At 59.9% G+C, this 55,071-nt stretch carries 63 protein-coding genes (2 of these 63 cut by a window edge); 33 read left to right on the plus strand and 30 right to left on the minus strand.

The annotated features are described in order from the left end of the window. Positions 1-159, minus strand: partial view of a LysR family transcriptional regulator gene (locus tag AC2CGI_RS04300; protein ID WP_015378270.1) — the 5' portion only. The gene continues 774 nt to the left of window position 1, outside the view; only the first 159 of its 933 coding nucleotides appear in the window; the start codon lies at positions 157-159; the stop codon falls past the left edge of the window. A 97-nt stretch (positions 160-256) separates the two neighbouring features. Here AC2CGI_RS04300 and pcp point away from each other — a divergent pair, with 97 nt between their 5' ends. Next, positions 257-904 (plus strand): pyroglutamyl-peptidase I, encoded by a 648-nt coding sequence (pcp, locus tag AC2CGI_RS04305; RefSeq protein WP_015378269.1) that lies wholly within the window; start codon positions 257-259, stop codon positions 902-904. Positions 905-938: 34 nt separating this feature from the next. On the opposite strand, the gene AC2CGI_RS04310 is transcribed toward pcp, so the two are convergent. The 3 genes from AC2CGI_RS04310 to ydgT form a co-directional block, all read right to left on the minus strand. Then, positions 939-1,970, minus strand: a complete 1,032-nt coding sequence (locus AC2CGI_RS04310; protein WP_076740730.1) for an NADP-dependent oxidoreductase — start codon at positions 1,968-1,970, stop codon at positions 939-941. Between the two features lie 84 nt (positions 1,971-2,054). After that, positions 2,055-2,474 (minus strand): universal stress protein UspC, encoded by a 420-nt coding sequence (gene uspC, locus AC2CGI_RS04315; protein ID WP_016927278.1) that lies wholly within the window; start codon positions 2,472-2,474, stop codon positions 2,055-2,057. Between the two features lie 197 nt (positions 2,475-2,671). Then, a complete protein-coding gene (gene ydgT / locus AC2CGI_RS04320; RefSeq protein WP_004934895.1) occupies positions 2,672-2,887 on the minus strand; it encodes a transcription modulator YdgT in 216 nt (71 codons plus the stop codon). A 1,344-nt stretch (positions 2,888-4,231) separates the two neighbouring features. Here ydgT and flhD point away from each other — a divergent pair. The 15 genes from flhD (at position 4,232) to AC2CGI_RS04395 (ending at position 20,252) form a co-directional block, all read left to right on the plus strand. Next, positions 4,232-4,582 carry a flagellar transcriptional regulator FlhD gene (gene flhD, locus AC2CGI_RS04325; protein ID WP_004934891.1) on the plus strand — a complete coding sequence of 117 codons (351 nt, stop codon included), beginning with the start codon at positions 4,232-4,234 and terminating at the stop codon, positions 4,580-4,582. Further along, a complete protein-coding gene (gene flhC / locus AC2CGI_RS04330) occupies positions 4,582-5,166 on the plus strand; it encodes a flagellar transcriptional regulator FlhC (RefSeq protein WP_016927281.1) in 585 nt (194 codons plus the stop codon). Before flhD ends, flhC begins: the two co-directional genes overlap by 1 nt. 145 nt (positions 5,167-5,311) lie before the next feature. Beyond that, on the plus strand, positions 5,312-6,202 hold the full coding sequence (gene motA, locus AC2CGI_RS04335) for a flagellar motor stator protein MotA (RefSeq protein ID WP_015378266.1): 891 nt from the start codon (positions 5,312-5,314) through the stop codon (positions 6,200-6,202). Then, positions 6,199-7,263, plus strand: coding sequence for a flagellar motor protein MotB (motB, locus tag AC2CGI_RS04340; RefSeq protein ID WP_004934882.1), 1,065 nt, complete (start codon positions 6,199-6,201; stop codon positions 7,261-7,263). Before motA ends, motB begins: the two co-directional genes overlap by 4 nt. Next, positions 7,260-9,263 (plus strand): chemotaxis protein CheA, encoded by a 2,004-nt coding sequence (cheA, locus tag AC2CGI_RS04345; protein WP_021504093.1) that lies wholly within the window; start codon positions 7,260-7,262, stop codon positions 9,261-9,263. Before motB ends, cheA begins: the two co-directional genes overlap by 4 nt. Before the next feature lie 32 nt (positions 9,264-9,295). After that, positions 9,296-9,796 (plus strand): chemotaxis protein CheW, encoded by a 501-nt coding sequence (gene cheW / locus AC2CGI_RS04350; RefSeq protein WP_004934876.1) that lies wholly within the window; start codon positions 9,296-9,298, stop codon positions 9,794-9,796. 194 nt (positions 9,797-9,990) lie between these two features. Further along, positions 9,991-11,661 (plus strand): methyl-accepting chemotaxis protein, encoded by a 1,671-nt coding sequence (locus tag AC2CGI_RS04355; protein ID WP_031299749.1) that lies wholly within the window; start codon positions 9,991-9,993, stop codon positions 11,659-11,661. A gap of 76 nt (positions 11,662-11,737) precedes the next feature. Next, a complete protein-coding gene (locus AC2CGI_RS04360) occupies positions 11,738-13,363 on the plus strand; it encodes a methyl-accepting chemotaxis protein (RefSeq protein ID WP_004934871.1) in 1,626 nt (541 codons plus the stop codon). A 28-nt stretch (positions 13,364-13,391) separates the two neighbouring features. After that, the gene (cheR, locus tag AC2CGI_RS04365; protein WP_025159837.1) at positions 13,392-14,264 is read left to right on the plus strand and encodes a protein-glutamate O-methyltransferase CheR; all 873 of its coding nucleotides are present in this window, start codon (positions 13,392-13,394) and stop codon (positions 14,262-14,264) included. Continuing rightward, positions 14,264-15,313: a protein-glutamate methylesterase/protein-glutamine glutaminase gene (locus AC2CGI_RS04370; RefSeq protein ID WP_004934865.1), complete on the plus strand. Its 1,050-nt coding sequence runs from the start codon at positions 14,264-14,266 to the stop codon at positions 15,311-15,313. Before cheR ends, AC2CGI_RS04370 begins: the two co-directional genes overlap by 1 nt. Positions 15,314-15,415: 102 nt before the next feature. Then, a complete protein-coding gene (gene cheY / locus AC2CGI_RS04375; protein WP_004934862.1) occupies positions 15,416-15,805 on the plus strand; it encodes a chemotaxis response regulator CheY in 390 nt (129 codons plus the stop codon). A 10-nt stretch (positions 15,806-15,815) separates the two neighbouring features. Further along, the gene (gene cheZ / locus AC2CGI_RS04380) at positions 15,816-16,460 is read left to right on the plus strand and encodes a protein phosphatase CheZ (protein ID WP_076740731.1); all 645 of its coding nucleotides are present in this window, start codon (positions 15,816-15,818) and stop codon (positions 16,458-16,460) included. 165 nt (positions 16,461-16,625) lie between these two features. Beyond that, positions 16,626-17,777, plus strand: coding sequence for a flagellar biosynthesis protein FlhB (gene flhB / locus AC2CGI_RS04385; protein ID WP_021504091.1), 1,152 nt, complete (start codon positions 16,626-16,628; stop codon positions 17,775-17,777). Next, a complete protein-coding gene (flhA, locus tag AC2CGI_RS04390; protein WP_021504090.1) occupies positions 17,770-19,848 on the plus strand; it encodes a flagellar biosynthesis protein FlhA in 2,079 nt (692 codons plus the stop codon). Before flhB ends, flhA begins: the two co-directional genes overlap by 8 nt. After that, a complete protein-coding gene (locus AC2CGI_RS04395) occupies positions 19,848-20,252 on the plus strand; it encodes a flagellar protein FlhE (protein WP_342139196.1) in 405 nt (134 codons plus the stop codon). Before flhA ends, AC2CGI_RS04395 begins: the two co-directional genes overlap by 1 nt. A 2-nt stretch (positions 20,253-20,254) precedes the next feature. Here the strand turns inward: AC2CGI_RS04395 and AC2CGI_RS04400 are convergent, their stop codons facing one another. The 5 genes from AC2CGI_RS04400 to flgA all read right to left on the minus strand — a co-directional run bounded on the left by AC2CGI_RS04400 (position 20,255) and on the right by flgA (position 22,722). Beyond that, entirely contained in the window at positions 20,255-20,557 is a 303-nt protein-coding gene (locus tag AC2CGI_RS04400) for a helix-turn-helix domain-containing protein (protein WP_015378258.1), read from the minus strand. Continuing rightward, positions 20,550-20,924 (minus strand): type II toxin-antitoxin system RelE/ParE family toxin, encoded by a 375-nt coding sequence (locus AC2CGI_RS04405; protein WP_004934837.1) that lies wholly within the window; start codon positions 20,922-20,924, stop codon positions 20,550-20,552. Before AC2CGI_RS04405 ends, AC2CGI_RS04400 begins: the two co-directional genes overlap by 8 nt. Before the next feature lie 229 nt (positions 20,925-21,153). Beyond that, positions 21,154-21,588, minus strand: a complete 435-nt coding sequence (locus AC2CGI_RS04410; protein ID WP_004934835.1) for a flagella synthesis protein FlgN — start codon at positions 21,586-21,588, stop codon at positions 21,154-21,156. A 39-nt stretch (positions 21,589-21,627) separates the two neighbouring features. Then, the gene (gene flgM, locus AC2CGI_RS04415) at positions 21,628-21,939 is read right to left on the minus strand and encodes a flagellar biosynthesis anti-sigma factor FlgM (protein WP_004934832.1); all 312 of its coding nucleotides are present in this window, start codon (positions 21,937-21,939) and stop codon (positions 21,628-21,630) included. 129 nt (positions 21,940-22,068) lie between these two features. Further along, complete coding sequence (gene flgA, locus AC2CGI_RS04420) at positions 22,069-22,722, minus strand: flagellar basal body P-ring formation chaperone FlgA (protein ID WP_015378257.1); 654 nt, start codon at positions 22,720-22,722, stop codon at positions 22,069-22,071. Between the two features lie 160 nt (positions 22,723-22,882). Here flgA and flgB point away from each other — a divergent pair, with 160 nt between their 5' ends. From flgB to flgL, 11 genes are all read left to right on the plus strand, one after another. Further along, the gene (flgB, locus tag AC2CGI_RS04425; protein WP_015378256.1) at positions 22,883-23,296 is read left to right on the plus strand and encodes a flagellar basal body rod protein FlgB; all 414 of its coding nucleotides are present in this window, start codon (positions 22,883-22,885) and stop codon (positions 23,294-23,296) included. A gap of 5 nt (positions 23,297-23,301) precedes the next feature. Then, the gene (gene flgC, locus AC2CGI_RS04430) at positions 23,302-23,706 is read left to right on the plus strand and encodes a flagellar basal body rod protein FlgC (protein ID WP_004934826.1); all 405 of its coding nucleotides are present in this window, start codon (positions 23,302-23,304) and stop codon (positions 23,704-23,706) included. Positions 23,707-23,718: 12 nt separating this feature from the next. Further along, a complete protein-coding gene (flgD, locus tag AC2CGI_RS04435; protein ID WP_004934824.1) occupies positions 23,719-24,396 on the plus strand; it encodes a flagellar hook assembly protein FlgD in 678 nt (225 codons plus the stop codon). A 54-nt stretch (positions 24,397-24,450) separates the two neighbouring features. Beyond that, a complete protein-coding gene (flgE, locus tag AC2CGI_RS04440; protein ID WP_015378255.1) occupies positions 24,451-25,674 on the plus strand; it encodes a flagellar hook protein FlgE in 1,224 nt (407 codons plus the stop codon). A gap of 12 nt (positions 25,675-25,686) precedes the next feature. Then, positions 25,687-26,442, plus strand: coding sequence for a flagellar basal body rod protein FlgF (locus AC2CGI_RS04445; RefSeq protein ID WP_015378254.1), 756 nt, complete (start codon positions 25,687-25,689; stop codon positions 26,440-26,442). 18 nt (positions 26,443-26,460) lie between these two features. Further along, on the plus strand, positions 26,461-27,243 hold the full coding sequence (flgG, locus tag AC2CGI_RS04450) for a flagellar basal-body rod protein FlgG (RefSeq protein WP_004934819.1): 783 nt from the start codon (positions 26,461-26,463) through the stop codon (positions 27,241-27,243). 83 nt (positions 27,244-27,326) lie between these two features. Continuing rightward, on the plus strand, positions 27,327-28,028 hold the full coding sequence (gene flgH / locus AC2CGI_RS04455; protein WP_004934817.1) for a flagellar basal body L-ring protein FlgH: 702 nt from the start codon (positions 27,327-27,329) through the stop codon (positions 28,026-28,028). Positions 28,029-28,038: 10 nt separating this feature from the next. After that, a complete protein-coding gene (locus AC2CGI_RS04460) occupies positions 28,039-29,139 on the plus strand; it encodes a flagellar basal body P-ring protein FlgI (protein WP_004934816.1) in 1,101 nt (366 codons plus the stop codon). Further along, a complete protein-coding gene (gene flgJ, locus AC2CGI_RS04465; RefSeq protein WP_004934815.1) occupies positions 29,139-30,083 on the plus strand; it encodes a flagellar assembly peptidoglycan hydrolase FlgJ in 945 nt (314 codons plus the stop codon). The genes AC2CGI_RS04460 and flgJ overlap by 1 nt, the downstream gene beginning before the upstream one ends. Positions 30,084-30,288: 205 nt before the next feature. Further along, positions 30,289-31,938: a flagellar hook-associated protein FlgK gene (gene flgK / locus AC2CGI_RS04470; RefSeq protein ID WP_015378251.1), complete on the plus strand. Its 1,650-nt coding sequence runs from the start codon at positions 30,289-30,291 to the stop codon at positions 31,936-31,938. Between the two features lie 59 nt (positions 31,939-31,997). Beyond that, entirely contained in the window at positions 31,998-32,957 is a 960-nt protein-coding gene (gene flgL, locus AC2CGI_RS04475) for a flagellar hook-associated protein FlgL (protein ID WP_015378250.1), read from the plus strand. Positions 32,958-33,144: 187 nt separating this feature from the next. Here flgL and AC2CGI_RS04480 read toward each other — a convergent pair whose 3' ends face one another. The 16 genes from AC2CGI_RS04480 to fliF all read right to left on the minus strand — a co-directional run bounded on the left by AC2CGI_RS04480 (position 33,145) and on the right by fliF (position 45,324). Further along, positions 33,145-33,471 carry a hypothetical protein gene (locus AC2CGI_RS04480; protein ID WP_015378249.1) on the minus strand — a complete coding sequence of 109 codons (327 nt, stop codon included), beginning with the start codon at positions 33,469-33,471 and terminating at the stop codon, positions 33,145-33,147. Between the two features lie 14 nt (positions 33,472-33,485). Beyond that, positions 33,486-33,752 carry a hypothetical protein gene (locus AC2CGI_RS04485; protein WP_015378248.1) on the minus strand — a complete coding sequence of 89 codons (267 nt, stop codon included), beginning with the start codon at positions 33,750-33,752 and terminating at the stop codon, positions 33,486-33,488. Positions 33,753-34,091: 339 nt separating this feature from the next. After that, a complete protein-coding gene (sra, locus tag AC2CGI_RS04490; RefSeq protein WP_004934807.1) occupies positions 34,092-34,226 on the minus strand; it encodes a stationary-phase-induced ribosome-associated protein in 135 nt (44 codons plus the stop codon). Between the two features lie 355 nt (positions 34,227-34,581). Continuing rightward, a complete protein-coding gene (gene fliR, locus AC2CGI_RS04495) occupies positions 34,582-35,364 on the minus strand; it encodes a flagellar biosynthetic protein FliR (RefSeq protein ID WP_021504085.1) in 783 nt (260 codons plus the stop codon). A gap of 2 nt (positions 35,365-35,366) precedes the next feature. After that, a complete protein-coding gene (gene fliQ, locus AC2CGI_RS04500) occupies positions 35,367-35,636 on the minus strand; it encodes a flagellar biosynthesis protein FliQ (protein ID WP_004934803.1) in 270 nt (89 codons plus the stop codon). A 21-nt stretch (positions 35,637-35,657) separates the two neighbouring features. Next, complete coding sequence (fliP, locus tag AC2CGI_RS04505) at positions 35,658-36,419, minus strand: flagellar type III secretion system pore protein FliP (RefSeq protein WP_004934802.1); 762 nt, start codon at positions 36,417-36,419, stop codon at positions 35,658-35,660. Continuing rightward, entirely contained in the window at positions 36,416-36,820 is a 405-nt protein-coding gene (gene fliO / locus AC2CGI_RS04510; RefSeq protein ID WP_015378246.1) for a flagellar biosynthetic protein FliO, read from the minus strand. Before fliO ends, fliP begins: the two co-directional genes overlap by 4 nt. Further along, on the minus strand, positions 36,820-37,236 hold the full coding sequence (fliN, locus tag AC2CGI_RS04515; protein WP_004934799.1) for a flagellar motor switch protein FliN: 417 nt from the start codon (positions 37,234-37,236) through the stop codon (positions 36,820-36,822). Before fliN ends, fliO begins: the two co-directional genes overlap by 1 nt. Then, positions 37,229-38,233 (minus strand): flagellar motor switch protein FliM, encoded by a 1,005-nt coding sequence (gene fliM / locus AC2CGI_RS04520; RefSeq protein WP_004934798.1) that lies wholly within the window; start codon positions 38,231-38,233, stop codon positions 37,229-37,231. Before fliM ends, fliN begins: the two co-directional genes overlap by 8 nt. A gap of 5 nt (positions 38,234-38,238) precedes the next feature. Continuing rightward, positions 38,239-38,724 (minus strand): flagellar basal body-associated protein FliL, encoded by a 486-nt coding sequence (fliL, locus tag AC2CGI_RS04525; RefSeq protein ID WP_015378245.1) that lies wholly within the window; start codon positions 38,722-38,724, stop codon positions 38,239-38,241. A gap of 165 nt (positions 38,725-38,889) precedes the next feature. Next, on the minus strand, positions 38,890-40,119 hold the full coding sequence (locus AC2CGI_RS04530; RefSeq protein ID WP_021504083.1) for a flagellar hook-length control protein FliK: 1,230 nt from the start codon (positions 40,117-40,119) through the stop codon (positions 38,890-38,892). After that, complete coding sequence (gene fliJ, locus AC2CGI_RS04535) at positions 40,116-40,562, minus strand: flagellar export protein FliJ (RefSeq protein WP_004934783.1); 447 nt, start codon at positions 40,560-40,562, stop codon at positions 40,116-40,118. Before fliJ ends, AC2CGI_RS04530 begins: the two co-directional genes overlap by 4 nt. 20 nt (positions 40,563-40,582) lie before the next feature. Further along, on the minus strand, positions 40,583-41,944 hold the full coding sequence (gene fliI, locus AC2CGI_RS04540; RefSeq protein WP_004934781.1) for a flagellar protein export ATPase FliI: 1,362 nt from the start codon (positions 41,942-41,944) through the stop codon (positions 40,583-40,585). Further along, complete coding sequence (gene fliH / locus AC2CGI_RS04545) at positions 41,944-42,648, minus strand: flagellar assembly protein FliH (protein WP_004934780.1); 705 nt, start codon at positions 42,646-42,648, stop codon at positions 41,944-41,946. Before fliH ends, fliI begins: the two co-directional genes overlap by 1 nt. Next, the gene (fliG, locus tag AC2CGI_RS04550; protein ID WP_004934775.1) at positions 42,641-43,633 is read right to left on the minus strand and encodes a flagellar motor switch protein FliG; all 993 of its coding nucleotides are present in this window, start codon (positions 43,631-43,633) and stop codon (positions 42,641-42,643) included. Before fliG ends, fliH begins: the two co-directional genes overlap by 8 nt. After that, the gene (gene fliF / locus AC2CGI_RS04555; RefSeq protein WP_015378242.1) at positions 43,630-45,324 is read right to left on the minus strand and encodes a flagellar basal-body MS-ring/collar protein FliF; all 1,695 of its coding nucleotides are present in this window, start codon (positions 45,322-45,324) and stop codon (positions 43,630-43,632) included. The genes fliG and fliF overlap by 4 nt, the downstream gene beginning before the upstream one ends. 315 nt (positions 45,325-45,639) lie before the next feature. On the opposite strand from fliF, the gene fliE reads away from it, so the two are divergent. After that, the gene (gene fliE / locus AC2CGI_RS04560) at positions 45,640-45,954 is read left to right on the plus strand and encodes a flagellar hook-basal body complex protein FliE (protein WP_004934773.1); all 315 of its coding nucleotides are present in this window, start codon (positions 45,640-45,642) and stop codon (positions 45,952-45,954) included. Between the two features lie 244 nt (positions 45,955-46,198). Here the strand turns inward: fliE and AC2CGI_RS04565 are convergent, their stop codons facing one another. Then, positions 46,199-46,798: an FMN-dependent NADH-azoreductase gene (locus tag AC2CGI_RS04565; RefSeq protein WP_021504082.1), complete on the minus strand. Its 600-nt coding sequence runs from the start codon at positions 46,796-46,798 to the stop codon at positions 46,199-46,201. Positions 46,799-46,926: 128 nt separating this feature from the next. On the opposite strand from AC2CGI_RS04565, the gene AC2CGI_RS04570 reads away from it, so the two are divergent. Next, complete coding sequence (locus tag AC2CGI_RS04570) at positions 46,927-47,856, plus strand: LysR family transcriptional regulator (RefSeq protein ID WP_076740732.1); 930 nt, start codon at positions 46,927-46,929, stop codon at positions 47,854-47,856. A 466-nt stretch (positions 47,857-48,322) separates the two neighbouring features. Here the strand turns inward: AC2CGI_RS04570 and AC2CGI_RS04575 are convergent, their stop codons facing one another. From AC2CGI_RS04575 to fliD, 4 genes are all read right to left on the minus strand, one after another. Then, positions 48,323-49,183, minus strand: a complete 861-nt coding sequence (locus AC2CGI_RS04575) for a helix-turn-helix transcriptional regulator (RefSeq protein WP_015378238.1) — start codon at positions 49,181-49,183, stop codon at positions 48,323-48,325. A 308-nt stretch (positions 49,184-49,491) separates the two neighbouring features. Then, the gene (fliT, locus tag AC2CGI_RS04580) at positions 49,492-49,860 is read right to left on the minus strand and encodes a flagella biosynthesis regulatory protein FliT (RefSeq protein ID WP_033632765.1); all 369 of its coding nucleotides are present in this window, start codon (positions 49,858-49,860) and stop codon (positions 49,492-49,494) included. Then, positions 49,860-50,270, minus strand: coding sequence for a flagellar export chaperone FliS (gene fliS / locus AC2CGI_RS04585; protein WP_004934758.1), 411 nt, complete (start codon positions 50,268-50,270; stop codon positions 49,860-49,862). The genes fliT and fliS overlap by 1 nt, the downstream gene beginning before the upstream one ends. A 26-nt stretch (positions 50,271-50,296) precedes the next feature. Beyond that, positions 50,297-51,697 (minus strand): flagellar filament capping protein FliD, encoded by a 1,401-nt coding sequence (gene fliD, locus AC2CGI_RS04590; RefSeq protein WP_015378237.1) that lies wholly within the window; start codon positions 51,695-51,697, stop codon positions 50,297-50,299. A 281-nt stretch (positions 51,698-51,978) separates the two neighbouring features. Between fliD and AC2CGI_RS04595 the strand changes: the two genes are divergently transcribed. From AC2CGI_RS04595 to AC2CGI_RS04610, 4 genes are all read left to right on the plus strand, one after another. Beyond that, entirely contained in the window at positions 51,979-53,061 is a 1,083-nt protein-coding gene (locus AC2CGI_RS04595; protein ID WP_021504080.1) for a flagellin FliC, read from the plus strand. A gap of 182 nt (positions 53,062-53,243) precedes the next feature. Further along, positions 53,244-53,966, plus strand: a complete 723-nt coding sequence (locus AC2CGI_RS04600; RefSeq protein ID WP_004934752.1) for an RNA polymerase sigma factor FliA — start codon at positions 53,244-53,246, stop codon at positions 53,964-53,966. 54 nt (positions 53,967-54,020) lie between these two features. Continuing rightward, a complete protein-coding gene (fliZ, locus tag AC2CGI_RS04605; protein WP_004934751.1) occupies positions 54,021-54,530 on the plus strand; it encodes a flagella biosynthesis regulatory protein FliZ in 510 nt (169 codons plus the stop codon). 124 nt (positions 54,531-54,654) lie between these two features. Further along, positions 54,655-55,071, plus strand: partial view of a D-cysteine desulfhydrase gene (locus AC2CGI_RS04610; protein ID WP_015378235.1) — the 5' end (the start) only. It continues 576 nt past the right edge of the window; only the first 417 of its 993 coding nucleotides appear in the window; it begins with the start codon at positions 54,655-54,657; its stop codon lies off the right edge, out of view.

Raw genomic sequence — 55,071 nt, forward strand, 5'->3', positions numbered from 1 at the left:
AAACAGCGGATCGTTGAGCAGAATGCGCAGCCGCGCCAATGCATTGCTGACGGAAGGTTGCGCGCGGTTAAGACGCCGGCCTGCGGCGGTGACGTTGCGCGTCTGATACAGCGCTTCAAACACCACCAGTAAATTGAGATCGACGTTGGCTAAATTCATTTTATGAATACTCTATATACAGATAATCCATTTCCAGAATCTTACAGCGTTCCCTAGGCTGGTAGCACACGAATGTAGCCTTCAATCAGGGGAAATGATGAACAAAGTGTTAATCACCGGCATTGAGCCGTTCGAGGGTGACGCGGTGAACCCTTCCTGGCAGGTCGCGCAGGCATTGGCCGGAGAGCGTATCGCCGGCGCGGAGATCGCGGTGCTCGAGTTGCCGTGCGTATTGGGCGTGGCCAACCAGCAGTTGATCGCGGCGATTGAGGCATTGCAGCCGCTGGCGGTGATCTGTCTGGGGCTGGCCGGCGGCCGGGCCGAAATATCCCTGGAACGGGTAGCCATCAATCTGATCGATGCCCGCATTCCCGACAATGCCGGTAAACAGCCGATTGACGTGCCGGTGGTTGCCGGCGGGCCGGTGGGCTATTTCAGTACGCTGCCCGTCAAGGCCGCGGTGCAGCAACTGCGCCGGCAGGGGATCCCCGCGGCGGTCTCTTATACGGCGGGCACCTACAACTGCAACCACATTTTTTATGGTCTGCGTCACTATCTGGAGATGCAGCATTCGCGGGCCAGAGGCGGGTTCGTGCATATTCCGTACAGCCATGAACTGGCGGCAGCGCACCCGGGCAAGCCGAGCATGGCACTGGCGACGATGGTGGAAGCGGTGCGCACTGTCGTTCAGGTGACGCTGACGGTAGAGGAAGATGTGCGATTCGGCGACGGCGCCGTACATTAAAAGCAGAGCGTGGCGTACCACGCCCTGCTACGGGTTATTCGTCGGCGACGCGGATCACCAGTTTGCCGAAGTTTTTGCCTTGCAGCAGGCCGATAAACGCCTGCGGCGCCTGCTCCAGCCCGTCGACGATGTCTTCGCGGAACTTGATTTTCCCCTGTTCGACCCAACTGCTCATTTGTTGCAAGAACTCGTCAAAGCGTGAGCCGTAGTCGTCGAAGATGATAAAGCCCTGCATACGGATGCGTTTGCGCAGGATCAGCCCCTCCAGCAGCGGCAAGCGGTCCGGCCCCGCAGGTAACCCGGTGGCATTGTAATGGGCGATGATGCCGCATACCGGAATACGCGCTTTGATGTTCAACAGCGGCAGTACGGCGTCGAACACCGCCCCGCCGACATTCTCGTAATAGATGTCGATACCCTGTGGGCAGGCGGCGGCCAACCGTTCGGCAAAGTCTGGGGCGCGGTGATCGATACAGGCGTCGAAACCCAACTCTTCCACTACATAGCGGCATTTTTCCGCACCGCCGGCGACGCCGACGACGCGGCAGCCTTTCAGTTTGCCGATTTGGCCGACCACCGAACCAACCGCACCGCTGGCGGCGGCCACCACCAGCGTTTCACCTGCCTGCGGTTGGCCGATATCGAGCAGCCCCATGTATGCGGTAAATCCCGGCATGCCGAGCACGCCCAGCAGGCGGGAAGGGTGCGGCAAATGCGGGCCGAGGTTGCGCAGGCCGCTGCCGTCGGACAGCGCATATTCCTGCCAGCCGTCATACCCCAATACCCAATCGCCGACGTTGAAATCGGGATGCTGTGAGGCCGCCACGCGCGATACCGTACCGCCCACCATCACCTGACCGATCTCCACCGGCGGCGCATAGGAGGGGGCATCGCTCATGCGTCCACGCATATAAGGATCCAACGACAGATATACGGTGCGCAGCAGCAGTTGGCCGGCGCCGGGTTGCGGTGCGGGGACGGTATCGAGACGGAAGTTCGCCGCTGTCGGTTCGCCGTTCGGACGCGAGGCCAGCAGGAAGCGGCGGTTCTGTTGAGAAGGGGACATCGAAAGCTCCTTTGTGGTGCGGCAAACAAGGTCCGTTAAGCCTAGTGCAGGAGCGCTGAGGCGACGTGACCGAATGTGCTTAGCTCAGAGCGGAACGATCAACACGTCGATATGACTGATATTGATAAAGCGGGCGGCGGAACAGGAGACTTTGTTCATCATGCTGTCTCGGTGATTGCCGCAGAGCAGCAGGTCAAACGGCTGACGGCGGCTGGCGAATGCCAGGCTGTCACCCAGCTCGCCATGCACGATCAGCGTATCGGCGATAGGGTAGCCGGCGCGTTGGCGCAGTTCCTCCATAAACAGCCGGGTTTCCTCTTCCATCAGCGAGCGCAAATCGCCCAGCATCGGCCCGGCGAAATTATTGTACATTTCCGGATTGGCGAGGGTGCTTAACAGGGTGATGCTGCCGCCGTAGGGGCGAACGATGGAGACGGCCTTTTCCACCAGGCGGTGGCTGTCAGGGGCAACGGCGACGGTGACCAGAACGTTTTGATACCCCATATCCGACTCCTTGTTGTATCCATCGTGTTTCAGGCTGCTGCAGCGGCGGCCTTGGTGGAAGTACTGCGTCGGATAAAGGGTAGAACCTGGCGGGGGGAATAAATGTGTTTCATATCACGCGCGGCAATAAAAGCTGAATGTGCCCCGGTTATATAGCAATAAAAGATAAAACCGTTGCCGCACGTAATTTCACTGAATTAAAGCACCTGTGCCCACAGCGTTTTCGGCACCTTGCCCAGATCGAACAATTTACCGGCAACCAGCTCGGCGCGACGGTGGTCGGCGGCACGGTACATATTGCTCATTTCCGTATCGTTTTCAATGGAGTAGTTCAGTTTGTCGTACACCTTCTCCAGGCTGTCCAAAGAGGAGCATTTACGAAATGTCAGCAGATATTCGAGCGTATCGGTCATGATTAAAATATAGCCTGTTAATAGTTAAAGCCGGGTGAATAACACATAGCGACTCACGGCGACGCCGTCGAGGCAGCGATGTACGACCTGACAAAAATCATTTCAATTAGATAAATTGCACTGGGTAATGATGTCGCGCCGCCCGTAGCGGCGCTTTGGTAAATCATAATATGCCAGTGCGCCGTCAGCAATCTCAGCCTGCTGATTAATGGAGAAATAGGGAAAGTCTCAGGGCGGTTGACGGTCGACGCGTCGTCGTTCGTGCTGTGGGCAAGCACAAGGTGCCGTGCCGGGCCTCTTTTGGCTGATTTTTTCACCCGGCCGTGGCGCCGCCGCGGCATTGGGCGATGTTTGTCGCCGCTGCTTGCGTTGCAAAGCCGTTTTGTTCGATGAAGAAATATGAACAGTAAAACAAAACTGCGTTTTATTTTATGACAATGAAGCAATGAAAGCCAAAGCCATGTAAATAATCTCTGAGGGGAGGGGGAATTATCTCGGCGTCAGAAAAAGAAATAAAAAGCATTAAAGTTTTATGAATTGCTGCCGATATAACGTTTTGGGGGAATTTAACTCAAAAAAAGCACTCTTGCATCGTGCTAATACGGAAACATATCGTTACGTCTGTTGGCTTGTTCACTACGCCTGCGAATCATTGATAAGCCATAATCACCTGATGTTGAAAATTAGAACAGCCTCAGGCTGAAGGCTTAAGTCAAATCCGATAGCTAATAACCTTATAGTTTACATTGGTTATTTTTCAGCTTGGATATTTTTTAGTAACTCAAATGGTTATTTATACTGAGTTTGTTGCCTATATGCAGATTTTTGTTCTGTTATTTTGGTTTGGTGATGCTTTTGTTCGAATTGATCTAAAAAAGATAATTTTTTGGCGGATAAACATTGTTTTTAAGACGTTTTTTTACCTATGGCTGTTTTATGAGCAAAATGGCGGTCAATAAGTGAGCGTATTTGGGGGTATTTGGCTTAATTATTTTTTATTTTTGTGATCTATGTCACATTGTATTTAAAATTGCCTCTCACTTACATTGTGTGTGCTAATGGTTCGGGGGTAGAGTTGCGCTGCTTTAGGAATAATCTTATTAAATTTGTAAAAATAGTTTCATGGTGACTAAACACTATCGAAGCAGAATGCTGTACATCCATACACGTTGGTTTACGCTCGTAGCAAATACTGAACAGTGGTCGAATTTAGCGATTGTCGAAAATTATAGCAGTCGTTTTTGAGAGATTAATTTGCCAACTTTGGGAAACAACCCAAGTCACGGGCGATAAAATTTATCACCCAGCGTATGTTTTTAAACATAGTCTGTCGGGATGGGGAATATGGGTACGTCTGAATTACTTAAGCATATTTATGACATCAATCTGTCATATTTACTTTTAGCACAGCGTTTGATCAACGATGAAAAAGCGTCCGCAATGTTTCGCCTGGGTATTGATGAAACCATGGCCGATGCGCTGGCGCAGCTGACTTTGCCGCAAATGGTTAAACTGGCCGAGACCAACCAGCTGGTTTGCCACTTCCGCTTTAACGAAAGCCAGACCATCGAACGCCTGACCAAAGAGTCGCGCGTCGACGATCTGCAACAAATCCATACCGGCATTTTGCTATCAAGCCATTTACTGCAAGAGCTATCGAGTAAAGACGCTAGCCCGACGAAGAAAAGAGCCTGATGATGGTTGAGAAAAGTATCGTTCAAGAAGCCAAGGACATTCAGCTCGCCATGGAGCTGATTTCGCTGGGAGCCCGATTGCAGATGCTGGAGAGTGAAACCCAGCTTAGCCGCGGGCGCTTGATTAAACTTTACAAGGAGTTACGCGGCAGCCCGCCGCCAAAAGGAATGTTACCGTTCTCAACCGACTGGTTTATGACCTGGGAACAAAATATTCACTCGTCGATGTTTTACAACGCTTACCTGTTTTTGATGAAAAGCGGGCAGTGCAGCGGCGTGGAGGCGGTGATCAAAGCCTATCGCCTCTATCTCGAGCAGTGTCCGCAGCAGGCCGGCGAGGCGCCGTTGCTGGCGCTGACCCGTGCCTGGACGCTGGTGCGCTTCGTCGATAGCGGCATGTTGCAGCTTTCCGCCTGCAGCTGCTGCGGCGGCGCATTTATCACCCACGCGCACCAGCCGCTGAATGGTTTCATCTGCAGTTTATGCCAACCCCCATCCCGCGCCGTAAAAAGACGTAAACTTTCGCCGCAACTGGCCGATATTATTCCTCAACTGCTGGACGAGCAGGTCAAACGCGCCATTTGAGCCGCCACGTTGCCGGCTCTCGGCAATGAATACCGACGTGTGATACGCAGGGGCGGCATGCCGCCCCCAGACATGCAGCCTGGTCTGTCGCGCCAGGGCGCGTTTGCCCCACCTTCCATCCACATTGTTAATTTAAGGAATGCGTGTGCTAGTTATTTTGGGTTATCTCGTGGTATTGGGTGCGGTGTTTGGCGGCTACCTGATCGTGGGCGGTCATCTCGGGGCGTTGTATCAGCCGGCGGAATTTCTGATTATCGGCGGGGCGGGCGTCGGCGCCTTTATCGTCGGCAACAACGGCAAAGCGATCAAAGCCACGCTGCGCGCGCTGCCGCGGCTGATGCGCCGTTCCAAATACAACAAAGATCTGTATATGGATTTGATGGCGTTGCTGTTCCGTCTGCTGGCCAAATCGCGCCAGCAGGGCATGCTGTCGCTCGAGTTCGATATCGATAATCCGCAAGAAAGTGAAATTTTCTCTAATTATCCGCGCATCCTTGCCGATAACACTCTGGTGGAGTTCATTACCGACTATTTACGGCTGATGGTGAGCGGCAATATGAATGCGTTCGAGATCGAAGCGCTGATGGACGAAGAGATCGAAACCTACGAGCAGGAAAGCGAAGTGCCCGCCGGCAGTCTGGCGATGGTGGGCGACTCCTTGCCGGCGTTCGGCATCGTCGCGGCGGTGATGGGGGTGGTGCACGCCCTGGCTTCGGCTGACCGTCCGGCCGCTGAGCTGGGCGCGCTGATCGCTAACGCCATGGTCGGTACTTTCCTCGGCATTTTGTTGGCCTACGGCTTCATCTCGCCGCTGGCGACGTTGCTGCGCCAGAAGAGCGCCGAAAACGTCAAGATGATGCAGTGCATCAAGGTCACGCTGTTGTCGAGTCTGAACGGTTACGCGCCGCAGATCGCAGTCGAGTTTGGCCGCAAAACGCTGTATACCACCGAACGTCCTTCTTTCGTTGAGCTGGAAGAACACGTGCGCCGCGTGAAAGCGCCGGCGCAGCAGGCGACGGAAGAAGAAGAAGCATGAAACAGAATCATCCGGTCGTTCTGGTCAGAAAGCGCAAGTCGCATCATGCCGCCCATCACGGCGGCTCCTGGAAGATCGCTTATGCCGACTTTATGACGGCGATGATGGCGTTCTTCCTGGTGATGTGGCTGCTGGCGATCGCCAGCCCGCAGGAGCTGACGCAAATCGCCGAATATTTCCGTACGCCGCTCAAGGTTGCCCTGACCAGCGGCGACAAGAGCAGTTCCGAGAGCAGCCCCATTCCTGGCGGCGGCGACGATCCCACGCAGCAGCATGGCCTGGTGAAAAAACAGGTCGATTCGCCGGACTCGCGCGCCGAAGAGCTGCGCCTGAACAAGCTGCGCGAAAAGCTGGATGAGTTGATTGAGTCCGATCCGCGCCTGAAGGCGCTGCGTCCGCATCTGCTGATCAACATGATGGACGAAGGGCTGCGCATCCAGATTATCGATAGCCAAAACCGGCCGATGTTCAAAACCGGCAGCGCGCAGGTCGAGAGCTACATGCGCGATATTCTGCGGGCGATAGCGCCGATCCTTAACGACCTGCCGAACAAAATAAGCCTGTCCGGCCACACCGATGACATCCCTTACGCCACCGGCGAGCGCGGCTACAGCAACTGGGAACTGTCGGCCGATCGCGCCAACGCCTCCCGGCGCGAGCTGATCGCCGGCGGCCTGGCGGAAGGCAAGGTGCTGCGGGTGGTGGGCATGGCGGCCACCATGAGCCTGAAACAGCATGGCGCCGATGACGCGATTAACCGTCGCATCACCGTGTTGGTGCTGAACAAGCAAACGCAAGAGGGCATCGAGCACGAAAATGCCGAAAGCAACGCGATGGATATCGCCCAGCCGGACAGCCTGAAGCAGCTGGCGCCGTCGGCGACCGCACCGGCCAGCCAAACGCCGGAACCCTCGGCGACGGCCCCGGAACCGGTGGCGACAACGCCAGGCGCTCCACCGCAGGCATCCCCGGCGATAGCACCGGCCGATCAGGCGCCGGAACCACCGGCGTCCGCACCCGCACCGACTAACCGCGACTCACAGCCAGAGGTGACCCCGTGAGCATGGACATTAGCGATTTTTATCAGACCTTCTTTGATGAGGCAGACGAGTTGCTGGCCGACATGGAGCAACACCTGCTGGAGCTGGATCCGCTGGCCCCCGATATCGAGCCGTTGAACGCCATCTTCCGCGCGGCGCATTCGATCAAGGGCGGCGCGGCGACCTTTGGTTTTTCGGTGCTGCAGGAAACCACCCACCTGCTGGAGAACCTGCTGGACGGTGCAAGACGCCAGGAAATGAGCCTGAGCACCGAGATTATCAACCTGTTTCTGGAAACCAAAGACATTATGCAGGAGCAACTGGACGCCTATAAAACCTCGCAACAGCCTGACGCTGAAAGCTTTGAATACATTTGTCAGGCGCTGCGCCAGCTGGCGTTGGAAGCGCAACAGCAGCAAGAGGCGCCTGCGGCTCAACCGGCCGTTCAGCAGCCTGTCGTTAAGCCATCGGCCGCGCCGGCGGCGATCGAGGGCGGCATGCGCATCAGCCTGAACGGGCTGAAAGCCAGTGAAATCCCCTTGATGTTGGAAGAGCTGGGCAACCTCGGCGAGGTTAAAGATCCGCATCAGACGGAACACAGTCTGGACGTGACGTTGCTCACCTCCGCCAGTGAAGACGACATCAGCGCCGTGTTGTGCTTCGTGCTGGAACCGGAACAAATCAGCTTCTCGACGCCGACCCAGAGCGAACCGGCCATCGCAGAAGCGAGCTTACCGGAAGTGGCCGCCTTACCGGAGCCTGCGCCGGTCGCGAACGCCGCGCCACCTGCCGCGAAACCGGCCGAAGCGCCAAAAGCGCGCGCCAAGGCGAGCGAATCCACCAGCATCCGCGTGGCGGTGGAAAAGGTGGATCAGCTGATTAACCTGGTGGGCGAGCTGGTGATCACCCAATCGATGCTGGCGCAACGCTCCGGCACGCTCGATCCGGTGAACCACGGCGATCTGCTGAACAGCATGAGCCAGCTGGAGCGTAACGCGCGCGATCTGCAGGAATCGGTGATGTCGATCCGCATGATGCCGATGGAATACGTCTTCAGCCGCTACCCGCGGCTGGTGCGCGATCTGGCCGGCAAGCTGAATAAACAGGTGGAGCTGACGCTGCAGGGCAGCTCGACCGAACTGGACAAGAGCCTGATCGAACGCATTATCGATCCGTTGACGCACCTGGTGCGCAACAGCCTCGATCACGGTATCGAAGAGCCGGCTACCCGTATCGCCGCCGGCAAGTCGGCGGTGGGCAATCTGGTGCTGTCGGCCGAACACCAGGGCGGCAACATTTGTATTGAAGTCATCGACGACGGCGCCGGGCTGAACCGCGAAAAAATTCTCGCCAAGGCGGCTTCGCAAGGGCTGGCGGTCAGCGACAGCATGAGCGACGAAGAGGTCGGCATGCTGATCTTTGCGCCGGGCTTCTCCACCGCCGAGCAGGTGACCGACGTTTCCGGCCGCGGCGTCGGCATGGACGTGGTGAAAAGAAATATTCAGGAGATGGGCGGCCACGTCGAGATCCGTTCGCAGGCCGGTAAAGGCACCACCATCCGCATCCTGTTGCCGCTGACGCTGGCGATCCTCGACGGCATGTCGGTCAAAGTGAACGACGAAGTCTTTATTCTGCCGTTGAACGCGGTGATGGAGTCGCTGCAGCCGCAGGCGGAGGATTTGCATCCGCTGGCCGGCGGCGAGCGTGTGCTGCAGGTGCGCGGCGAATACCTGCCGCTGGTGGAGCTGTATCGGGTATTCGAAGTGGAAGGCGCCAAAACCGACGCCACGCAGGGCATCGTCGTTATCCTGCAAAGCGCCGGCCGCCGCTATGCGTTGCTGGTAGATCAGCTGATTGGCCAGCATCAGGTGGTGGTGAAGAATCTGGAAAGCAACTACCGCAAAGTGCCGGGCATCTCCGCCGCGACCATTCTGGGCGACGGCAGCGTGGCCTTGATCGTCGATGTCTCGGCGTTGCAAACCTTGAACCGTGAAAAGCGTCTGACGGACGCCGCCGCATAATAATGAGTTTATTGATTTAAAAGGTGAATGATATGGCAGGATTGGCAGCCGTCAGCAAATTGGCTGGCGAAACGGTAGGGCAAGAGTTTCTGATTTTTACCCTGGGCAACGAGGAGTACGGCATCGACATCCTCAAGGTGCAGGAAATTCGCGGCTACGATCAGGTGACCCGCATCGCCAACACCCCGGCGTTCATCAAGGGCGTCACCAACCTGCGCGGCGTGATTGTTCCTATCATCGATCTGCGGGTGAAATTTTCGCAGCAAAGTGTTTCCTACGATGAAAACACCGTGGTGATCGTGTTGAACTTTGGCCAGCGCGTGGTGGGCATCGTGGTTGACGGCGTCTCCGACGTGCTGTCGCTCACCGCCGATCAGATCCGTCCGGCGCCGGAGTTCGCGGTGACCCTGGCGACCGAATATCTCACCGGCCTCGGTTCGCTGGGCGAGCGCATGCTGATCCTGGTGGATATCGAAAAGCTGCTGAGCAGCGAAGAGATGTCGCTGGTCGACAGCGTGGCGAAAAGCGTCTGATTTCAGACTCAAGGGGCGGGGCGCCGCCCCCTTTAATCTTCACTTTCCCTGATCTGTCGCGATGGCCTCAGCCGCGCTCGGAACCCCCACTAAAAATAGTTACTTTCCCGCATAAAGTTTTGCCGCACGGCGCCGATAACTCTCACATTCAACGTCATCAGAGCCTGTCTGCGCGGGCTTCAACAAGGGAAATCATGTTAAATCGTATGAAGGTGGTCACCAGCCTGTTGCTGGTGTTGGTGCTGTTTGGCGCCTTGCAGTTGATTTCGGGCGGACTCTTTTTCTCCTCGCTGAAAAGCGATAAGGAAAACTTTACCGTCCTGCAAACGATCCGCCAGCAGCAGCTGCAGCTGAGTGAAAGCCGCGTTGACCTGCTGCAGGCACGCAACTCCCTGAACCGCGCCGGTATTCGCTACATGATGGATACCAACAAGATCGGCAGCGGCGCCACCATTGATGAACTGCTGGCCAAGGCGAAGGAAGAGCTGGGTGAAGCGGAAAGACACTACGCCGCGTACGAGAAAATTCCTCAGGACCCGCGCCAGGATCCTCAGTCGGCGGAACGCCTCAAGCAGCAGTACGATGTGCTGTACGGCGCGCTCTCCGAGCTGATCCAACTGCTGGGCGAAGGCAAAATCAACGCCTTCTTCGATCAGCCTACGCAGAGTTACCAGGACAACTTTGAGCAGAGCTACAACGTTTATCTGGAGCAAAACGGCAAGCTGTACCAAATCGCGGTCGACGGCAGCAACAGCTCCTACAACTCGGCCATTTGGACGCTGATCGTGGTGCTGGTGGTGGTGCTGGCGGTGATCGTACTGGTCTGGACCGGTATCCATCACATCCTGGTGCGCCCGCTGAACCGCATGATCGACCACATCAAACAGATCGCCGCCGGCGACCTGACTCAGCAGATCGTCGTCAACAGCCGCAACGAAATGGGCGTGCTGGCGGCCAGCCTGAAACACATGCAAAGCGAACTGATCGAAACCGTCAGCGGCGTGCGCCAGGGTGCGGACGCCATCTACAGCGGCGCGTCTGAAATCGCCGCGGGCAACAACGATCTCTCCTCCCGCACCGAGCAGCAGGCCGCTTCGCTGGAAGAGACCGCCGCCAGCATGGAGCAATTGACCGCGACGGTGAAACAGAACGCCGAAAACGCCCGTCAGGCTTCACAACTGGCGCTGAGCGCCTCCGAAACCGCGCAGAAAGGCGGCAAGGTGGTGGCCAACGTGGTGCAGACCATGCACGACATCGCCGGCAGCTCGCAGAAGATCGCCGATATTACCGGCGTGATCGACGGTATCGCCTTCCAGACCAACATCCTGGCGTTGAACGCCGCAGTGGAAGCGGCGCGCGCCGGCGAACAGGGCCGCGGCTTCGCGGTGGTGGCCGGTGAAGTGCGCAACCTGGCGCAGCGCAGCGCGCAGGCGGCGAAAGAGATCAAAGGCCTGATCGAAGACTCGGTCAGCCGCGTCGATATGGGCTCCGTGCTGGTGGAAAGCGCCGGGGAAACCATGGGCGACATCGTCAACGCCGTCACCCGCGTGACCGACATCATGGGCGAAATCGCCTCGGCGTCGGACGAGCAGAGCCGCGGCATCGATCAGGTTGGCCAGGCGGTGGCGGAAATGGACCGCGTCACCCAGCAGAACGCCTCGTTGGTGGAAGAGTCCGCCTCGGCGGCGGCGGCGCTGGAAGAACAGGCCAGCATGCTGACCCAGTCGGTGGCGGTATTCCGCCTGAGGTCGGAAGGCCAGGAAGAGTTTAAAGCGCCTGTCACCAGCAAGGCGCAGGTAACACCGGTAATCAATCATAAGAAAATGAACGCCAGCGATCTGCAGGATAACTGGGAAACGTTCTGACCGGTATCGGGCCTCTCTCGCAGAGGCCCTTTTCCCTACGTAGGCCGGTCGCCGGCCGGCTGCAAGGAGGTTCACAGTGTTTAACCGAATCCGTATCTCTACCAGCTTGTTCCTGTTGTTGATGACCTTCTGCGTTCTGCAGTTGGCCAGCAGCGGCCTGTCGTATTCCGCGTTTCGTTCCGATAACCACAACCTCGACATCATCACCCTCGGCAGCCAGCAGCGCGATTCGCTCAGCCTGAGCTGGGTGTCGCTGTTGCAGGCGCGCAATACGCTGAACCGCGCCGGCACCCGCGCGGCGCTGAAACTGCCGCAGGAGCAGGTGAACGAATTGATGAGCAGCGCCCGCAGTTCGCTGCAGAAGGCCGATCTCTATTTCAATCAGTTTATGGCGGTTGAACGCAGCAGTGAACAGCAGAACCAGCAGACGGCTACCACCAAGGCCAGCTACGAGCGGCTGCGCGGCGCACTGCGTGAACTGATCGGTTTCCTGGAAAAGGGCGAGCTGCAGGCGTTTATGGATCAGCCGACGCAGAAAACCCAGGACCTGTTTGAGGCTGACTTCGTGCAGTACCTGCAGTTGGTCAACGGTGACATCAGCGAGGCTCGAGACGCCAACCAATTCTCCTTCACGCTGGCGGGCCTGATGCTGGCGGGGGCGGTCTTGATGCTGATCGTGGTGACCGGCAGCGCCATGTGGTGGTTGCGCACCATGTTGGTACAGCCGCTGAACCAAATCCGCAGCCACTTTGAACGCATCGCCGCCGGCGATTTGGCGACGCCGATTCAGGTGTATGGCCGCAATGAAATCAGCATGTTGTTCGCCAGCCTGCAACGCACGCAGCAGTCACTGATCGGTACCGTCGGCGCGGTGCGCGACGGTGCGGAGTCGATTCTGATCGGCCTGCAGGAGATCGCCGAAGGCAATAACGATCTCTCTTCCCGCACCGAGCAGCAGGCCGCTTCGCTGGAAGAAACCGCCGCCAGCATGGAACAGCTTACCGCGACGGTGAAACAGAACGCCGACAATGCGCGGCAGGCCTCTCAGCTGGCGCGCGACGCTTCGGCCACCGCGGCCAAGGGCGGCGAACTGGCCGGGGACGTGGTCACCACCATGCACGATATCGCCAACAGCTCGCAGAAAATCGGCGCCATCACCAGCGTAATCGACGGCATCGCCTTCCAGACCAACATTCTGGCGCTCAATGCGGCGGTGGAAGCGGCGCGCGCCGGTGAACAGGGGCGCGGTTTCGCCGTGGTCGCCGGCGAAGTGCGCAACCTGGCGAGCCGCAGCGCGCAGGCGGCGAAAGAGATCAAGGTGCTGATCGACGAATCGGTCAGCCGCGTCAAACACGGCTCGGTGCTGGTGGAAAATTCCGGCGCCACCATGCAGGACATCGTGCGTTCGGTGACGCGCGTCACCGACATCATGGGCGAGATCGCGTCGGCTTCGGATGAACAGAGCCGCGGCATCGAGCAGGTGACGCAGGCGGTGACCCAGATGGATCAGGTTACCCAGCAGAACGCCGCGCTGGTGGAAGAATCCGCTTCTGCCGCCACCGCGCTGGAAGAGCAGGCCATTACCCTGGCCGACGCGGTCGCGGTATTCCGTCTGGCGGACGATAACTTCGTCGCGCCAGGTAACAGCAACAACGCAGTTTCACCCGTGGTAAAGGAAGCCCAAGATTGTCAAACCGCATAAGCAGCACGTTTTACTCCGGTGAGGCGGCATGAAACAGGCGCCGTCAACTTCTAACCGGGATACTGCGTCGATGTTGACGCAAATGGTGCAGCGCCTGCCGCTGTCGGACGTGCATTTTCGCCGTATCAGCCAGTTGATTTATCAACGCGCCGGCATCGTGCTGGCGGAGCATAAGCGCGAGATGGTTTACAACCGCCTGGTGCGCCGGTTGCGGCTGCTGGGATTGCACGATTTCGGCGATTATCTGGCGCTGCTGGAAAGCGATCCGAACAGCGCGGAGTGGCAGGCGTTCATCAACGCGCTGACCACCAACCTGACGGCATTTTTCCGCGAGGCGCATCACTTCCCGATCCTGGCGGAGCATGCGCGCTCGCGGCCGAACGGCTACAGCGTCTGGAGCACCGCGGCCTCGACCGGCGAAGAGCCGTATTCGATCGCCATCACGCTGAGCGATGCCCTGGGGCAGCGTGCCGGCAGTTGCCAGGTCTGGGCCAGCGACATCGATACGCAGGTGCTGGAAAAAGCGGAGGCGGGCGTTTACCGCCAGGAAGATCTGCGCACCCTGACGCCGACCCAAATGCAGCGCTATTTTCTGCGCGGCACCGGTCCGCATCAGGGGCTGGTGCGCGTGCGGCCGGAGTTGGCGGCGCGAGTGAACTTTCAGCCGCTGAATCTGCTGGCGCCGGAGTGGGCGCTGCCGGGGCAATTCGACGCCATTTTTTGCCGCAACGTCATGATCTATTTCGATAAGGCGACGCAGGAGCGCATCCTGCGCCGCTTCGTTCCCTTGCTTAAGCCGGGGGGGCTGATGTTCGCCGGCCACTCCGAGAATTTCAGCCAGATCAGCCGGGATTTCTACTTGCGTGGGCAGACCGTGTATGGGCTGACCAAGGAGAGGTAATGAGTAAAATCAGAGTGTTATGCGTAGACGATTCGGCACTGATGCGCCAGCTGATGACGGAAATCGTGAACGGCCATCCCGACATGGAAATGGTGGCGACCGCGCCGGATCCGCTGGTGGCGCGCGATCTGATCAAAAAATTTAATCCTCAGGTGCTGACGCTGGACGTCGAGATGCCGCGCATGGACGGGCTGGATTTCCTCGAGAAGCTGATGCGCCTGCGGCCGATGCCGGTGGTGATGGTCTCTTCGCTGACCGGCAAAGGCTCGGAAATCACGCTGCGCGCGCTGGAACTGGGCGCGGTGGATTTCGTCACCAAACCGCAACTCGGCATTCGCGAGGGCATGTTGGCCTACAGCGAGCTGATTGCCGAGAAGATCCGCACCGCGGCCAGAGCGCGTCTGCCTCAGCGCTCCAGCAGCCCGGCGCCGGCGATCCTCAGCCATGCGCCGCTGCTGAGCAGTGAAAAACTGATCGCCATCGGCGCCTCCACCGGCGGCACCGAAGCGATCCGCCAGGTGCTGCAGCCGCTGCCGGCTACCAGCCCGGCGCTGCTAATCACCCAGCACATGCCGCCGGGTTTCACCCGTTCGTTCGCCGAGCGGCTGAACAAGCTGTGCCAGATCACGGTGAAAGAAGCGGAGGACGGCGAACGCGTGCTGCCGGGTCACGCCTACATCGCCCCGGGGGACCGCCATCTGGAGCTGACGCGCAGCGGCGCCAACTATCAGGTGAAGCTGCATGACGGCCCGGCGGTCAACCGCCATCGCCCCTCGGTCGACGTGCTGTTCCGCTCGGTGGCGCAATACGCCGGCCGCAATGCGGTGGGGGTGATCCTCACCGGCATGGGCAACGACGGTGCGGCGGGGATGCTGGAGATGCACCGCGCCGGGGCCTATACCCTGGCGCAGAACGAGGCGAGCTGCGTGGTGTTCGGCATGCCGCGCGAGGCGATCGCCAGCGGCGGCGTCAGCGAAGTGGTCGAGCTGGACAGAATGAGCCAGCGAATGCTGGCGCAGATCGCCGGCGGCCAGGCATTGCGCATTTGATTTCAGTCCGCAGGGTCTTCCCGGCGGCGATATGACCCAGGTTCGCCGTGCGGCGGCCTGCGGTGTTGCATCATTAAACGGTTAACTATTTCAGGAGTAACAATGGCAGACAAGAACCTCAGATTTCTGGTTGTGGACGATTTTTCCACCATGCGCCGCATCGTCAGAAATTTGCTCAAAGAGCTGGGCTTCAACAACGTCGAAGAAGCTGAAGACGGCGCGGATGCGCTGAACAAGCTACGCGCCGGCGGTTTCGACTTCGTGGTGTCCGACTGGAACATGCCGAACATGGACGGGCTTGAGCTGTTGCAAACCATCCGCGCCGACAGCGCGCTGGCCGCGATGCCGGTACTGATGGTGACCGCGGAAGCCAAGAAAGAAAATATCATCGCGGCGGCGCAGGCCGGCGCCAGCGGTTATGTAGTAAAACCATTTACGGCGGCGACGCTGGAAGAAAAGCTCAACAAGATTTTTGAAAAATTGGGCATGTAAGGAGAGGGCGATGAGAGACATTCCAATGCCTGCCAGCGATGCAGCGACCGCGGGAGAGATCATCTCCCGCATCGGCCAACTGACCCGAATGCTGCGCGACAGCATGCGCGAACTGGGGCTCGATCAGGCGATCGCCCAGGCGGCAGAGGCGATCCCGGATGCGCGCGACCGTCTTGACTATGTCGTAACCATGACGGCGCAGGCGGCGGAACGGGCGTTGAACTGCGTGGAGGCGGCGCAACCGCGCCAGGCGGAGCTGGAATCCGGCGCCAACGCGTTGAAAGAGCGCTGGGACGAGTGGTTCGCCAATCCCATCGAACTGGACGACGCGCGTTCTCTGGTCAACGACACGCGCCAGTATCTGGATCAGGTGCCGGGCCATACGGCCTTCACCAACGCCCAGCTGCTGGAGATCATGATGGCGCAGGACTTCCAGGATCTGACCGGTCAGGTGATCAAGCGCATGATGGACGTGGTGCAGGAGATCGAAAAGCAGCTGCTGATGGTGCTGATGGAAAACATGCCGGAGCAGCCGGTGAAGGAAAAACGGCCGAACGACAGCCTGCTGAACGGCCCGCAGCTCGACCAGAACGGCGTCGGCGTGATCGCCAATCAGGCGCAGGTCGACGATCTGCTCGACAGCCTCGGTTTCTGAGGCCTTTCGGGGCGCGCGACGGCGCGCCCCGACAACAAGCCACGTCGTTTTGGTCTCATCCCCTAAATAACCCGCCTTTTTCCCCGTTGTTCCGCCAATGACATCGCCAATTTTTTGGCATGCTGACCGCCATTCTTTACCCTCCCGACACAGGAACGGCGTTTCGTGGCTGAAGACAGCGATCTGGAAAAAAGCGAGGCCCCCACGCCCCACAGGCTGGAGAAGGCGCGTGAAGACGGCCAGATCCCGCGCTCGCGCGAGCTGACCTCGGTACTGATGCTGCTCTCGGGCCTGGCGATTATCCTGATGTCCGGCAGCAACATGGCGCAACAGCTGGCGGCGATGCTCACGCAAGGTCTGAACTTCGATCACGGCATGGTCAGCAACGATAAACAGATGCTGCGCCAATTGGGCATGCTGCTGCGCCAGGCGGTGCTGGCGCTGCTGCCGATCATGGCGGGGCTGGTGCTGGTGGCGCTCGCCGCGCCGATGTTGCTGGGGGGCATTTTGTTCAGCGGCAAGTCGATCAAGTTCGATTTGAAGCGGCTGAACCCGCTATCCGGGTTGAAGCGCATCTTTTCTACCCAAGTGCTGGCCGAGCTGCTGAAAGGGATCCTGAAAGCGACGCTGGTCGGTTGGGTGACCGGCCTCTATCTGTGGCACAACTGGGCGGCGATGCTGCATCTGATGACCCAGCAGCCGCTCGATGCGCTGGGCAATGCGCTGCAGATGATCCTGTTCTGCGGTTTTCTGGTGGTGCTGGGGCTGACGCCGATGGTGGCGTTCGACGTGTTCTATCAGCTGTGGAGCCACTTCAAAAAGCTGAAGATGACCAAGCAGGATATTCGCGACGAGTTCAAAGACCAGGAAGGGGACCCGCACGTCAAGGGACGCATTCGTCAGCAGCAGCGGGCGATCGCCCGGCGCCGCATGATGGCCGACGTGCCCAAGGCGGACGTGATCGTCACCAACCCGACGCACTACGCCGTCGCGTTGCAGTACAACGACAAAAAAATGAGTGCGCCGAAAGTGCTGGCCAAAGGGGCCGGCGAAATCGCCTTGCGCATTCGCGAACTCGGCGCGGAACACCGCATCCCGATGCTGGAGGCGCCGCCGCTGGCGCGCGCGCTGTATCGGCACAGCGAGATCGGCCAGCATATTCCGGCCACCCTGTATGCCGCGGTCGCCGAGGTGCTGGCCTGGGTGTACCAGCTGCGCCGCTGGCGGCGCGAGGGCGGCCTGATCCCGAAAAAACCTGAACGTTTACCGGTGCCGGAAGCACTGGATTTTGCAAAAGAGAGTGACTCTGATGGCTAATTTGGCCTCCCTGCTTCGTTTGCCGGGCAATTTTAAAGATACGCAGTGGCAGGTGTTGGCCGGCCCGGTGCTGATCCTGCTGATCCTGTCGATGATGGTGTTGCCGTTGCCGGCGTTTATCCTCGACCTGCTGTTTACCTTCAACATCGCGCTGTCGATCATGGTGCTGCTGGTGGCGATGTTCACCCAGCGCACGCTCGAATTCGCCGCCTTCCCGACCATCCTGCTGTTCTCCACATTGCTGCGTTTGTCGCTCAACGTCGCGTCGACACGCATCATCTTGCTGGAGGGGCACACCGGCTCCGCCGCCGCCGGCCGCGTGGTGGAAGCCTTCGGCCACTTCCTGGTGGGGGGCAACTTCGCCATCGGCATCGTGGTGTTCATCATCCTGGTGCTGATTAACTTTATGGTCATCACCAAAGGTGCGGGGCGTATCGCCGAAGTGGGCGCGCGTTTCGTGCTGGACGGCATGCCGGGCAAACAGATGGCGATTGACGCCGATCTGAACGCCGGCCTGATCGGTGAAGACGAAGCGAAGAAACGCCGCGCCGAAGTGACCCAGGAGGCCGACTTTTACGGCTCGATGGACGGCGCCAGTAAATTCGTGCGCGGCGACGCCATCGCCGGCCTGATGATCATGGTGCTGAACGTAGTCGGCGGCCTGTTGGTCGGCGTGGTGCAACACGGCATGGAGCTGGGGGCGGCGGCGGAAAGCTATACGCTGCTGACCATCGGTGACGGCCTGGTGGCGCAGATCCCGGCATTGGTGATCTCCACCGCCGCCGGCGTCATCGTCACCCGCGTCGCGACCGATCAGGACGTCGGCGAGCAGATGGTGGGCCAGCTGTTCAACAATCCGCGCGTGATGCTGCTGAGCGCCGGGGTGCTGGGGCTGCTGGGCCTGGTGCCGGGCATGCCGAACCTGGTGTTCCTGCTGTTTACCGCGGCTCTGTTGGGCCTCGCCTGGTGGCTGCGCGGCCGTGAACAACAGGCGCCGAAAACGGTGGAAGATCCGGTGATGCCGGAGAATCCGCAGGCCGCCGAAGCCAGCTGGGCCGACGTGCAGTTGGAAGATCCGCTGGGGATGGAGGTGGGCTACCGGCTGATTCCGATGGTCGATTTTCAGCAGAACGGCGAACTGCTGGGCCGTATCCGCGGCATCCGCAAGAAATTCGCCCAGGACATGGGCTATCTGCCGCCGGTGGTGCACATTCGCGACAACCTGGAACTGCCGCCTGCCAGCTACCGTATCCTGATGAAAGGCGTCGAGATCGGCAGCGGTGAAGCGCAGCCGGGCCGCTGGCTGGCGATCAACCCCGGCAATGCCGTAGGCGAGCTGGCGGGAGACAAAACCGTCGATCCGGCCTTTGGGCTCGAGGCGGTATGGATCGACAGCGCCTTGCGCGAGCAGGCGCAGATCCAGGGCTTTACCGTGGTGGAGGCCAGCACCGTGGTGGCGACACACCTCAATCACCTGATCGGCCAGTTCGCCAGCGAGCTGTTTGGCCGCCAGGAGACCCAACAGCTGCTGGATCGCGTGTCGCAGGAGATGCCGAAGCTGACCGAAGACTTCGTGCCGGGCGTGGTGTCGCTGACGACGCTGCACAAAGTGCTGCAAAATCTGCTCGCCGAGCGCGTTTCCATTCGCGATATGCGCACCATCGTCGAAACGCTGGCGGAACACGCCCCGGCGCAGAGCGATCCTTATGAATTGACCACCGTGGTGCGAGTGGCGCTAGGCAGGGCGATCACGCAGCAGTGGTTCCCGGGCAACGGCGAGATTCAGGTTATCGGCCTGGATACCCAGTTAGAGCGTCTGTTGCTGCAGGCGTTGCAGGGCGGCGGCGGCCTGGAGCCGGGGCTGGCCGATCGTCTGTTGGATCAGGCACGCCAGGCGTTGCAGCGGCAAGAAATGCTCAGCGCGCCGCCGGTGCTGCTGGTCAACCATGCGCTGCGGGCCTTGCTGGCGCGCTTCCTGCGTCGCAGCCTGCCGCAGATCGTGGTGTTGTCCAATCTGGAGATCAACGACGATCGCCAGATTCGCATGACCTCGACCATCGGAGCGGCCTGATGAAACGCTGTCTGTTCGTATTTTGTTTGCTGGCTCCGCTCGCCGCCGGCGCGGTGTCCGGCTCCTGGGTGGCTGAAGGGGCGGGGGTCACGCTGGAACAGGGCGGGATGCGCGATGAATCCGCCGCTTTGCGGCCGCCGAACGCGCTGCCGGATGCCCATGCGCGCATCACCAGCGTCAGCTGGCGCTACCGTTTGCTGGGGCCGGAACCGGTGGGGCTGCAGGCCCAGCTCTGCACGGTAAACCGCTGTATTCCGCTGGGCGGCGGCAGCGGCGGCAGCAACGGTCTGCAGGGCGAACCGGCCAATGCGGAATTGCGCTTTGTCTATTACGTGCAGTCGCAAGGCGGGCTGAATCCGCCGCTGCGGGTGATTGGCAATCAGGTGATCGTCAATTATCAGTAACATCAGGCCAGAATTTGCAGGCCGTTGCGTTCCACCAGCGTCAGCAGTTTCATTGCGGCGGAGTTCGGTTGCGCTTCGCCGCGCTCCCATTTCTGCACCGCTTTTTTGCTGACGTTGAGATACAGCGCAAACACCGGCTGACTGACGTTTTCCCGTTCGCGCAGCGCGCGGATCTCGGCCGGCCCGAACTGTTTCACCGGCCGCAGACACAGCATGTCGAAGGTGCGCATGGTCACGTCATCGACGAAACCGGCGCGATGCAGGCCCTGAACTTCCTGGTGGATCTCGGCAAGAATTTTACTCATCGCTTAGCCTCCGTAATTCCTTGTTGTTGACCAGCTGGTAGAGTCTGAATGGCGAATAATCCAGATACAGCGCAGCCAGATGTTTCAATCCTTGTAACTCATCCGCACTGATGTTTTCTCTCTCACTTTTGGCAAAGCCGCGCATAAAAAACAGGCGGTCTTCATCGCGAAAAACGATCAGTACCCGATAGCCGCCACGTTTGCCCGCACCAGCCCGAGCGATGCGCTTTTTGTATACGCAACCGCCAAGATTGGCATCGTACAGCTGATGTTGCATCTCTCGCGCCGCTTTCACTATCGTGGCGTCGCTAATGCGCTCGCGTGCGGCAAAACCCTGAAAGGTTTTGGTGAGATAAATGTCGGCCATTCGCTCTCCCTGCGAATCTATACCCTCTAAGGGTATATTTCAAGTGGTTTAAAAATAACCACAGGGTGACAAGAGGCCAAAGAGAAAGAAACAGCCAAATTCACGCCATGCGCAGCCTGACGCAAAGCCTTAAGTGAATTCAAAGAGTGATAGGGAGAAAATGCGACGGGATGCGCAGAAGCCGGTGAACGCATGCCCGGTGATAGGCTCACCGGGCAAATGAGTCAGGTCAAACGCCGATTTTTCTGCCGAGCAGGCTGCCGGCGTGCGACTGGCCGTCCGGGCCATACAGCGATTTGTTGTTTTTACTGAGGATGGCCAGCGCCTGAGCGTTATGGTCGATCTGCTGATTGAGCAGCAGACCGTTGTGCTGGTTCTTTTCGCGCAGCGTTTGGCTCAGCAATTGAACGCGCTGCCAACGATCGGCCAGGGGCGCTTGGCTGGCATAGGGGGCGCGTTGCCCGCAGGTTTTTTCCTGCCCCAGGCGCTGTTGCTCGAGATAAGCGACCGTCGCCAGCAGTTGGCTTTTGGCATCGGTGACGCGCTGCAAGGCCACGCCCGGCAACTGGCCGGAGCACAGCAAGTCGTGCTCTTCCTCCAGCACACCATTGAGCGCCTGCAACGTTTCCAACAGTTTATCCAGCAGTTGTGCCAGCTTTTCCATAGTAATGACTTATCCTTTACCGCTATTCGCCGCGTGCTGTCAGTCGCGTCCGGCGATCCATTGAACATCGCTCTGCGCGTCTTGCAGCAGCGCATCGGCGATTTTGCCGGCGTCCATCTTCAGTTCACCGTTGCGGATCGCCTGTTTGATGGCCTCGACCCGACCCATATCGATATCCTGGGTGCCCGGCTGCATCAGGCGCGCCTGCGCCTCGCTCAGTTTGACCTGCGTGCCGCTGACGGCGGTTTCGGCCACGGCGGCCTTGCGCGGCTGGAGCGGGTTGTCGGCCGGGGTTTCACGCGGTTGCACAGTGGAAACCGGCTGTAACCGCTGGGTGCGATCGATACTCATGGTCCATCTCCGTTTACGCCGTCGCCGCTCGCGGGCGACGACGCTGCAATGAAAGTGTTGCGGCCCTGGTGGCCAATAAAATGCTGCTTGATTTGTCTTATCGGCAAGGTTGGCGGAACCTTTACTTTTTTATAACGTAATGCGGATCGCGCCGTCGTCCCCGACCACGCCGCTGACGATCTGCCCGGAGGCCATGCGTACCCGCACGCTGTCTTCGGCGGCGGCGTTGTTCATCGCCTTACCCGCACCGCTGATGCTGAATCCTTCGCCCTGTGCGTTGACCTGCACCGGTTGCCCAGCCTTGATAATCCAGGCGCGGCGCAGCATGGCGAGGGTCAGCGGCTGACCGGGGCTGATGTTGCGCAGGCTGACGGCGCCTAACGCTTTGCCCGCTTCGGTCAGCGCGCGCGGCGGCAGGGTATCGAGCCGGCCCTGTTTCAACGCCAGATCCGCCGCCGTCAACCGGCTGCCGGCGCTGATGCCGCGCGCCGACACGAGATAGCGACCGAACACCTGCACCTGCGTCTGGATAAAACGCCGCTCCTGGCCACAGCGCGCCGAAATGCTGACGTTGCCGCCGATCCGCGCGTTGGGCGACAGCGACAGCTGCGGCAGTTCGCAAGCGGGCCATTGGTTCGGCGGCGTGCGCACCCGCACTTTTACCTGTACCGGTTCGCCGCTGAACTTGCCTTGGATGAAGCTTTCGATTTGCGTCGCCAGATCGTCGGCGCGCGCGTTCAGACTGCACAGCAGGCCGATAAGCAGCAGCATTTTACCTTTCATCGTCATCTTCTCAAGCTTCATCGGGATACGCGTAAGTGTACCCGCAGCGCGCGCAGGCTAAGCAGATAAATAGCGCCCCATTTTGCGTTTATTCCCGCGATAGGGTGGCGCAGGGGGCGTTTATGCTGTCGACTCCAAATTCTAACCTCGCGGAGGGAGCATGCTCGACAAACTGGACGCGGCTCTGCGCTTTGGCCAAGAGGCGCTGAACTTGCGCGCCCAGCGGCAGGAAATTCTGGCCGCCAACATCGCCAACGCAGACACACCGGGTTATCAGGCGCGGGATATCGATTTCGCCAGCCAATTGAACAAAGTACTGGAGCAGGGGCGCGTCAGCGGCAACGGCATGGCGCTGAACCTGACGGCGGCGCGCCACATCCCGGCGCAGACCCTGCAGCCGCCACAGCTTGATCTGCTGTTCCGAGTGCCGGACCAGCCGTCGATGGACGGCAATACGGTGGACATGGATCGCGAACGCACCAACTTTGCCGATAACAGCCTGAAATATCAGACCGACCTGACGCTGCTCAACGGGCAGATCAAAGGGATGATGTCCGTGCTGCAACAAGGATAAGGCGCATGTCTTTACTGAATATTTTTGATATCTCCGGCTCGGCGTTATCGGCGCAATCCCAGCGCATGAACGTCAGCGCCAGCAACATGGCCAACGCCGACAGCGTGACCGGCCCGGACGGTGAACCTTACCGCGCCAAGCAGGTGGTGTTCCAGGTCGCGGCGGCGCCAGGGCAGCCGACCGGCGGCGTGCGCGTCGCCCAGGTGGTGGACGATCCGGCGCCCGAGCGCCTGGTGTATCAGCCGGGCAACCCGCTGGCGGACGCCAAGGGGTATGTGCGCATGCCGAACGTCGACGTGGTGGGGGAAATGGTCAACACCATCTCCGCTTCCCGCAGCTACCAGGCCAACGTCGAGGTGCTCAACACCACCAAGTCGATGATGATGAAAACCCTGACGCTGGGTCAGTAACCGGAGATTTCCATGGCTATCGCCGCAACCACCAACGAGTCGTTGGACAACACCGTCATCGGTAACAACAGCAAGACCACCAACAGCCAGGATCTGCACAACAGCTTCCTGACGCTGCTGGTCGCGCAGTTGAAAAACCAGGATCCGACCAATCCGATGCAGAACAACGAGCTGACGTCGCAGCTGGCGCAGATCAACACCGTTCAGGGTATCGAAAAGCTTAACACCACGCTGGGGTCGATCTCCGGCCAGATCAACAGCAACCAGTCGCTGCAGGCCACTGCGCTGATCGGTCACGGCGTGATGGTGCCGGGCAACAATATTCTGGTCGGCAGCAAGGACGGCAAGGTCAGCACCACGCCGTTCGGCGTGGAACTGGAGCGCGCCGCCGATCAGGTGACCGCCACCATCACCAACGCCAGCGGGCAGGTGGTGCGCACCATTGAAATTGGCGGCCTGACCGCCGGCGTGCACGCCTTCACCTGGGACGGCTCGCTGGATGACGGCTCCACCGCGCCCGACGGCGCCTACAAAGTGGCGATTAACGCCAAAGGCAACGGCGAGCAGCTGGTGGCGCGCAGCCTGCACTTCGGGCTGGTGAATGGCGTGATCCGCGACGGCAACGGCGCCAAGCTGGATCTCGGCCTGGCGGGCAACGCCACCCTGGAAGACGTGCGACAGATCTTATAACCCTAAGCATCAGGCTCAATCGGACGATAGCCTGACCACTATTCGGAGAATAACATGGCCTTTTCTCAGGCAGTCAGCGGCTTGAACGCGGCAGCAACCAACCTGGACGTGATCGGTAACAACATCGCCAACTCCGCGACCGCGGGCTTCAAATCCGGCAGCGTCTCCTTTGCCGACATGTTCGCCGGTTCGCAGGTCGGGCTGGGCGTCAAAGTGTCCGGCATCACCCAGAACTTCAAGGGCGGCACCACCACCGGCACCAGCCGCGCGCTGGATGTGGCCATCAACGGCAACGGCTTTTTCCGCATGCAGGATAAAGACGGTGGCATCTTCTATACCCGCAACGGCCAGTTCAAACTGGACGAGAACCGCAACCTGACCAACATGCAGGGCCTGCAGCTGACCGGTTACCCGGCGGCCGGTTCCCCACCGACCATCCAGCAGGGCGCCAACCCGGTGCCGCTGAGCATTCCCGAAGGCATGATGAACGCCAAGGCGTCCACCTCCGGCGAGATGGTGGCCAACCTGAAGTCCACCCATAAAGTGCCGGAAAACAAGACCTTCGATCCGACCAAGCAGGACAGCTACAACTACGTCAACACCATCACCGCTTACGACTCGCTGGGTAATGCGCACAACATCAACGCTTACTTTGTGAAGACCGAAGACAACAAGTGGCAGGTCTACACCCAGGACGGCAGCGCGGCGCCAGTGAACGCCGGCACCATGGAGTTCAGCACCAGCGGTAATCTGGTGAAAACCACCAGCACCAACGGCGCGCCGGGCGAGTTCAGCATGGTGATCCCGATGACCGCCAAAGACGGCGCGCCGGCGCAAAACTTCACCCTGAGCTTCGCCGGCAGCATGCAGCAGAACGTAGGCAGCGACTCGGTGAGCAAGGTGGCGCAGGACGGCTATGCCGCCGGTGAATACACCAACTTCCAGATCAACAACGACGGCACAGTGGTGGGCATCTACTCCAACCAGCAGACCCAGGTGCTGGGTCAGATCGTCATGGCCAACTTCTCCAACCCGGAAGGGCTGGCGTCGCAGGGCGATAACGTTTGGCAGGAAACCGGCGCGTCCGGCCAGCCACGCGTTGGTCTGTCGGGCGGCGGCGGCTTCGGTAAGCTGACCAGCGGCGCGCTGGAGTCTTCCAACGTCGATCTGAGCCAGGAGCTGGTGAACATGATCGTCGCACAGCGTAACTACCAGTCCAACGCCCAGACCATCAAGACGCAGGACTCCATCCTGCAGACGCTGGTTAGCCTGCGCTAATAGGGCCGAGTTATGGATCACGCGATTTATACCGCGATGGGCGCGGCTCGCCAAACGCTGGAGCAGCAATCCATTACCGCCAACAACCTGGCCAATGCGTCGACGCCGGGCTTTCGCGCCCAGCTCGCCGCGCTGCGCGCGGTGCCGGTCGACGGTCCGAGCCTGGCGACACGCACCTTGGTGACTGCCTCGACGCCGGGCGCCGACATGAGTCAGGGCGCGCTGAACTACACGGCGCGCCCGCTGGACGTGGCGCTGCAGCAGGATGGTTTTTTGGCGGTGAGCCTGCCGGGCGGCGGTGAAGCTTACACCCGCAACGGCAACATTCAGATTTCCTCCACCGGGCAGTTGACGGTGCAGGGGATGCCGCTGATGGGCGACGGCGGGCCGATCGAGGTGCCGCCGTCGGCGGAGATCACCATCGCGGCCGACGGCACCATTTCGGCGCTGAACGCCGGCGATCCGCCGAACACCATCGCGCAGATTGGCCGCCTGAAGCTGGTGAAGGCCGATGCGCGCGAAGTGATGCGCGGTGACGACGGGCTGTTCCGCCTGACGCCGGAAACCCAACAGCTGCGCGGCAATCAGTTGCAAAACGATCCGCAGGTGCGGGTGATGCCCGGGGTGCTGGAAGGCAGCAACGTCAAGCCGATGGAGACCATGGTTGACATGATCGCCAACGCCCGCCGTTTTGAAATGCAAATGAAGGTCATCCACAGCGTGGATGAAAACGAACAGCGTGCCAACTCACTGCTCTCAGTGAGCTAAGCAGCAAGGAAATAACCGATGATTCCATCCTTATGGATTGCCAAAACCGGTCTGGACGCGCAGCAGACCAACATGGACGTGATCGCCAACAACCTGGCGAACGTCAGCACCAACGGCTTCAAGCGCCAGCGTGCGGTATTTGAAGATCTGCTGTACCAGACCATGCGTCAGCCGGGCGCGCAGTCCTCCGAGCAGACTACGCTGCCTTCCGGTCTGCAGATCGGCACCGGCGTGCGCCCGGTGGCGACCGAGCGCCTGCACAGCCAGGGCAACCTGTCGCAGACTAACAACAGCAAAGACGTCGCCATCAAGGGGCAGGGTTTCTTCCAGGTGATGTTGCCGGACGGCACCCAGGCTTACACCCGTGACGGGTCGTTCCAGATCGATCAGAACGGCCAGCTGGTCACCTCCAGCGGTTTCCAGGTGCAGCCGGCGATCACCATTCCGGCGAACGCGCTGTCCATCACCGTCGGCCGCGACGGCATCGTCAGCGTTACCCAGCAAGGGCAGACCGCCGCTCAGCAGGTGGGCCAACTGACGCTGACGACCTTTGTCAACGACAGCGGTCTGGAGAGCGTGGGCGAGAACCTGTATCAGGAAACCGAAAGCTCGGGCGCGCCGAACGAGAGCACGCCGGGGCTGAACGGCGCCGGTCTGCTGTATCAGGGCTACGTGGAGACCTCCAACGTCAACGTGGCGGAAGAGCTGGTCAACATGATCCAGACTCAGCGCGCTTATGAGATCAACAGCAAAGCGGTATCGACCTCCGATCAGATGCTGCAAAAGCTGACGCAACTGTAATCTGTCCTTGACGGGCCCGGCATGCCGCGCCCGTCATTCTCTTTCGTGAAACAAAGGCGATACCCGTGGTAACCACATATTCGATGGCAATCCTGCCGCGGCAGGGACAACGCTGGCTGGCGGGAATGGTGATGCTGACGCTGAGCGGCTGCGCTTATATTCCGCATAAACCGCTGGTGGACGGCGCGACCACGGCGCAGCCCGCGCCGGCCAGCGCGCCGATGCCGAACGGCTCAATCTTCCAGACGGTGCAGCCGATGAACTACGGCTATCAGCCGCTGTTCGAAGACCGCCGGCCGCGCAACGTCGGCGACACCCTGACCATCGTGCTGCAGGAAAACGTCAGCGCCAGCAAAAGCTCCTCCGCCAACGCCAGCCGCAACGGCGCCAGCAAGTTCGGCGTCGCCACCTCGCCGCGTTACCTCGACGGCCTGTTGGGCAATGCGCGCGCCGATATGGACATTTCCGGCGACAGCACCTTCGGCGGCAAGGGCGGCGCCAACGCCAACAACACCTTCAACGGCACCATTACGGTGACGGTCAACCAGGTACTGGCCAACGGCAACCTGCACGTGGTGGGGGAAAAGCAGATCGCCATCAACCAGGGCACCGAATTCATTCGTTTCTCCGGCGTCGTCAACCCGCGCACCATCAGCGGCAACAACTCGGTCACCTCGACGCAGGTGGCGGACGCGCGGATCGAATACGTCGGCAATGGCTATATCAACGAGGCGCAGACCATGGGCTGGCTGCAGCGCTTCTTCTTAAATGTTTCACCGTTCTAAGGATTGACTGATGCTGAAAAAATGGTTTATCGCGCTGTGCGTCGGGCTGGTGTGCTTGCCGGCGGCGGCGGAGCGCATCCGCGATCTGGTGACGGTGCAGGGCGTGCGAGACAACGCCCTGATCGGCTACGGCCTGGTGGTGGGGTTGGACGGCTCCGGCGACCAGACCATGCAGACGCCGTTCACCACCCAAAGCCTCAGCAATATGCTGTCGCAGCTGGGTATCACCGTGCCACCGGGCACCAATATGCAGCTGAAAAACGTGGCGGCGGTGATGGTGACCGCCAAACTGCCGCCGTTCTCGCGCGCCGGGCAGAATATCGACGTGGTGGTTTCTTCGATGGGCAACGCCAAGAGCCTGCGTGGCGGCACCCTGCTGATGACGCCGCTCAAAGGCGTGGATAACCAGGTTTATGCGCTGGCGCAGGGCAACGTGCTGGTGGGCGGCGCGGGCGCGGCGGCCGGCGGCAGCAGCGTGCAGGTCAACCAGTTGGCGGGCGGGCGCATCAGCAACGGCGCCACCATCGAACGCGAGTTGCCGACCACCTTCGGCAGCGGCGGGGTGCTCAACCTGCAGCTGAACGACGAGGATTTCACGCTGGCGCAGCAGATCAGCGACGCCATCAACCGCCAACGCGGCGGCGGCACCGCGACGCCGCTCGACGCCCGCACCATTCAGGTGCTGGTGCCACAGGGCAACAGCTCTCAGGTGCGCTTCCTGGCGGAGATTCAAAACATCACCGTCAACGTCGGCGCGATGGACGCCAAGGTGATCATCAACTCGCGCACCGGTTCGGTGGTGATGAACCGCGATGTGATCCTCGATTCTTGCGCCGTGGCCCAGGGCAACCTGTCGGTGGTGGTCGATCGGCAGAACACTGTCAGCCAGCCAACGACCCCGTTCGGCGGCGGCCAGACGGTGGTGACGCCTAACACCCAGATCTCGGTGCAACAGCAGGGTGGGTCGCTGCAGAAGGTGAATGCCAGCGCCAACCTGAACAATGTGATCCGCGCGCTGAATGCGCTGGGCGCCACGCCGATCGATCTGATGTCGATCCTGCAGGCGATGCAGAGCGCCGGCTGCCTGCGCGCCAAGCTGGAAATCATCTGATGGCCGGCGATCTGATGGCGATGTCGGGCGCGGCCTATGACGCCCAGGCGCTGAACGGCCTGAAGCGCGACGCGGCGGCCGACCCGCAGGGCAACCTCAAGCAGGTGGCCCAGCAGGTGGAAGGCATGTTCGTGCAGATGATGCTGAAAAGCATGCGATCCGCCTTGCCGCAGGACGGGGTATTGAGCAGCGATCAAACGCGGCTCTATACCTCGATGTACGATCAGCAAATCGCCCAGCAGATGTCGCAAAAAGGGCTGGGGCTGGCCGACATGATGGTCAAGCAGATGAGCAACGCCAACGCGGTGCCGAGTGAAACCGCGGGCCTGTCGCCGATGGCGCTGGACAACGAGGTGCTGCAAACGCTGCCGAACCAGGCGCTGGAGCAGATGGTGCGCCGGGCGATGCCGAAAGCCCCGCCGGCCGCCGCGCCGCTGTCGCTCAACAACGGCAACTTCGTCGCCCGCCTGTCGATACCGGCGAAGGTCGCCAGCCAGCAGAGCGGCATTCCGCATCAGCTGATCGTCGCGCAGGCGGCGCTGGAGTCCGGCTGGGGGCAGCGCGAGATCCCGACCTCAGACGGCACGCCGAGCTACAACCTGTTCGGCATCAAGGCCGGCGGCAGCTGGAACGGGCCGGTAACGGAGATCACCACCACCGAGTTCGAACAGGGCGCGGCGAAGAAGGTGAAGGCGAAGTTCCGCGTCTACGGCTCGTACGTCGAGGCGATCGCCGATTACGTCAAACTGCTGACCAACAACCCGCGCTACGCCGACGTGGCCGCCGCGCGCAGCCCGGAACAGGCGGCGCATGCGCTGCAGCGCGCCGGCTATGCCACCGACCCGCAGTACGCCAGCAAGCTGGTCAGCGTGATTCAGCAGATGAAGAGCGCGGGGGAGCAGGCGGTGAAAGCTTACACCCACGATCTGAAAGATTTGTTCTAAATCCCCGTCATTCTTGACGCCGCAGCGGCGCCAATTATTTAGGGGTAGGCGGCAATGGAGGCTCGCTGGATGCTGACTACATTGCCGCTTTTTTTCCTCAAGTTCTTCTCATTTTTGCCGATAACCGAAACAGGCTGAGCGAACAGGCTCAGCAGCTCAATTAAGAACCCTGTGGGCCGCCGGCGCCGCAGCATAAGGAATTCCGATGTCCAATAGCTTAATCAATACCGCGATGAGCGGGCTGAATGCGGCTCAGGTGGCGCTCAGTACCGTCAGCAACAACATCTCCAACTACAACGTGGCGGGCTACAACCGTCAGACCGCGATCCTGGCGCAGAACGGCGGCATGGCCACCATGAGCGGCTTTATCGGCAACGGCGTGACCGTCACCAGCGTTAATCGCGAGTACAACCAGTTCATCACCAACCAGCTGCGCGGCGCGCAAAGCGCGTTCGGGGCGCAAAACGCCTATTACGAGAAGATTTCACAGATCGACAACCTGTTGGCGAGCAAGACCAACCCGCTGTCGACCAACATGCAGGATTTCTTTACCAACCTGCAGAACCTGGTGAGCAACGCCGGTGACGACGCCGCGCGCCAGACGGTGCTGGGCAAGGCCAACGGCCTGGTGAATCAGTTCAACAACACCGACAAATTCCTGCGCGACATGGATAACGGCGTTAATCAGCAGATCAGCGATACGGCGCAGCAAATCAACAGCTACGGCCAACAGATCGCCAAACTGAACGACGAGATCACCCGTTTGCGCGGCAGCGCCGCCGGCGAGCCGAATGCGTTGCTGGATCAGCGCGATCAGCTGGTCACCGAATTGAACCAGCTGGTGGGCGTACAGGTCACGCAACAGGACGGCGACGCCTATACCGTCTCCTTCGCCAACGGCTTGACCCTGGTGCAGGGCAGCAACACCTATCAGGTGGAAGCCGTGCCATCCAGCAGCGATCCTTCCCGTCTGACCATCGGCTATAACCGCGGCAACGGCGCCAGCGAAGTGCCGGAAGGCCAGATCACCAGCGGCACGCTGAGCGGCGTGCTGAAATTCCGCAGCGAAACGCTGGACGGCGTGCGCAATCAGCTGGGCCAGTTGGCGCTGGCGATGGCGGACAGCTTTAACCAACAGCATCGCGCCGGCTTCGATCTGAACGGCGACGCGGGCGGCGACTTCTTCAGCTTCAGCGGCGGCCGGGTGGTGGATAACACCCGCAACACCGGCGACGCGTCGCTGTCAGTCTCTTACACCGATACCGGCAAGGTGAAGGCCAACGATTATCGCGTCGAGTTCGACGGCAGCAGCTGGCAGGTCAGCCGCCTGCCGGACAACGTAAAAGTCAACGCGACGCCGGGCACCAGCGCCGACGGCAAGCCGACGCTGAACTTCGACGGGTTGGAAGTGAGCATCGACGGCAATGCGCAGGCCAAAGACAGCTTCACCGTGAAGCCGGTCAGCGACGTGGCGGGCAATCTGAAAGTGGCCATCACCGATTCGTCCAAGATCGCCGCCGCCGGTAAAGACGACAGCGGCCGCGGCGATAACGAAAACGCCAAGAAGCTGCTGGATCTGCAAACCAAAAACCTGGTGGACGGCAAGGCGACCCTGAGCGGCGCTTACGCCGGCATCGTCAGCGGCGTCGGCAACCAGACCGCTGCCGCCAAGGCCATCGCCACCTCGCAGGCCAAGATCGTCACGCAGCTGGGCGCGCAACAGCAGTCGATGTCCGGTGTCAACCTTGACGAAGAGTATGGCGAGCTGCTGCGTTTCCAGCAGTACTACATGGCCAACGCGCAGGTGATTCAGACCGCCAGCTCGCTGTTCGACGCGCTGCTGAATATTCGTTGATTTCATTGTTAATCGGCGCCGATAACGGCGCCGGTCGCTCAGAGTAAGGAACCCACAGCATGCGCATGAGCACCAGCATGATGTACCAACAGAACATGAACGGCATCACGGGCAACCAGTCGCTGTTCATGAAGGCGGCCGAGCAGCTTTCCTCGGGCAAGCGGGTGATCAACCCGTCCGACGATCCGCTGGCGGCGTCGCGCGCGGTGATGTTGTCGCAATCGCAGGCGGAAAACAGCCAGTACACGCTGGCGCGCACCTTCGCTCGTCAGAACGTGTCGATGGAAGAAACGGTATTGGCCGGCGCGACCTCCACCATCGCGGACATGAAGGCGCTGATCGTCAATGCCGGCGGTACGGAAAGCGATAACGATCGCCAGTCGCTGGCCACTCAGCTGCAGGGGCTGAAAGATCAGCTGCTGAACCAGGCCAACAGCACCGACGGCAACGGCCGCTATATGTTTGGCGGGTATGTGAACGACAAGGCGCCGTTCGTCGACAACGGCGGCACCGTCAGCTATCAGGGCGGCGACAAGACGGTTCAGCAGAAAGTGGACGCCAACCGCACCATGACCATCGGCCATACCGGCAACGCGGTGTTCATGTCGTTGACCAGCAACCCGAAGCCCGAGCCGGACGGCAGCGCGCCGGTCAGCAACGTATTCGAGAGCATCGATATCGCGCTGAACGCGCTGAAAATCCCGCTGCAGGGCGCCGACGAGGCCACCAAGCAACAGGTGAACGATGCGCTGGCGAAAGCCAACCGCGGCCTGGACAACTCCTACAACAACGTGCTGAGCGTGCGCGCCGAGCTGGGCAGCCAGCTGCAGGAGATGGATCAACTGGACAGCATCGGCAAAGAGCGCGATATGACCAACCAGATCCAGATGAGCGCGTTGACGGATGCCGACCTGGCCGAGTCTATCTCGTCTTATTTCATGCAGCAGGCGGCGCTGCAGGCGTCGTATAAAACCTTCAGCGATATGCAGGGCATGTCGTTGTTCCAGATGAATCGTTAAGAGCAATATCCCGTTGCCTGACCGCGACGGGTTTCCCTTTAGTGCGCTTAGAAAACGCCTTCTCCGCCCCGCGGGGAGGGAGGCTTCTTGAAACCGGGCGCACTCGTTTGGCGCGTCGCTCGTTCTCCCACTACTGACTGAGTGACGCGCCTTTTTTTGTCTGCATGTTCCCCATTCAGCTTACGCGTTAGCGGAAAGGCACGCCGCGATCGTTGCCGGACCCTTTAGTGCATTGACCGCCTATGTTGACGAAGGCTGAGGCTGCCGCAGTGCCAATTGCACTGCCGTTACGGCTGGCCAGGGCGCCGGCCATGGCAATGGCGCCGGTCACCACTGCGCCGGTACAAGGATCCTGAAATAGCCCATAGCCTTTCGCCGCCCAATTAGGCTGGAAGCCGTTCGCCTGCGCGCCGTAGGAGCTTGGGCCATAGTCGCGATCCCGGTCGCCGCCGTTATTGCCGTCACCGGCGCCGCCAATCCGTTGCATTTCTTCTCTGGTCAGTTCTCTCAGCATAGGTCGATCTCCTGTTAACGCGACTTAGCGTTATTTTTAGGGTTGTTATTTTCGATTTGAGATTTGCGGCTCTCATTTAGCAGCCAGCGTATTGGCTTATAGAGGCACTCGGCCAACTTCAATGAGCCAAATAAGGTAAACGGGATGATGACAAAACTATCGACGCCAGGCGGCAGAGCAAATAAACCCCAGGAAAAACCCAGTGTGTTTAAAATAGTGCTCATGATCAAAAGGGCGATGCCGCTGATGAATAAATCACTCAGCTGAAACTTTATCTTCATATTTACACCGTTTATATTTTAGTGAGGCTTGCCGCGTACTGGTAGCAAGGTTGTTTTCAATATAACGCTGGGGAAATAAGGTGGGAAATCGATTTTTCTTGTCAGTGAATAAATAAGGGGTGTGAGTAAATTAAATCATTAATACATTATTTTTAAATTTAACGCAGCAGCCAGGGTGATGTGGCGCGTTATTCCCTTCCTAAGAATAAAGTACACCGGCACGGTTTGCCGGCGAGTGATGAGTGTGGGTCCCGGGCTGCCGATGCGGCGCCGCGTCGAATGACGCTGCAGAAGCCGGATAGGGGCGCAACCCGGAATTTTGCTACAGGTCCTGCGTGATTATTTCTTTTTCTTCACCACTTTCCATTTTTCACCGGCGGCCGTTTCGCTGATGGCAACTTTAAATTTGTTGCTTTTCCAGTGGGCCATGCCGAATAACCGGCGTGCTTTGCGGTTGCTTTTCGCTTTAATCATGATCTCGCTCCTGTAGTTAGCAAAGGTCGATGCTGCGCCCTGCAGCCGGCAGGCTGCCAGACGCATTTATTCAGGGTGTAAGTTATCTACCACGCATTTAACTCTGCGTGGCTGCGTTATTTTATTTTTCTCTAATCAATGGTTGTATATTATCGCTGCGGAGACTCACGCGCTGTGGCGATATTTTTGTTACCGGGTCTATTTTAGGTCGGGGTTTTATTTATTCAAGCCGCCGGAGACATTTGAACCTTAATCCGGATAAAAGCCGTTTCTCAGGCTTTTGTCCCAAGAAAGCGTTTTTATTGCCATTTTGTCTCAGGCGGAAGAGGGGGAAAGGAAGGGGCCGCACAGGGGCTCAGAAGGTCATGCCGCCGATCACCGCCGCCAGTCGATCGAACACTTCGCCGAACAGATGTTCGCAGAACGGCGCCAGCATCGGCATCATCATGCCCAGCGTCATGATGCCGAAGGTCATGGTGACCGGGAAGCCGATCACGAACACCGACAGCTGCGGCGTCATGCGGTTGAGCAGGCCGAGCGCCATGTTGAGCGTCAACAGCAGGCAGATCAGCGGCAGCGCCAACATCATGCCGTTGATGAAGATCAGCGAGCCGACCTGAGTCAACACCAGGAAACCGTTGCCGTTCAGCGGCTGCGTTTGGACAGGCAGGGTATGGAAGCTGTCAGCCAGCAGCGAAATCAGCCACAGATGGCCGTCGAAGCTGAGGAACAGCAACATCGCCAACAGGTTAAGCAGGCGCGCCAGCACCGGCATGTTCGGGCCGCCGCTGGGATCGAAGAAGGTGGCGAACGACAGGCCCATCTGCATGCCGATCACTTCGCCCGCCAGGCGCACCGCCGCGAAGGCGAACTGCATGGTCAACCCCAGCGCCACGCCGATCAGTATTTGCTGAATCGCCAGCCACAGGCCGGCGGCGGAGAAGATGGGAATATTGCTGGCGGGCAGCGTCGGCGCGATCAGGATGACGATCAGCCCGCCAAGGCCGATTTTGACCTTTTTGCTGATTTGCTTTTCGCTGAATATCGGCGCGGTGCTGATCAGCGCCAGAATGCGCAGCAGCGGCCAAAAATAGTGGCTGAGCCAGACGGTGAGCTGGGCGCTGTCGAAAGTGAGCACGGTCAGCCGATCAGGGTAGGCAGGTTGCTGAACAGGGTGCGCATGTAGTCCAGCAACAGGTTCAGCATCCAGGGGCCGGCGATGATGATGGTGGCCACTACCGCCAGAATTTTGGGGATGAACGACAGCGTCATTTCGTTGATCTGGGTGGCGGCCTGCAGCAGGCTGACCACCAGGCCGCTGATGAGCGCCGCCAGCAGCAGCGGGGCGGCCAGCGCCAGCGCGACTTTCATTGCTTCGGTGCCGAGCGCCATAACCGATTCAGGTGTCATCTCGCTTTCTCCGGTCAGGGGTTACGAATAGAAGCTCTGCGCCAGCGAGCCAAGCAGCAGCTGCCAGCCATCGACCAGCACGAACAGCATCAGCTTGAACGGCAGCGAGATGGTGGCGGGCGGCACCATCATCATCCCCAGCGCCATCAGCACGCTGGCGACCACCAGGTCGATAATCAGGAACGGAATGAACACCGTAAAGCCGATCTGGAAGGCGGTTTTCAGTTCGCTGGTGACGTAGGCGGGCAGCAGGATGCGCATCGGCACCGCTTCCGGGCCGGCCAGCGGCGGCTGATTGGCCAGTCTGGCGTACAGCGCCAGATCGGTTTCGCGCGTTTGTCGCAGCATGAATTCGCGCAGCGGCTGCGCGCCTTTATCCAGCGCGACTTCCAGCCCGATTTTGTCCTGGCTGAATGGCAGATAGGCATCCTGATAAACCTTGTCGAACACCGGCGACATGATGAAGAAGGTCAGGAACAGCGCCAGCCCCAGCATCACCTGGTTCGGCGGCGCCGACGGCGTGCCCAGCGCGTTGCGCAGCAGGCCGAGCACGATGATGATGCGGGTGAAGCTGGTCATCATCAGCAGCATGGCGGGCAAGAAGGTCAGCGAGGTCAACAGCACCAGCGTCTGCACCGGCAGCGACCAGCTTTGGCCGCCGTTGGCCAGCGGCTGGCTGATCAGCCCCGGCAGTTGTGCAAAAGCCGCCGGGCTGATCAGCAGCAGGGCGGCAGGGAGCCAAACCGCCGGACGGCGGACGAGAGTATGAAGAGTCGAGGTCATGCCGATTTTTCCGGGCGTTTCAGAACTTTTTGCATCAGTTGGCGGAAGTCCGCCGGCGTCGCCGCGTTGGTCTCGCCTTCGTCTTTCGGCGGGGCGGGCAGGGTGTGCAGCGGAGTGATCTGCTGGGCGGTGACGCCCAAGACCAGCAGGGTGTCGTCGACTTCCACCACTACCACGCGTTCGCGCTGCCCGACCTGGCAACTGGCGCGCAGGTTGAGCAGTTTGTTGTTGCGCGCCTGCGGGGCGAACCCCAGCCGACGGAACAGCCAACCGGCCAGCAGGATCAGCAGCAGAATGCCGCCGAGCGCGCTGCTGACCTGCATCAACACCGAACCGGCCGGCAGGGCCGGCGCGGCGGGTTGTTGGGTGCTTTGCACGGTAACGGGCGCGGCGACGGTCATCAGCGGCTCAGTCGACGCATGCGTTCGGACGGGGTGATGATGTCGGTGATGCGCACGCCGAACTTGTCGGCCACCACCACCACTTCACCTTGTGCGATCAGGTAACCGTTGATCAGGATATCCAGCGGTTCGCCGGCCAGGCCGTCCAGCGCCACCACCGAGCCCTGCGACAGGCGCAGCAACTCTTTGATGGTCATCTTGGTGCGCCCCAGTTCCACGGTCAGCTTGACCGGAATATCCAGAATCAGGTCGATATCCTGCAGGCTGCCGAGCGCATCCTGAGCTTCCAGCGACTTGAACACCCCTTCGGTGCTCGCGCCGGATTTCTCTGAAGACTGCTGCTCGTTAAACGCATCAGCCCACAGATCGTCTACGGATTCCTTTCCTTCGCCAGACGGTTGCTTAGGATCACTCATTGGGCTGTTCCTCACTCAGAGCATTCAAAATAGGGTTAATCAAATGTTCAACACGCAGGGCGTATTGCCCGTTCAACGTGCCGTATTGGCTGGTCAGAACCGGTACGCCGTCCACATGGGCGATCAGGCGTTCCGGCTTGTCTATCGGTAATACATCGCCCGGTTGCAGCTTCAGGACTTTCGACAGCCGCATCGGGATATCGACGAAGTTGGCGATCAGCTCCAGTTCGGAGTGCTGCACCTGCTTCACCAGCGTTTCGCGCCAGTGGCTGTCTTCCTGCCGCGAATTTTCCAGCGGCGGGTTGGTCAACAGCTCGCGCAGCGGTTCGATCATCGCGAAGGGAATGCAGATGTTGAACTCGCCGGTCAGCGCGCCGATCTCCACCTGGAACGGCGTGGTGACCACGATGTCGTTCGGCGAGGTGGTGATGTTGGTGAACTTCACCTGCATTTCGGCGCGCACGTACTCTACGTCGATCTTGTAGATGGCGCTCCAGGCGTCGCCGTAGGCGTCCAGCGCCAGACGCAGCATGCGCTTGATCACCCGTTGTTCGGTCGGGGTGAATTCGCGGCCTTCGACCTTGGTCGGGAAGCGGCCGTCGCCGCCGAACAGGTTATCGACGGCGATGAACACCAGGCTCGGCGCGAACACGAACAGGGCGGTGCCGCGCAGCGGATTCAGATGCACCAGGTTCAGGTTGGTCGGCACCGGCAGGTTGCGGGCGAACTCGTGATACGGCTGGATTTTGATCGGGCCGACGGTAATGTCCGGGCTGCGGCGCAGCAGGTTGAACAATCCCATGCGGAACTGCCGGGCAAAACGTTCGTTGATAATTTCCAGCGCGTGCAGGCGCTCGCGCACCACGCGGCGCTGGGTGTTCGGATCGTAAGGCTTGACCTCGCTCTCTTTGCCGACCACCGCCTCGGGTTCATCACCCGCGCTGTCGCCGTTGAGCAAGGCGTCGATCTCTGCCTGTGAAAGAATGCTATCGCCCATAGTGATTACCGCAGTATGAAGGCGGTGAACAGCACGTCGCTGACCACCTGCTTCGGTTGTCCCTTAACCAGCGGCGGGCTGAGCACATCCTTAATCTGCGCCACCAACTGTTGCTTCCCTTGTTCATTGGCCAACTGGCTCGCTTCCTGGCGGGAAAGCAGCATCAGCAGACGGCTGCGCACTTCCGGCAGAAAATCGTTCAGCTGGCGGCGGGTACTTTCGTCCGGCAGACGCAGCGTGAGGCCGATGTACAGCACGCGATCCGGGTTGTTGTCCGGCGTCACCAGGTTGACGGTAAAGGTGTCGAGCGGCATGAACACCGGCGCCGCCGGCGGTTGTTCTTTGACGGCGGCCGGTTCGGCGCCGTTTTTATGCTGTTGCAGCAGCCACCAGCTGTAGCCCGCGGCGCCACAGGCGACGACGCTGATCAACACCAGCAGGATGACCAGAAGGGGGCGTTTCGGTGCTGCCGGAAGGGAGTTCTGAGACATAGCGAAATCTAATTCCTGTTGTTCCACCCGCGGCCGGCGAGGCGGCGGGCATCGCGCGCGGCAAAGCCGCACGCATGACATGTAAAGGTATTATCGCGTCTATTGTGGCGTGCAATAGCCTGAATAGACGCGCAAATGGGTGCCAGCTTGGGCGTTTGCGGCGGCTCAGGCGAAAATATCGACGCCGTTGACCGCGCTGGCCATACGCTGCAGCGCCGCCGGTGCGCTGACGCCCTCGGCGGCTGCGCCGTCAGCGCCATGATGTTCAGCATAACTGGAACGGCCCTGGCCGTTGGAAGCCTGCTGTTGCGCCTGCTGCCAGTGCGGGGTGGACTCGCCGCCCACGCTGCTCTGCCCCAGGTTGATACCGCTCTCCGCCAGCGCGTGCCGCAGCTGCGGCATCGCCGCTTCCACCGCCGCACGCACCTGGCCGTGCGCGGAGGCGATGTGCAGCTGCGCCTGCTGGTCGTCCAGTTTCAGCGTGATCTGCAAGGCGCCCAGTTCCTGCGGGTGCAGGCGCAGCTCGGCGCTCTGCTGGCCGTTGCGGTGGAACATCAGCACCTGTTGGTTCAACGCCTGCTGCCACTCCGGGCTGCCCAGCTGCGCGTTGAGCTGCGGAGCCGGCGGTGCCGTCACCAGCGCGCTGGCCGGGGCGGTCGTTTGCGTCGGGCTGGCGGCGGCCAGGGCGACAGCGTGATTGAGCGTCGGTTGCTGCTGCGCATCGCTCGCCGGCAGCGGCTGTGCGGCGTTTGCGCGTTCACCGCTGGTCGGCTGCGGGAGCGCCGCGGCAGCGTTGTCGCCATCGGTAGCCGGCGTTTTCGCGCCCGTCACCGCCGGGGCGGGGGCCGCCGACGAGCGCGCGGCGGTGTTATCACCGGCCGCCGCGATGTTCAGCAGGCCGTTGCCGGGCTGCAGCGCAGTCGCCTCGTCAGCGTTTTCCATCGGCAGCGACCGTTGGCCTTCGGCCGGTTGCGCCTGAGCGACGATCGCGGCCGGCAGCATGGCGTACAGCGCCTGCAGCGTCGCGGCATCCAGCTCTTTGGCGGCGACGATCGGCGGCTGCGCCGGTTTATCGCCGGCGGCGGGCGCATCGCCTTCAACGGCTTCAGAAGAAGGCGCGTCGGCTGAGGCTGACAGGTTCGGCAACAGGCCGCCGCGCTCGCCGAAGGTGGCCAGCAGCTGATTGAGCTGGTTGCGGCTCAGGGCCGGGGCGCGCTCCTCGTCCGCGCTCAGCGTGGCCGGCTGAGGTTTGCCATCGGCGGCGGGCGCGAAACGCGCGCCGAGCAGCTGGGCAAAAGCGGACGACAGCTGGCTTTCGTCCAGCGCCGAGGTCAGTTCGGTCAGACCGCCGGCGTCGCCGGGTAAGGCCAGGCCGGGCAGGGCGTTCAGATTCATGGGTTGATATTCCTTTGTGCGCTGCGTTGAGCGAATTCATCCATCAATTTTTGATCCCGTTTGTTCTCCTGCTGCTGCTCCGCGTTCATTGCGCGGGTATGCAGGGTTTCGAAAGCGTTCAGCCGCTGTTGTTTGTCTTGCCATTGCTTCACCGCGTGATCCACTTTCTGCCCCCACTGCAGCAGCTGCTGGCGGTGCTGGTCGATGGCCTGCTCCAGCGTGCCGATAAACTGCTGGTAGTTTTGCCAGCGTGAGCTGTCCATGCCGTCGCAGAGCGTATGATTCAGCTTCTGGCGGTATTCGTCCTGATAGTTGAGCAGCATCGACAGCTGCTGCTCCGCCGCCTGCTGCGCCTGCCGCACCTGGCCAAGCTGTTGCGCGGCTTGCTCCACCGCATCCTGCGCCAGATCGCGCAGGGTAATCAGGGGGGATTGTGATTTCATCGCTCTGCGCCTCTGTGACGTTAAACAATCAACTGCTGCAGCTGTTGACAGGCTTCATCATAGCCGCTGCGTTCGAAGATACCCTGCTGCAGGTAGGCTTCCATCTGCGGATACAGCGTCATCGCTTTGTCCAGCAATGGATCGCTGCCCGCCGCGTAGGCGCCGACGCTGATCAGATCGCGGTTGCGTTGATAGCTGGCCAGCATCTGTTTGAAGGTGCGAACCCGGCGATAATGCTCTTCGTCGATCAGCGACGTCATGGCGCGGCTGATTGACGCTTCGATGTCGATAGCCGGGTAGTGGCCGGCCTCCGCCAGCCGCCGCGACAGCACCACGTGGCCATCGAGGATGGCGCGCGCCGAGTCGGCGATCGGGTCTTGCTGATCGTCCCCTTCGGTTAACACGGTGTAGAAAGCGGTGATGGAGCCGCCGCCGCTGATGCCGTTGCCCGCGCGTTCCACCAGCGCAGGCAGCTTGGCGAAGACCGAAGGCGGATAGCCTTTGGTCGCCGGCGGCTCGCCGATGGCCAGGGCGATCTCACGCTGCGCCATGGCGTAGCGGGTAAGGGAGTCCATGATCAGCAGCACGTGCTGCCCGCGGTCGCGGAAATCTTCGGCGATGCGGGTGGCGTAAGCCGCCCCCTGCATGCGCAGCAGCGGCGACACGTCCGCCGGCGCGGCGATCACTACCGAGCGCGCGCGGCCTTCGGCACCGAGAATGTTCTCGATAAAGTCTTTGACCTCGCGGCCGCGCTCGCCGATCAGGCCAACGACGATCACATCCGCCTGGGTATAACGGGCCATCATGCCGAGCAACACGCTCTTACCGACGCCGGAGCCGGCGAACAGGCCCATGCGCTGACCGCGCCCGACGGTCAGCAGGCCGTTGATGGTGCGCACCCCCACGTCCAGCACCTGCTCAATTGGCGTGCGCTGCAAGGGGTTGAACGGCGCGGTGATCAGCGGCGCGCGGTAACCGGTTTCCGGTGAAGGCAGGCCGTCGAGCGGTTTGGCGCTGCCGTCCAGCACGCGCCCCAGCAGCGCCGGGCCGAGCGGCAGCTGTTTGCCGGCGCTTTGGCCTTCCGGCGCGATGCGGGCGTAAACCCGCGCGCCCGGCACGATGCCTTCCACTTCTTCCAACGGCATCAGGAACAACCGCTGGCCGTTGAAGCCCACCACTTCGCTTTCTACTTCCTGCACCTCACCGGCGTCGTGCCGTTCGATGAGGCAGGTCGCGCCGAGCGGCAGCTGCAGGCCGGTGGCCTCCAGCACCAGCCCGGTAGCGCGGGTCAGGCGACCGTAGCGGCGCACCGTCGGCGCGCGGGCGATGCGTTTTTCCAGCGTATCCAGAGAGCTCAGCCAGCGGCCGAGACGCGCGGTCATCAGACTTCTCCCGGTGCCGCCAGGCGGCACAGTTCATGCCAGCGCGTCGCCAGGCTGGCGTCGAGATCGCCTTCCTCGGCGCTGACCTTGCAGCCGCCCGGGTGCAGTTCGCCGTCCGCCAGCAGGCGCCAGCCGTGCAGACTGAGGGTGACCCCCAGCTGCTGCTCGACGCGTGGGTAGTCGTCCGGGTGGACCCGCAGCTGCGGCTTGCCGTTGAACATCGGCTCCTGCTGAATCAGCTGTTGGATCTGCGCGAGCAGGGCGGTGCCGTCGCACACCGGCGGCTGGCCCAGCACCTGTTTGGCGGCGGTCAACGCCAGCTGCATCAGCCGCGAAGCGATCACGCTGTCGAGCGCGTCCAACGTGTGCTGGAATTCGGTGACCAACTGCTGCCAGTGGGCGGTCAGCGGCTGTTGCTGCTGCTGCGCTTCCAGCAGCCCTTGTTGACGGCCTTCTTCCAGACCGGACTGAAAACCGGCCTCATAGCCTTTTTGCTGGCCGTCGGCATAGCCCAGTTGCTGGCCCTGTTGCTCCGCCTGCAGCCGCAGCGTCGCCAGCTGCTGCTGCAATTCGGCCTGCGCGTCCGGCGACGGATCGTCAAGTTCGAGATCCGGCAATGGCGGCAGCTCGAGAGCCGGTTTCTGTTCGCCCAAATCGTTGAGCGACCAGGGCTGCCAGGGCAGGGTGTTAATGCGATCAGACATAGGTGTCCTCGCCGCCGCCGATGATCATTTCGCCGGTTTCCGCCAGGCGTCTTACCACCAGCAGGATGGCTTTCTGCTCGTTCTCCACCTGCGACATGCGCACCGGCCCACGGTTGGCCAGGTCGTCGCGCAGGATGTCGGCGGCGCGTTGCGACATGTTCTTGAGGAACTTCTCGCGCAGCGGCTGTTCGGCGCCTTTCAACGCGATCAGCAGCGACTCGCCTTCCACTTCCTGCAGCAGGCGTTGGATGCTGCGATCGTCGACTTCCACCAGGTTTTCGAACAGGAACATCTCGTCGATGATCTTCTGCGCCAGCTCGCCGTCGTATTCGCGCATCGCGTCGATGACCGCTTCTTCCTGCTGGGTTTTCATCAGGTTGATGATTTCGGCGGCGGTGCGCACCCCGCCCATTTTGCTGCGCTTGAGGTTCTGGCCGTCGAGCAGGTTGTTCAGCACTTCGGTCAGCTCCGCCAACGCCGCCGGCTGCACGCCGCCGAAGGTGGCGATACGCAGCATCACGTCGTTGCGCAGGCGTTCGTCGAACAGGGCCAGGATGTCTGCCGCCTGGCCGCGTTTGAGGTGCACCAGAATGGTGGCGATGATCTGCGGGTGTTCGTCGCGGATCAGATCGGCGGCGCTCTGCGGCTCCATAAAGTTGAGCGTTTCCATGCCGGTGGTGGTCTCGCGCGATTCGAGAATGTCTTCCAACAGGCTGGCGGCGCGCTCTTCGCCCAGCGCCTTGACCAGCACCGAACGCAGATAGTCGCTGGCGTTGACGCTCAGCGCCGCGTATTGCTCGGCGTCGTCTTCAAACTCGGTCAGTATTTCGCCGAGCTGTTTGTGCGACACCTGGCTCATGCCGGCCATGGTGCCGCTCAGCAGCTGTACTTCGCGCGAGGAGAGGTGTTTGAACACCTCCGCCGCGCGATCTTCACCCAGCGTCATCAGCAAGATGGCGCTTTTGTCGGTTCCGGTCAGGCTCATATCTCGTTACTCATCCATTGGCGGATTACCAGAGCGACCACGCGCGGGTCTTTGTCAGCCAGATCGCGGATCCGCTGGCTCTGGACTTCTGCGCTGACGCGCTGCTGCGATTTGCGACGCTGCGCCAGCTCCTCGTTGCTCGGTTTGTTGCTGTCGGCCGCTTTGGCGGCAGGGGCGTTGGCGGCGGCGAGGGCGGCCTGTTGTGCGGCCTGGCGCTGTTGCAGCTGCGGCCGCACCAGTTTGCGCCACAGCAGCCAGGCCACCAGCAGCACCAGCAGATAGCGGCCCGCGTCGATCAGGCGATCGATAAACGACTGGCTTTGCCAGAACGGCAGTTCACCGCCGGTCACCTGAGCGTCGGTAAACGGCGTGTTGACCACGTTCAGGGTATCGCCGCGGCTGCTGGAGTAGCCCATCGCTTCACGCACCAGCGCTTCGATCTGCGCCAGCTGTTCTTTGCTCATCGGCTGCGGTTTGCCGTCTTTATCCGCGCCGAGGTAGTTGACCACCACGGCGACCGACAGACGCTGCACGGTGCCGGCTTTTTGCTGGGTATGACGGATGGTGCGATCGAGCTCGTAGTTGGTGGTCGCGTCGCGACGGGTATTTTGCGGCACGCCGCTGGCCGCCGCGCTGCGGGTGGTCGCGGCGTTTTGCGCGGTGGCGTTGGCGTTATTGCCCGCCGCCGGCTTGGCGGTTTCAATCGGCGCCGTAGGCGGAGCGCTCGGTTGGTTGGACAGCGCGCCCGGCACGCCGCCGACCTGCGGCCCGCCGATCTGCTCGCTCAGGCTGGTTTGCTGTGAGCGGATGGCGGCTTTATTCGGCTGCTGGTTAGGTTGGTACTGTTCATCGGTTTGTTCGCGCGTGGCGAAGTCGATCTGCGCCGTGACCTGCGCACGCACGTTGGCGCTGCCGACCACCGGGGCGAGGATCGCTTCGATGCGGCGCTGGAAGCCGTTTTCCACTTCGTTGGCGTATTTCAGCTGCGAAGCGTTGAGATCGCGCCCGGTGCCGTCGGACTGGGTCAGCAGGCGGCCGGCCTGATCGACCACGGTCACGTTGCCCGGCGGCAGGCCGGCGACGCTGCTCGACACCATATAAACGATGGCGTTGATCTGGCCGTCGTCCAGCGCACGGCCGGGTTGCAGGGTGAGCGTTACCGAGGCGGAAGGGGATTTCTGTTCGCGCACGAACAGCGAAGGTTTAGGCAGCGCCAGGTGAACGCGGGCGTTTTGCACCGGCCCCAGCGATTCGATGGTGCGCGACAGCTCGCCCTCGAGGGCGCGCTGATAGTTAATCTGCTCGCTGAACTGGCTGATGCCGAATTTTTCCTGATCCAGCAGTTCGAAGCCGACGGCGCCGCCTTTCGGCAGCCCTTGCTGCGCCAGGCGCAGACGGGTTTCATGCACCTTTTCCGCCGGGATCAGCAGCGCCGCGCCATTCTCGGCAAAGCGGTAAGGGATATTCATCTGCGTCAACTGGGTGACGATGGCGCCGCCGTCGCGGTCGTTCAGATTGCTGTACAGCACGCGGTAGTCGGGGCTTTTCACCCACAACAGCAGCGCGACGACGATCGCGATCGCGGCGGAAGCGGCGACCAGCAACGGAATTTTCGGGTTGGCGCGCAGACGGTTCCAGATGGCCTGCAGGCCGTTGTCGCGGCTTTCGCCGGCGGTTATCGAAGCACTCATTTTAGGTCTCGTCCTTCAATGGCGCTCACGATCCCGTACGGGCCGCTGAGCAGCTCCCTGCCAGGCTGATGAACGGTATGGTTAGCGTTGTGTGACAAAACAGACTCCCTGATACACATATCTTCTAAATAGCGGCGCTCCCATTTCTGGGCAGGCCATTATTCGCCTTATCAGACAATTCCGATTGCCCGATAAGCCGGGTTTTTTGCAGTTAATTAACCGCTTTAGGTCCGAAAACGCTGTGCTAGGGTGTGCATCATTGGAGAAGTGCAGGGTGAAAACGTCACCCGGCGAGACGAGAGGATTGAGGACCAGATGGCGATTCAGGGCATTGAAGGGGTACTGCAGCAGATGCAGACCATGGCGGTTCAGGCCGGCAAGATGGGGCAGAATGCGGCGCCGCAGGGCGTCAGCTTCGCCAGCGAACTGACCGCGGCGCTCGGCAAGATCAGCGAGACCCAGCAAACGGCGCGCAAACAGGCGCAGGACTTCGAGCTGGGCGCGCCAGGCATCAGCCTGAACGATGTGATGGTCGATCTGCAGAAATCGTCGGTCTCTTTGCAACTGGGCGTGCAGGTGCGCAACAAGCTGGTGGCGGCCTACCAGGACATCATGAATATGCCGGTGTGATGAACGTGCCGACTATTTTTCGGTGAAATTTGGCTCGGCGCTGTTACCTTAGAGTGACGGCCAGTCCGACAATGCTGAAGCCGCAGCGCCAACCGAGGAAAAAAAACCAGCTATCGAAATAGCTGGCTGAAGGTGCGATAAAACATTTATGTCATGTAGGAGCGTCGACAGCCGCTCGAGGTGGCGTCAACGCGATTATCATATTTGTTATATTATAACAAATCAATGCTGCCGTGCATTTGCTTCAGCCCGCCAATTCCGCGATCCGCTGGTGGGCGTTCGCCAGCCCCTGATCGCGGCCGTGCGGTTTCATGTCCAGCCCTTCGGCATAGATAAATTGCACGTCGCCGATCCCCATCAGCCCCAGCACCGAACGCAGGTAGGGCGTTACGGCATCCGTCGGATGCCCGGCGTGCATGCCGCCGCGTGAACTGAATACCAGCGCATTGACGCCTTCCACCAACCCCACCGGGTAGGTGGCGGTATAGTTGAAGGTCATCCGGGCGCGAGCCACCAAATCGAACCAGTTTTTCAACTGGGTCGGGACGTTGAGGTTGTACATCGGCGCGCCGAGCAGCAGCAGATCGCTCTCTTTCAGTTCGGCAATCAGCTGGTTGGAGAGCGCCACCGCCGCTTTGGCGCGTGGGCTGATGTTTTCCGCGCCGCGCAACGCACCGAACAGCTCGCCGTCCAATACCGGCAGATCCAATGCAGTCAGATCGTGTTCGACGATCCGATCTTCGTGTCCTTTCGCCTTACGCGCCGCCAGATAGCGGTCAATCAGGTTATTGGTCTGCGAGTCATTTCCCATAATGCTGGATTTGAGTACCAGTATTTTTTTCATGCTGCTGTCCTCTGACGGTCATCTGTGGTTTTCACCGGGGATTCGGAATGACTGCAGGTTATCATTGCTTGAGGTTCACCAGTGGTGATAGTTTTTCACTAAATTGATTCCATATTGGCAACATTAAGATGAAAAGCGATCTGAGTGCGCTGCCGGCCTTTGTTGCCGTAGCGGAAGGCGGCAGTTTCGCCGCCGCCGCAGAGAAACTGCATCTGACGCGCTCTGCGGTCAGCAAAATCGTGTCGCGTCTCGAGGCTCGGCTTGGCGTGATGTTGTTTATGCGCACCACGCGCAGCCTGAGCCTGACGGATGAAGGGGCGCTGTACTATGAGCACTGCCGGCAGGCGTTGGCAAACATTCAGGCGGCGGAAAACCAGCTCGACAGCGGCAAGATGCAGGTCAGCGGCCGGCTCAGAGTCTCGGTGCCGGTGCTGTTCGGCCATTTGTGCATTGCGCCCGTGTTGACGGCGCTGGCGAATGAGCATCCCTTACTGACGCTGGAGATTTCATTCAGCGACCGCAGGATCGATCTCGTCGACGAGGGGTTCGATCTGGCGGTGCGCATTGGCGAGCTGGCGGACAGCGGCAGCCTGGTTGCCCGGCGCTTGGGCGAACACGGCATGCTGCTGTGCGCCTCGCCCGATTATCTGCAGCGCTGCGGTGAACCGAGAACGGTAGAGGCGTTAAGCCGACATCAGGCGGTGGGGTATCTGCATGCCGGGGCCGTGCTGCCCTGGCAGCTTCGCGGTGAAAACGGCGAGCTGCGGCCGTTCAGGCCACCGGCCAAGATGATGATGGACGACATGCAGGGGATCGTCGATGCGGTGTCCGCCGGCGCCGGTATTGCCTGGCTGCCGGAGTGGCTGGTGCGCGAGCGGCTGATGGCGGGGACGTTGGTGGAGATCATGCGCGGTGAGCCCAGCCTCAGTTTCCCGGTGAACGTCGTGTGGCCCTATATGCCTTACCAGCCGCTTAAGGTGCGGCTGGCGGTAGACAAGCTGGTGGCGGAGCTGCCGGGAAAATTGGCGCTTGCGGCACCGTGGGTATCGCATCGCTAATGGCCGGTGCCACAACCGACTAATGTACCGAATAGAGGGCAGAAAATGGTGCTGTCAGGTTTATTGAATGCGCAGGTGACCGTTTATTATGACGTGATTAGTAGGGTTATTATTCGAGGCCGGTCAATGAGCACGAAAAGCGAATCCAGATGGCGTCTGATCAGTATTTTAATGTTGGCGCTGCTGGCGGTATTAATTGGCGTTCTGGTTAAACTGGACTGAAGTCTGACCAGACGATAAAAAGCCTGGCCGTTTTATTGTGCGGCCAGTAAACGCATCATCTCTTCTTCATTCAGTAAGGCTAACAGCCACAACCCCAACAAAATTATTGCCAGAGAAAATAATCGCTTTTCATTACGCATCATTTAATTCGCTGTTCGGCGGATGGGCGTTGCTTAGCGTATCTCAGTGGTGTTACAACCGTTAGGGACTTGTGTTAAATAAAGCCATTTTGTTGCGCGTCTATTTATGTTTCTCCGGCGACCATCGCCTCAACGCCCTGAGAACCGGGTTCCATAATCCTTTGATGGCCGCGAATGGCGGTAGGCGCGAAACCGAAGCGTTTGCGAAAACGTTCGGCGAAACGCGATGCGCTTTCATAACCCACATGTTGCGCGATGGCGGAGATCGGCCAGTCGGTCGACTGCAGCAGGGCCAGCGCGCTACTCATGCGCACGTCGATCATCAGATTGCGCAATGCGGTATTTTCCATCGACAGTTTGCGGCGCAACATCACTTCACTCATCGACAGGCTTTCCGCGACTTTGGCCGCCGTCCAAATGCTGTGCGGGTCGGTCGCCAGGCAGCGGCGCACGCGTTGCGTCAGATCCTTGGCTTCGTTGTGAATAAAGCGAATGCCGAATTGGGCCAGCCACAGCAGAATTTCCAGCATTTTGTGCCGCACGATGATGGTGGGAAAGCGTTGCCGCAGCGTCAGCGCCAGACCGGTGGTTTCAAAACTGTGCTTGAGGGCGCAGGGCAGGTTGCGCAGCGCCAGGACGGCCTCGAACGGCATCGGCGCCGGCGTTTCCTCCGCCGGAGGTTGGACGGTGAGCAACAGGGGATCGCAGGTCAGCAACTGGCAGCTGAATACGCCGTCTTCGGACGGGCCGTTAATAATGTCCACCGTTTGCCCGCCGTCGATAATCAACAGCTCGCCGGGATGAGCGACCACTTCGTGTTGTTGCCAGCGTACGCGCTTATGGCCTTGTTGTATCAGATACAGATGTGGTTGCTCAAAATAGACTGAAGGGAATAATAATTCAGTATGCTGAATGATGTGCGCTGAGGCGCCAATTCCAGGACAGAGATTAATTGTACGTTCCATCGATATTCATTTCGCAGCCATTATCTGAGAATATCTTTACGCTTTGATCAGCGTTGGAGCAACATTTTTCCATGGGCCGTGAAACACAGCGGCGTGTTTTATCTATCAAAAATCAATTTCCTGCTGAACAGAAAACGTCCGTGTCGGGATGATGTTTATCCATTAAAGTGAGAGCCAGGCTCGAAGCGCGCATTTTACCAATTACCCATAAACTGAATAATTCAAATGCCATAGATTAATATCCTAACGTAACCCGAGAGTAATAGGGCATAGTGCTATTTAATCCATTTTCGTCAGTATTGTCGATCTTATCGGACCTGTGGTTCCCCCAGCAACAGTGCACGATCATGAAACTGGCCGTAGGTATTGTTGACCACGTTCTGGCGCGTGGACTGTTCGATCAGCATCTTCAGCTCATCCATTCGCTGCTGTAACAGACGCTTGAGCTCGGTTTCGTTGTCGAGGATCTGTTGCAACTTATTGCGCAACATCTCCTGCAGCGCCATGGACGGGCCGGCTTGCCCGGTATAGGCGGCGGTTTTCTCCACCGCCGTCACGTAAGCGAATTCGAGCTCGACGAGCTCCTCCCAGCGCCCGGTTTGCGCCAGCGCGATCATCTGGCTGCTCAGGCTATAAATTTGTTGATAAGCGGCTAACAGCTGCTGTTGACGTTCCATTACACGGCGTCCTGCGAAGGTTGGTAGTTAGGGCCGATCTGGCGCCAGGCGTCGGCGATGTTTTCCAGCAGTTTAACCACTTCGGCGATCGCCGCTTCGTCGTTGTGCAGGTTGGCCTGCATCAGTCGACGCTTCATGTAGTCGTACAATGCTGCCAGATTTTCGGCGATCTCGCCGCCCTGCTGAGGGTCGAGGCCACTTTTCAGGCCGTTGTCGATGATATTGATGGCTTTGGACAGCGCCATGCCTTTGCCGGCGATATCGCCCTGGTTCATCAGGATGCGTGCGCGAAGCAGGGCGCTGAGCGCCCCGTCGAACAACATCACGATTAACTGGTGCGGGCTGGCGCTCATGGCGCCGCTTTCCAGACTGACCTGTGCATAGGCCTGAGTGCCGCTACGGTTATACATGCTGTTTTCTTTACCTTGTTAAAGGGTTACTTGAACTGTTGAGCCAAATAGTTACTGGTGCCGTTCATTTTCGACATCATGGTATCCAGCTGAACGAACTGTTGTTTATAACGATCGATGGTGTTCTGAATGCTGGCGGTGACCGTTGTGATCTGGCTGTTCAGGCGATCGAGGTTGGTGTTGATGCTTTTGGTCGAGTTCTCGATGATGCCGCCGGATTTGATGTAGCTCTGGATCTCGTTGTGGATCTCGGTGGCCATGCCGGTGTCTTTGCCGTTACCGACGAAGAAGTTGCTGACTTGATCCGGCTTCTCATCCATCGCTTTCTTCAGCTTGGCGCTGTCGATTTCCAGCTTGCCGGTTTTGGTGTTGGTGGAAATGCCGAGGTTGCCCAGGCCTTTTAACTCCGGGTTGTCCTGGGCTGCGCTCAGCGCGCTTTTGATCGACGACTGAATGCCGCGCAGGGTGTTGTCGCCCAGCAGCGGGCCGTTGGTTGGGTTTGGCGCTTCGCCAGTTTTCACCGGGGTGAACTTGGACAACGCGTTGAAGGTGTCCAGCAGCGAGTTATAGCTGTCGACCCACTCTTTGATCTTGTCGGTGGTGCCGGCGGTGTTGGTGCTGATCACCAGGTGTTGCGGTTCATCGGTTTTGGTTTTGGTTTTCAGATCGATGGTGACGCCTTGCAGGGCATCGCTGATCGAGTTGGTGCTGCGCTTGATAGCGGTGCCGTTCACCGTCAGCTCAGCATCCTGCGGCGCGACCGTCTGCTTCATGGCGGTGCCGGTGCCGCGGGTGGCGTTGTAGTTCAGGATATCGCCCAGTTGGTCGTCGTTATCGACCTGCAGAGAAATCTTGTTGTTTTCGCCGGTGGTGGAGGAGCTGACCGCCAACTGATAGTCGTTGTCGCCGACGCGCATGATGCTGGCGGTGACGCCGGCTTTGGCGCCGTTGATGGCGTCGCGCAGCTCAACCAGCGAGGTTTGATCGTCGCTCAGCGGGATTTTGGTTTCTTTCGGCGGGTTGCCGGCGGTAATGGTCAGGGAGCGGTCTGTCACGCCTTCAGCGCCCAACTTAGCGCCCTGGTCGCTGACTTTCGCCTGGGTGGTCAGGGTTTGCGCCTGCGCCAGTTTGTTCACTTCCACCACATAGTTGCCCGGCACCGCCTTGGCGTTGGTGGTGATCTTGAAGGCGTCGTGTTCGGTGGCGGTGGTGGCCTTGAAGAAATCTTCTTTCGCCATCTCTTTGCTGAGATTGTCGAATTTTTCCAGCGCGCCTTTCAACGTGCCGTAACCGGTCAGCTGGGCGTTGTAGCTGGATTGCTTGGTGGTGTAAGGGGTCAGGCGCTGTTGTTCCGCTTTGGTCAGCTTATCCAGCAAGCCATTGAGGTCGAGTCCTGAGCCGAGACCTAATGAACTGATCGTTGCCATGAGTAATTCTCCTTGATTATGACTTTATTCGCTTTACGCGTTATCGGCCCAGTGGTGAAAAAGTTTACCGAAAAAAACAAAAAAACGATGGCGCAATAGAGGAGGGAAAAAGCGCGTTATTTCCGCCATTGCAACGGGCACAAAAAATTTTAAAAAATTGCTAAAGGTTGTTAGGGGAGGGCCGATACCTGAGGGGACGGTGGTTGACGCCGTGGGCAAACAAGCCCGAACCTTTTAACCGTGTTGCGAAGAACGCAACTGACTCGTAAGGAAAGCAAACAATGGCACAAGTAATCAACACTAACAGCCTGTCTCTGATGGCGCAGAACAACCTGAACAAATCTCAGTCTTCTCTGGGCACTGCGATTGAGCGTCTGTCTTCCGGTCTGCGTATCAACAGCGCGAAAGACGATGCTGCGGGTCAGGCGATCTCCAACCGTTTCACCGCGAACATCAAAGGCCTGACTCAGGCTTCCCGCAACGCCAACGACGGTATCTCTCTGGCGCAGACCACTGAAGGCGCACTGAACGAAGTTAACGACAACCTGCAGAACATCCGTCGTCTGACCGTACAGGCGCAGAACGGTTCCAACTCCACCAGCGACCTGAAATCCATCCAGGACGAAATCACTCAGCGTCTGTCTGAAATCAACCGTATCTCCGAGCAGACTGACTTCAACGGCGTGAAAGTGCTGAGCAGCGATCAGAAACTGACTATCCAGGTTGGCGCTAACGACGGTGAAACCATCGATATCGATCTGAAAAAGATCGACGCTAAAGAGCTGGGTCTGGATACCTTTAATGTGACGACCAAAGGCAACAAAGTTGGTTCTCAGATCGCTGATGGCGCAACTATCAAGTATGACAACGCAGGTACCGTTGGCGATGCTAAAGTTGACGCATCTGGTCTGAAGGCGAATGAGAAGCTGGTATCAGGTTCTGATAAAGATGGCAAAACCATCTACATGGTCGAAACCACTGCCACCGACGGTAAAAAATCTTACGTTTCAGCGACTCCAACCTTCACTGCAGGTACTGGCGGTGCAGCTGATACCGTGAAATTTGCTGCAAGCACCACTGCAGTGGACATTCCTGATCCGCTGGCTACCCTGGACAAAGCGCTGTCTCAGGTTGACGGTCTGCGTTCTTCCCTGGGTGCGGTACAGAACCGTTTCGATTCTGTTATCAACAACCTGAACAGCACCGTGAACAACCTGTCCGCTTCTCAGTCCCGTATCCAGGATGCTGACTACGCGACCGAAGTGTCCAACATGAGCCGCGCCAACATCCTGCAACAGGCTGGCACCTCTGTTCTGGCACAGGCTAACCAGTCTACTCAGAACGTCCTGTCCCTGCTGCGTTAATCGTCTCTCCCGATTAACTGTCGCAAAGAAACCCCGCTTCGGCGGGGTTTTTTTATGCTCGCGCACCGCGCGGTTATTACATGGCGCAAATAAAGCCCGTTTTGTGCGACTGTTCAGCCGATTGGCATTCCGCCCCCTACGCATAATAGCGCTGACTCTCTTATCCGCAGGTTTAAGACATAGTGAGCGATCTGTATACCGCCGAAGGCGTGATGGACAAAAATTCTCTCTGGTTGCGCTACGTGCCGTTAGTGCGCCACGAGGCGTTGCGCCTGCAGGTCAGGCTGCCCGCCAGCGTGGAGCTTGACGACCTGTTGCAGGCCGGGGGAATCGGGCTATTAAACGCCGTTGAGCGTTATGACGCCCTACAGGGAACCGCCTTTACCACCTATGCGGTGCAGCGCATTCGCGGCGCGATGCTCGACGAGTTGCGCAGCCGCGACTGGGTGCCGCGCAGCGTGCGGCGCCACGCGCGCGAGGTCGCGCAGGTGATGCGGCAACTGGAACAGCGTTACGGCCGTCCGGCGAGCGAGACGGAAGTGGCGCAGACGCTGAACATCTCGCTGGATGAGTACCGTCAAATTCTGTTGGACACCAATAACAGCCAGCTTTTCTCCTACGACGAATGGCGCGAGGAGCATGGCGAGAACGCGGAACCGATGCTGGAAGGGCATGAAGAGGCCAACCCGCTGCATCACCTGTTGGAAGGCAGCCTGCGCCAGCGGGTGATCGACGCCATCGAGGCGTTGCCGGAGCGCGAAAAAATGGTGCTGACGCTGTATTACCAGGAAGAGTTGAATCTCAAAGAGATCGGCGCCGTGCTGGACGTGGGGGAATCCCGCGTCAGCCAACTGCACAGTCAGGCGATCAAACGGCTGCGCGCGCGGCTGGCGAACGATACCTGACGGCGGAGCGCCGCCCCCAACTCGATGACTCATGCGACAATCGGACTGCCCCTTATGCCAGGAATACTGTTGAAGAAACGGCCGCTTAGCCGTTACCTGAAAGACTACAAGCACAGCCAGACCCATTGCTCCCAGTGCGGCAAACTGTTGGACCGCATGGCGCTGGTGTTTCGCGGCAAGATAATCAATAAAGAAGCCATCGCGCGCATGGATCAGCCGATCGACGATGCGGTCTGGCAAAACGTGCAGCACGAGCTGACCGCGCTGTGCCGCTTTTGCAGCGAGATTTCCTGCAACAGCCACCCGAGTTATTTCGACATTATGGCGTTCAAGCAGTATCTGTTCGAACAGACCGAGATGAGCCACAGCACCATTCGCGAGTACGTGGTGCGGCTGCGCCGGCTGGATGAAATGCTGGTGGCGCGGAATTACCCGGCGGACAAATTCGCCAACAGCGCCAGTCATCAGCGCATCATCGACGATCTGCCTACCGCGGCGCACAACAACTACCGCATTGCGCTGCGCAAGTACGATCAGTATCTCGCCTGGCAGCGCAGCTACTGAGACTTTCCCCGGCCGCTGGGCCGGGGTCTGCTGTTTCCCCCGTGATAAAGGATGATTATTCAGTTCACATCTGCTAAATCTATCGGTTATCAGATGTTGATATTCGATTCCCTGGGGGGAAGTAGTGAACCTGCAACAACAACTGGCGCAATTTCCGCGTCTGGATCTGGTTGGCGTCGCCACACCGCTGGAAAAACTGTCCCGTCTCTCCGATTACCTCGGCCGTGAAATTTACCTTAAACGTGACGATGTCACGCCTATGGCGATGGGCGGCAACAAGCTGAGAAAGCTTGAGTTTTTGGCCGCCGATGCGTTACGGCAAGGCGCCGATACGCTGGTCACCGCCGGCGCCATTCAATCCAACCACGTGCGCCAGACGGCGGCGGTGGCGGCGAAACTGGGCCTGCACTGCGTCGCTTTGCTGGAAAACCCGATCGATACCCGCGCGGAAAACTACCTGACCAACGGCAACCGTCTGTTGCTCGGCCTGTTCAACGCCGAAGTGGTAATGTGCGAAGCGCTGCACGATCCGCAGCAGCAA

The organism is Serratia sp. LSHTC3 (assembly GCF_057197125.1).

Coding starts and splice junctions, on each gene's coding strand:
- pcp (WP_015378269.1), top strand. CDS start 257: ATGAACAAAGTGTTAATCACCGGCATTGAGCCGTTCGAGGGTGACGCG.
- AC2CGI_RS04310 (WP_076740730.1), bottom strand. CDS start 1,970: ATGTCCCCTTCTCAACAGAACCGCCGCTTCCTGCTGGCCTCGCGTCCG.
- uspC (WP_016927278.1), bottom strand. CDS start 2,474: ATGGGGTATCAAAACGTTCTGGTCACCGTCGCCGTTGCCCCTGACAGC.
- ydgT (WP_004934895.1), bottom strand. CDS start 2,887: ATGACCGATACGCTCGAATATCTGCTGACATTTCGTAAATGCTCCTCT.
- flhD (WP_004934891.1), top strand. CDS start 4,232: ATGGGTACGTCTGAATTACTTAAGCATATTTATGACATCAATCTGTCA.
- flhC (WP_016927281.1), top strand. CDS start 4,582: ATGATGGTTGAGAAAAGTATCGTTCAAGAAGCCAAGGACATTCAGCTC.
- motB (WP_004934882.1), top strand. CDS start 6,199: ATGAAACAGAATCATCCGGTCGTTCTGGTCAGAAAGCGCAAGTCGCAT.
- cheW (WP_004934876.1), top strand. CDS start 9,296: ATGGCAGGATTGGCAGCCGTCAGCAAATTGGCTGGCGAAACGGTAGGG.
- AC2CGI_RS04355 (WP_031299749.1), top strand. CDS start 9,991: ATGTTAAATCGTATGAAGGTGGTCACCAGCCTGTTGCTGGTGTTGGTG.
- cheR (WP_025159837.1), top strand. CDS start 13,392: ATGAAACAGGCGCCGTCAACTTCTAACCGGGATACTGCGTCGATGTTG.
- AC2CGI_RS04370 (WP_004934865.1), top strand. CDS start 14,264: ATGAGTAAAATCAGAGTGTTATGCGTAGACGATTCGGCACTGATGCGC.
- cheY (WP_004934862.1), top strand. CDS start 15,416: ATGGCAGACAAGAACCTCAGATTTCTGGTTGTGGACGATTTTTCCACC.
- cheZ (WP_076740731.1), top strand. CDS start 15,816: ATGAGAGACATTCCAATGCCTGCCAGCGATGCAGCGACCGCGGGAGAG.
- flhA (WP_021504090.1), top strand. CDS start 17,770: ATGGCTAATTTGGCCTCCCTGCTTCGTTTGCCGGGCAATTTTAAAGAT.
- AC2CGI_RS04395 (WP_342139196.1), top strand. CDS start 19,848: ATGAAACGCTGTCTGTTCGTATTTTGTTTGCTGGCTCCGCTCGCCGCC.
- AC2CGI_RS04400 (WP_015378258.1), bottom strand. CDS start 20,557: ATGAGTAAAATTCTTGCCGAGATCCACCAGGAAGTTCAGGGCCTGCAT.
- AC2CGI_RS04405 (WP_004934837.1), bottom strand. CDS start 20,924: ATGGCCGACATTTATCTCACCAAAACCTTTCAGGGTTTTGCCGCACGC.
- AC2CGI_RS04410 (WP_004934835.1), bottom strand. CDS start 21,588: ATGGAAAAGCTGGCACAACTGCTGGATAAACTGTTGGAAACGTTGCAG.
- flgM (WP_004934832.1), bottom strand. CDS start 21,939: ATGAGTATCGATCGCACCCAGCGGTTACAGCCGGTTTCCACTGTGCAA.
- flgA (WP_015378257.1), bottom strand. CDS start 22,722: ATGAAAGGTAAAATGCTGCTGCTTATCGGCCTGCTGTGCAGTCTGAAC.
- flgB (WP_015378256.1), top strand. CDS start 22,883: ATGCTCGACAAACTGGACGCGGCTCTGCGCTTTGGCCAAGAGGCGCTG.
- flgC (WP_004934826.1), top strand. CDS start 23,302: ATGTCTTTACTGAATATTTTTGATATCTCCGGCTCGGCGTTATCGGCG.
- flgD (WP_004934824.1), top strand. CDS start 23,719: ATGGCTATCGCCGCAACCACCAACGAGTCGTTGGACAACACCGTCATC.
- flgE (WP_015378255.1), top strand. CDS start 24,451: ATGGCCTTTTCTCAGGCAGTCAGCGGCTTGAACGCGGCAGCAACCAAC.
- AC2CGI_RS04445 (WP_015378254.1), top strand. CDS start 25,687: ATGGATCACGCGATTTATACCGCGATGGGCGCGGCTCGCCAAACGCTG.
- flgG (WP_004934819.1), top strand. CDS start 26,461: ATGATTCCATCCTTATGGATTGCCAAAACCGGTCTGGACGCGCAGCAG.
- flgH (WP_004934817.1), top strand. CDS start 27,327: ATGGCAATCCTGCCGCGGCAGGGACAACGCTGGCTGGCGGGAATGGTG.
- AC2CGI_RS04460 (WP_004934816.1), top strand. CDS start 28,039: ATGCTGAAAAAATGGTTTATCGCGCTGTGCGTCGGGCTGGTGTGCTTG.
- flgJ (WP_004934815.1), top strand. CDS start 29,139: ATGGCCGGCGATCTGATGGCGATGTCGGGCGCGGCCTATGACGCCCAG.
- flgK (WP_015378251.1), top strand. CDS start 30,289: ATGTCCAATAGCTTAATCAATACCGCGATGAGCGGGCTGAATGCGGCT.
- flgL (WP_015378250.1), top strand. CDS start 31,998: ATGCGCATGAGCACCAGCATGATGTACCAACAGAACATGAACGGCATC.
- AC2CGI_RS04480 (WP_015378249.1), bottom strand. CDS start 33,471: ATGCTGAGAGAACTGACCAGAGAAGAAATGCAACGGATTGGCGGCGCC.
- AC2CGI_RS04485 (WP_015378248.1), bottom strand. CDS start 33,752: ATGAAGATAAAGTTTCAGCTGAGTGATTTATTCATCAGCGGCATCGCC.
- sra (WP_004934807.1), bottom strand. CDS start 34,226: ATGATTAAAGCGAAAAGCAACCGCAAAGCACGCCGGTTATTCGGCATG.
- fliQ (WP_004934803.1), bottom strand. CDS start 35,636: ATGACACCTGAATCGGTTATGGCGCTCGGCACCGAAGCAATGAAAGTC.
- fliP (WP_004934802.1), bottom strand. CDS start 36,419: ATGACCTCGACTCTTCATACTCTCGTCCGCCGTCCGGCGGTTTGGCTC.
- fliO (WP_015378246.1), bottom strand. CDS start 36,820: ATGACCGTCGCCGCGCCCGTTACCGTGCAAAGCACCCAACAACCCGCC.
- fliN (WP_004934799.1), bottom strand. CDS start 37,236: ATGAGTGATCCTAAGCAACCGTCTGGCGAAGGAAAGGAATCCGTAGAC.
- fliM (WP_004934798.1), bottom strand. CDS start 38,233: ATGGGCGATAGCATTCTTTCACAGGCAGAGATCGACGCCTTGCTCAAC.
- fliL (WP_015378245.1), bottom strand. CDS start 38,724: ATGTCTCAGAACTCCCTTCCGGCAGCACCGAAACGCCCCCTTCTGGTC.
- AC2CGI_RS04530 (WP_021504083.1), bottom strand. CDS start 40,119: ATGAATCTGAACGCCCTGCCCGGCCTGGCCTTACCCGGCGACGCCGGC.
- fliJ (WP_004934783.1), bottom strand. CDS start 40,562: ATGAAATCACAATCCCCCCTGATTACCCTGCGCGATCTGGCGCAGGAT.
- fliI (WP_004934781.1), bottom strand. CDS start 41,944: ATGACCGCGCGTCTCGGCCGCTGGCTGAGCTCTCTGGATACGCTGGAA.
- fliH (WP_004934780.1), bottom strand. CDS start 42,648: ATGTCTGATCGCATTAACACCCTGCCCTGGCAGCCCTGGTCGCTCAAC.
- fliG (WP_004934775.1), bottom strand. CDS start 43,633: ATGAGCCTGACCGGAACCGACAAAAGCGCCATCTTGCTGATGACGCTG.
- fliF (WP_015378242.1), bottom strand. CDS start 45,324: ATGAGTGCTTCGATAACCGCCGGCGAAAGCCGCGACAACGGCCTGCAG.
- fliE (WP_004934773.1), top strand. CDS start 45,640: ATGGCGATTCAGGGCATTGAAGGGGTACTGCAGCAGATGCAGACCATG.
- AC2CGI_RS04565 (WP_021504082.1), bottom strand. CDS start 46,798: ATGAAAAAAATACTGGTACTCAAATCCAGCATTATGGGAAATGACTCG.
- AC2CGI_RS04570 (WP_076740732.1), top strand. CDS start 46,927: ATGAAAAGCGATCTGAGTGCGCTGCCGGCCTTTGTTGCCGTAGCGGAA.
- AC2CGI_RS04575 (WP_015378238.1), bottom strand. CDS start 49,183: ATGGAACGTACAATTAATCTCTGTCCTGGAATTGGCGCCTCAGCGCAC.
- fliT (WP_033632765.1), bottom strand. CDS start 49,860: ATGGAACGTCAACAGCAGCTGTTAGCCGCTTATCAACAAATTTATAGC.
- fliS (WP_004934758.1), bottom strand. CDS start 50,270: ATGTATAACCGTAGCGGCACTCAGGCCTATGCACAGGTCAGTCTGGAA.
- fliD (WP_015378237.1), bottom strand. CDS start 51,697: ATGGCAACGATCAGTTCATTAGGTCTCGGCTCAGGACTCGACCTCAAT.
- AC2CGI_RS04595 (WP_021504080.1), top strand. CDS start 51,979: ATGGCACAAGTAATCAACACTAACAGCCTGTCTCTGATGGCGCAGAAC.
- fliZ (WP_004934751.1), top strand. CDS start 54,021: ATGCCAGGAATACTGTTGAAGAAACGGCCGCTTAGCCGTTACCTGAAA.